The sequence below is a fragment of the Mesorhizobium sp. B2-4-3 genome, assembly GCF_006442815.1.
In the GTDB taxonomy this organism is placed as follows: Bacteria; Pseudomonadota; Alphaproteobacteria; order Rhizobiales; family Rhizobiaceae; genus Mesorhizobium.
In genome coordinates this window covers 1-54,972 of the sequence record NZ_VFVL01000031.1, presented here as the reverse complement: position 1 = coordinate 54,972, position 54,972 = coordinate 1, and the positions used below count along the sequence as shown (strand labels likewise).

Here is a 54,972-nt window from a genome sequence, read left to right as displayed (position 1 = left end):
GTCATCGACCAGTACGGCCGCACCAACCGCAACAAACATCGCGCGGTCTTCTACTACCTGCTCGTCAAGCATTTCAGGCGCGAGAGCGCCTTCGCCTGACGGCGCAAACAGGCAAATGGGCTAGAGCAATTCCAAGAAAAGTGCGTGCGGTTTTCCGTCCGGAATTGCGTCAAAACAAAGAGATAGGGCGGTTCGCCATTTCCGTGAAACGGTGAAACGCCCTAAGAGGAGATGGGGATGCTCAAAGAATTCCAGGAATTCATTTCCAAGGGCAACGTGATGGACTTGGCCGTCGGCGTCATCATCGGCGCCGCCTTCTCCAAGATCGTCGATTCGCTCGTCAACGACATCATCATGCCGATCGTCGGCGCGATCTTCGGCGGACTGGACTTCAACAATTACTTCTTCGGGCTGTCCTCGAACGTCCATTCGACCGCGTTGGCCGATGCCAAGAAAGAAGGCGCGGTCTTTGCCTATGGCAGCTTCATCACGGTCGTGCTGAACTTCCTGATCCTTGCCTTCATCATCTTCCTGATGGTCAAGGCGGTGAACAATCTGCGCAAGCGGCTGGAGCGCGAGAAGCCGGCCGCCGCCGCGGCCCCGCCCGCCGATGTCGCGCTGCTGACCGAAATCCGCGATTTGCTCGCGAGAAAATAGCGGATTTGTTCGAGGCGGCCGGACCCTGGTCCGGCCGCCCGCGATTCCGCTCCAGCCCGCGTCGTTTCTCGATCCGCCGGTCATCCCGGCCGATCAGCGGAAATCTCCAGCACAGCGTTCCGCTTTCAACAAAGGTCGCCCGCGCAAACCATGGGCAAGGCTTCGGACTCCATGACGATCGTTGCGGAATTGCTGACGAAGCTCGACGAGACCATGCGGACCGTGAAAGGCCATTTGGCTGAAATGGATGCCGAGCAGCTCAACGCGCTCATGCGCCTGCTTGCGCCTCGACCATCGATAGGCAACGCCGAGATGGTCCTGACCATACTGGCGTTCCGTGAGATCGAAGCCCGCAATCGGGCAAAGAGCTAGCCGTTCAGAGCTGCAGCGAGCCCGTCGACCGGCGCCTCCCTCGACCTGCCACCAAGAGCGGGAACTCAGGCAACCAGACTGCCCGTGGCTTTTCCCCCCAACCCCGAAGCCGCGGGCCTTTTTTGAGCGTTCGATCGCCACGTCGTTCCGGTGCGTGACGAAGCCCAGGCGCGCGCAGATGCGCATTCATTGCGGAAGGTCGTTCAGCCTATCGTTTTTATGGCCAGCTCGGTCCGGTTCTTGGCTCCGCACTTCTCCAGGATCGTGCTGACGTAGTTCTTTATCGTACCCTCGGCCAAATGCAGTTGGGCGCCGATTTCGCCATTGCTCTTGCCTTCGACGATCAGTTTGAGGATTTCGTTCTCGCGCGCGGTGAGGTCGCCACGCAACGGCGCGCTCGCCGGGGCGTGGCGCGGACGCAATCGCTTGAATTCCTCGAGAATTTTCGCGGCGACACCGGGTGAAAGCGCGGATTGGCCGTTCGCCACGGTCCGGATCGTCGTGGCGATCTCGTCGATCCTGGAGTCCTTCAGCAGATATGCCTTGGCTCCGGCGCTGACAGCTTCGAAAATCAGGTCGTTGGTCTCGAACGTGGTCAGGACCACGATGCCGGTTCCCGGAAATTCGCGCAGGATACGCTGGGTTGCCGTGACGCCGTCGGCGCGCGGCATTTGCAGATCCATCAGGACGACGTTCGGACGGTACCGGCGCGCGAACTCGATCGCCTGCTCGCCGTCGGCCGCGGCGCCGACAATTTCGAAATCGTCGTTTTGCTGGGCAAGCAGCGTGGCAAGACCTTCCCGGATCAATGTCTGATCCTCGGCGATCAGCACGCGTATCCTTTCGGATTTCAGGCGCGGATCGGTCATCTTGCTACACCTCCAACTTTCTACGCACCACGGCGCCGGACCGGTCGTTCGTTGCCGACACGGTCAGGGGAAGGGATGTCCGAACCAGCGTGCCCGCCCCCGGCGCGCTTTCCACCGCGCATTGTCCCCCCGCGAGCTCGGCGAATTCGGCCATTCCAATCAGCCCGAAATGTCCCTGTTTGGGGACGGTCCCGTCGAAGCCGCGTCCGTCGTCGCGGACATCGACAATGAGTCTTGCGCCGGCTTCGGTTCTTTCCACGACCGCGTCGAACCGAACCCGTCGCGCCTTGGCATGCGCCTCGATGTTGCGCAACGCTTCGCCGACGATGCGCCGAATCGTCGTCTCGTGATCCTGCAGCCCGGGGCGGGCTCCGTCATCGATTTGCGTGGAGACCTCGACACCGGTCTGCTGCGCAAAGTCCGACAGCATCTTCTCGACATCCGAACCCGGTTCGAGGTCGTCGGGCATCCTGAGCCGGGCGATGGCGTCGCGCGCCCGCGCCAAGCCGGTTATCGCGGCTTCCTCGGCAATTGCGAGCCCATCCGAAACACGGGCTGGATCGGTCGCCAGGAAATGCCGCGTCAGCCGGATTTGCGTCAGCAACGCGATGATCGAATGCACGAGCGTGTCGTGGAGGTCGCGCGCCAGGCGAAGGCGCGTGCGGGCGAGCGAGGCGAAGCGCACCTCGGAATTGGCGGCTTCGAGCTGCTGCTCCATCAAGCGTCGGGCGCGCCGTTCGCTTTCGAACATGATCTCGGCCTGGCGCGCCGTGAAGTCGGGCATCGCGATCACGACGTAGTGCGATCGATCGCCATTCCACAGGATGACCGCGGTGACGGGGCGGTCCAGCCCCGGCAATTCGGCCCGCACGCCCGACAAGGCGATCAGATCGCGGCGTCCCTCGGACAAGGCCGCCATCTCGGCCTCCATCCCGACCAGGAGCGTGCACTGGCAGCAGTCCGCTCCAAGGGCGGGGAGCCACTCGACCAAGCGCCCCACTTTTTGCTGAACTGTCCTGTCGGCCCGCAAAACAGCAAGCCCGATAACTTCCGCTTGCGCGGCCGGCAGTAATTCCGTGCCGATATCGATCATTCGTTCTCGCAAAAACAGCCGCAGGGCGCGGCAGTCCACTTTGACGTAAGCCCGAACCGGCCGCAAACGAATATGACTTTCGTCATCATCGCCCCTGACTTTCGACAGATGTCACGTTCCGGCCAAAGAGGCTAGATCGAAGGTCGTCGACATCGGCAACCTGTCGACGTGGTTTGAAACGATGATCTTTGTCCGGTTCGCCGGCACGATGGGCTCAGACCAAGGGAGCCGGGGTTGCCACGATTTCAGCACTGGGAAAAGGAACCGTGGACGTGGAGACGGTTTCGGCAGTTGCCGATCAGCTTTCAGATATTGGCGCTTCTGTCCGTAGCCGCGATCCTGTCGATCTCATTTCTGATCTTCGTGCTTTTTATTTTCAGGTAATCCAGGCTCCGTCTCGAGCCGCGCAGCAAGCCAAACCCGAACGCTGGTCGCCGCCATGAAGCTAAACGTCCAATTCATCAAGCACCCAGGCTCGAAAGAGCGCATGGTCGTGCTGCCGGAATCCCAGTTCCGCATACTCAAGCGGACCGCGATGGCGGGTGTGAGCGAGCTTGACGAGCCTGCTCCCCACAGTCCTTTGCCCAAGCGCGTCCTCGACAGGATCGCCGCCGGCGAGAACCCGGTTCGCGCCGTCAGGATCCTGCGCGGCCTGAGCGGAAGGCAACTCGCCGCCCAAGCCGGAATAACCCCGAGCATGCTGTCGCAGATAGAGCGCTCCGGAAAGACCGCCTCGACCAAGACCCTCAAGGCAATCGCGCACATCCTGGAAGTGCCCCTGGGTGCCATCTCGCCCCACCTATCCGCCGGGATCGGAGGTGTTCCGGCCGATACCGGCAGGACCGTGGCCTGGATCCTGACCTGACGGACCTGCGCCAGCGCGACGACTTTCGCCGCCGTTGGGCCATGACCTTCGTAGAGGTGTCGCTGCTTCTGGCGCAGCGTCCCGGATTGAATTAGCATCCCCTCATCGACGCTCCGGCCGCGATCCGACAGGATGCGGAATGCGGAGCGCAACGAGAACCGGGCGGTGGTCGCGGGCCGAGGCTCATCGAAGCGCGGCCAGGCACATGGAAACCGGTAAGGCGCAAGTGCAGGCGGGGAGGAGCCAATGCGGAAGCTGCAGTCGCAAGGCGTTCATCACATCACGCTGGTCGGTGCCGGGCGCCAGACCTCGATCGACTTCTGGGAGGGCGTGCTCGGCATGCCTTTCATCTTCGAGCAGCCCAATCTCGACAAGCCGAGCGAAAGCCATCTCTACTTCGATCCGGGCGACGGGCGTCTGATCACCGTTTTCACCGACGAGAGCCGGGCCCCGGTCAAGCGGCGGACACCGACCGATATCGGCTGTGTCCATCACATCGCGTTCTCGGTGTCGCGGGTCACCTTCCTGCAGGCTGTCGCGCGGCTCGACGAGCGCGGCATCAAGCACAGCGGCGTCAAGGATCGCGGCTTCATGGATTCGATCTATTTCGAGGATCCGCTGGGGCTGTTGATCGAGCTTGCTTCCTACCGCTTCGAAGCGCCGGCCGGCTTCACCCATGCAGACGTGTTGATGGAGGCGCACAAGATCCGCGTGGCGCGCGGCGACTACAACATCGCCGAACTGCATTTGGCCGACGCCATTCAGGCGCTGGTCGAGCGGTCACGCGAAACCCTGTCGGAAAACAGGGCGGCTAAAAATCCTTATTAACCGGGTCAGAGGGAGGACCGACATGGCAAAAGCTGCAGCGAAGAGTGCAAAGAAACCCGCAGCCAAGGCGGCGCCGAAAGCGGCGGCCAGGCCGGCCGCCAAAGCTTCGGCCAAGGCCGCGTCAAAGCCGGCGGCAAAAGCGGCACCCAAGGCGAAGCCGGCCAAGAAGCCCGGCATAAAACTCAGCATGCTGAGGCCGAGCGTCAACAACATGACGGTGCGGGTGTTCGCGCGCGCGGCCGGGCTCGATCCGACGGAGACCGATGCCTGGGGCCATACGCGCTCGCCCGAGTTCCTGGCGCGCAATCCGGCGCATCTGACGCCGATGATCGAGGACAAGGGCCTGCCGCGCGGCGTGCTGTGGGAAAGCTGCGCCATCATGCAGTATCTCGCCAACAAGCACGGGCTGGATAAGTTCTATCCGAAGGCGCCGGCCAAGCGGGCGATGATCGACAGCGCCATGTTCTATCTGGTCGGCACGCTTTATCCCTATGTCGCGCGCGCGACATATCCGGCGCTCAGCTTCCCGCAATATGCCGGCGAGGTCGGCCATAGCGACGCCCATCCCGACAAGAAATCGGAAGCGCAGAAGGCGGCGATGGCTGCGATCGCGGAGCCGCTCGAGGTGTTTCATTCCTTCTTTCGCGACGGCAAACCGTTCATCGGCGGCAACCACCCGTCGATCGCCGATATAAGGCTGGCGGCAACGCTCGAATTCCTGGCGGTCATCGACTACGCGCTGCCCAAATGGGCGAAGGAGTACATGGTGGCGCTGGAGAAGAAGCTCGGCAAGGCTTATGCGGAACCGGCCGGCGACGTGCGCGGCTACATCGCGCATGTGAAATCGCAAGCCGGGGCGTAGCAGTCGCTTGGGTTAAGGTTTCGTTTACCTAAGGCCTGTCTACTGGTCGCAGTCCTCGCCGCGACCACGGATGTACTGGCGCGAAGCGGAGGCGAAGGGAAAGGTCGGCTCAGCGCCGGCCTTTTGCTTTTCCGGCGGTTGTATCGCCTCGCTCCCACGCCAATCACGACAGGATGATTTCTCCGGTGCCAGACCGGTTGAAATCCTATTGTCATCGGCGTGGCTGATCCTACCATTATACTCGGTTGACACGGGCGAGCCGGGCAATGAAGCGACGAGGACGGCGATGACAAGAATGGTGAAACTTCCGGCAATCGCGGGTGCGCTCCTGGCGAGCGCCACCATCACGGCCGAACCCGCGCCGCTCAACAGCATGAACGAGGTTGGCGCCGCCTTGCTCGCCTGCTGGACACCGCCGGCCAATTCCGACAATTCCTCGGTCACGCTCAGCTTCAGCTTCAAACGCGACGGCACGCTGATCGGGCCGCCGAGGACGACCGCTATTCATGTCGGCGGCGACGACAAGGCGCGCAAGGCCTATGTCGATGCGGCGACCAAGGCCATGCAGGACTGTCTGCCGCTCAGCTTTTCGCCGTCGCTGGCGCAAGGCGTTGCCGGAAACGTCTTCACGCTGCAGTTCAACTCGCCGAAGAAATAGACGGAGGCGTGAACGGAAGGCCACGGCGAGCGCCGAGCTTAAAGCGCGTCGCGATCTTCCAGATTTGCTCCATGCGCTTTAGGCTCTTGATTTTACGCATGTCTTTATCCCGAAACCGGTTCCCACTTTCGGGAGACATGCTTCAACCGTGCGGCACTTCCCGGGATTGCTGTCAGGTCAACCGCGCGCGCCTGACCTGGGCGTGCTTTTCCAATTCCGGCATCTCGAAGACGTAATCGTTCCAGGCGGAGTCCGGGATCTGCCCGGCCAGGTAGCAATCCAGCAGAAGGCTTTGTTCGGGGGTAAGGGGTCTCGGCGCCTGCTCATGATCCAGCCCAAGCGAATGGATCAGGTTCCTGGTCAAGCCAGAGACGGTGAAGTGAATGGACATCTTCAGTCTCCTCTGCACTGCGCGGCTCACATCAACGCCAACAACGTTTATCGCCGGTCAAAGTTTCATCAGCAGTCCGTGATCGCGCAGCGGCCCGGCTTTTACGGACCTGAAAATGGTTTTTCGGCTACTGTCTCAATCTTGAAATGAAAGCGTAATATTCGCTTCACAAGACTGAGCGTAACACTTAGATCGTATAGGTGAGTTTCCGGCTAACCTTCATGTCTATGAGTTATTGCTCAATTAGCCGTCAGTTAAGTCTTCGAACAGGGGTGGCACCCGATGGCGAGGTTGCGATTTCTTAAGATATCATTGCTGGTGGTCATGGCGATCTTGGCGATGACGCAGGTTTCTTATGCTGATTCTTGCTCGGCGCTGAGAAGCCAGATGCTGTCCGGCGGTCGCGACGCGGCGAGCCCCGAGCTTGCGCAACTGCGGCGCCAGCTCGCCGCGATCCAGGGGCTGGAGAGGCAGCGCCGCTGCAGCGCCAGCAGCGCCGCCGGGGGCTTCTTCAATGCCTGCGCGGATCTTGCCCGGAATCGGACCGAGGTGCAGCGCCGGATCGCCGGCATCGGCAATTCCGGCCGCGACTCCTCCGGGTTGCAGGCGAGATACGTAGCGCTTGGCTGTCAGGAGGCTCCCAGGCGGCAGCAGGCGTCCAACACGGAGGCTTTCACCCCGGCATATGGCGGGAATGCGATGCTGTTTTGCGTTCGCCTCTCGGACGGTTATTTCTTCCCTGCGCCGAATTCGCAATTCGCGCGAGGCGGGGACCCCAAGGATACGGTCGATCAATGCCGCTACATCTGCGACGATGCGGGTGTCGATCTCTATACGCTGAGCGATCCGAGCCTCGAGACCGACCAGATGGTCGCGGTCGAGACGCGCAAGCCCTATACCGAACTCCCAACCGCCTTCCGCTATCGCGATGCCGCCGAGTTCAAGGCCTGCGACCTCAAGCGCTACTCCCAGCGGGTGGCCGAGCTCAGGGCGCGCACGGTGACGCCGCGCAACATGGAAAACGCCATCATTCCCCTGCCGACATCAAGGCCGGACATGGGTACGGTCTCGGAGATTCCATCGAGCAGCGCTCAGGGCGCGGGAGCGGATGCGATCAGTTCGATCGTGCAGCCCGAGGCGCTCGTCCCGGCAGATGCAAAGCCGGTGCGCGTGGTCGGGCCGGCCTTCTTCCCCGCGAATTGATCGGGCCATCGCCCCTGCCGCGGCAGGGCCGTCTGGCCGTTTTGACCAGGCAACATTATTCGCAGACGACCCGGTAGCGCCTGCCGTTCTCGCCGACATTCCTGCAGGCGAGGGGTCTCTGCTCGCCGGAAGACTCGTCCGGTAGGTCCCGGTTCAGGGATGGCGCCATCGAAGCGCGCCCGGGATAGCGCCGGACAGCGGGGCCGGGCGGCGCGCCCGGCGGCAGAGGAAAGACGTCCGATGCGATCTGCCGCGACGCTGTCGTTCCCGGTGGCGCCTCGTCCCAGACACGCCTGACATCCATCCGGCTTGGAACGATCACCGTGCCGTCGTCGCTGCGCACGCAGCCGCTCGCTGCAAGCAGCGCAGGGCACAGGACGAAAGCCGCGATTCGACCAAACATTAGCAACACCTCAGGCACCTTATAATGCGTTGTTGCCATGATCGCCAACGGGCGGATTACCGCAGCCGGCGCCTCGATCGGAATCTGGCTCAACGGCACTGGGCGGCAGGCGGTTGCAATCATTATGGTTAGCGGATCGTTAATGCTTGTCGGGCACATTCCGCCGACGGACCGGCACGGTTCGGCCTTGGGGGTAGGAATGGCGGATACGGACGGGACTGTCGGGGCGGACAGCGCGCGGAGCTCCAACAAGGCGGATATGCGCGGCAACGGGGCCGTTCTCGGTGGCGTCCACGATATGGTCGGGACTTCGGAGGCGCTTGCCAATCTCAGGCTGATGGTCGATTCGATGCCGATCGGCGTCATCGTTCTCGATGCCGAATTGCGGGCGGAGGTGGTCAACCAGGCATTCTACGATTTCTGGAAGATCGATCCGCGGCGCGCTCCGGCCGGCAGCCGCTTTCGCGACCTCATGGAAGCCAGCCGTGACGCCGATCCGTTCGGCGGCGAGGAACAGACCTGGCAAGGCCATGTGGCCGAACGGGAGGCCGAAATCCGCGCCGGAGCCGCGGGATCCAGGCAGTTGCCGCGCAAGGACGGCCGCACGCTGATCGCCTCGCTGGCGCCACTTCCCGGAGGCAAGCGGCTGATCTCCTATGTCGACATCACCGACATGAAACAGCGCGAGACAGAAGCGGAGGACGCGCGCAGGAACCTCGCCACCGTGCTGGAGTCGCTGCCGGCGGGCGTTATCATCTACGATCGCGACGATCGCTTCGTCTTCGCCAACCGCAAGCTGCAGGATACGCTGCCGGCGCTGAAGCCGGCATGGCAGCCGGGCCGCACGTTCCGCGAGGCATTGGCTCTCGGCCATTCGGTCGGCTACTTCCGCTCGAGCGGCGACACCGAAATCGACGGCCTGCATGGCGTCGACACCGAGCGCTGGCTCGACGCCATGCTCGAGCGCTACCGTTTGCCGAGCTCCGCCTACGAACGCCTCAACGCCGACGGGCGCTGGTACCAGGTCTATGACATGCGCACCGACGACGGGACGTTCATCGGCGTGCGCGTCGATATCACCGACATCAAGGCGCGTGAGAAGGCGTTGCGCGATTCCATGCGCCAGATCGACCTTTACCGGCATGTGATGGACGAGCTGCCCGTGGCCGCCTTCATCAAGGCCGACGACCTCAGCATAGAATTCGTCAACAAGGCCTGGTGCGCGCTGACCGGCCTCGCCAAGGACGAGGTCTTCGGCAAGACGGATCGCGAGCTTTTCGCCACGGAAGAGGCGGACGGTTTCAGCAATGACGACACCGACGTCGTGGCGACCGGCGCGGGGCGCGAGGTCGAGGAGGCCGTCACCCACCGCGACGGCACGGTGCGGCAGCTGATGACACGCAAGAGCCGGCTGGTGGCGATCGACGGCTCCGTGCATCTGGTCGGCTCCAGTACCGACATCACCGACGTCAAGGCGCGCGAGCAGGCGCTGCGGCAAAGCATGAGCGAGAACGAGGTGTTCCGCAGCCTCATCGACAATGTGCCGGTGTCGATCTACGCCAAGCGCTCGGACCTGAGGCAGTTCTACGTCAACAAGGGCTGGTGCGATCTGACCGGCTTCAGCAGGGAAGAAGCGGTCGGCAAGACCGACGTCGAGATCTTCGGCGCGGACGGCGAAGCTTTCGTCGCCGGCGACCTTGCCGTGCTGCGCACCGGCGAGACGCAGGAGATCGAGGAGACGGTGACGATGCCGGACGGCACCGTCAGGCACCAGTTCGCGCGCAAGGGCGCGATGATCGCCTCGGACGGCTCGCTCTATCTTATCGGCTCCACCACCGACATCACCGAGCTCAAGCAGCGCGAGGCCGAGCTCAGCGAGGCGCGCCGGCGCGCCGTGCTCGCCGACCGGGCCAAGTCGGAATTCCTCGCCAATATGAGCCACGAGATCCGCACGCCGATGAACGGGGTTCTTGGAATGGCAGAGCTGCTGGCAAAGTCGGACCTCGATCCGAAGCAGAAGACGTTCACCGACATCATCGTCAAATCCGGCAACGCGCTGCTCACCATCATCAACGACATCCTCGACTTCTCCAAGATCGATGCCGGCCAGATGGTGCTCGACCCGGCGCCCTTCAATCTCGCCGAGGCGATCGAGGACGTGGCGACGCTGGTGTCGACGCGCGCCAAGGAGAAGGACCTCGAGCTCATCGTCCGTGTCCAGCCGGGGCTGGACGGCCAGTTCGTCGGCGATGTCGGCCGGGTCAGGCAGATCGTCACGAACCTGCTCGGCAACGCGGTGAAGTTCACCGACGAGGGCCATGTCCTGGTCGACGTGACGGGCGACCGGGTCCCCGCGGGCACGAAGCTCACCATTTCCGTGACGGATACCGGTATCGGCATTCCGGAAGGCAAGCTGAAGCTGGTGTTCGAGAAATTCAGCCAGGTCGACACCTCCTCGACCAGGCGGCATGAGGGCACCGGGCTTGGCCTTGCCATCACCTCGCGGCTGGTCGAGATGATGGGCGGCGAGATCGGCGTCGACAGCGCCGAAGGCAAGGGCTCGACCTTCTGGTTCACCGTCACGCTGCCCAGGACCGAGCAGGGCGGACAGCGCATCATGCCGATCGACGTCACCGGCGCGCGCGTGCTCATCGTCGACGACAATGCCGTCAACCGCTCGATCCTGAGCGAGCAGATGGCGTCGTGGACGTTCGATTCCTGCGCGGCCGAAAGCGGCGCCGAAGGGTTGAAGGTGCTGATTGCCGCCGCCGCCTACGGCGTGCCGGTCGATTGCGTGGTGCTCGACTACCAGATGCCCGGCATGACCGGCGCCGAGATGGCGCGCATCGTGCGCAACACGGCGGGCCTGGCGCATACGCCCATCATCATGCTGACCTCGGTCGACCAGTCGCTTGCCGGCACGGCCTATCGCGACCTCGGCATCGATGCGCAGCTGATCAAGCCGGCGCGCTCCTCCATTCTCCTGGAAACGCTGGTCGCGACCATCCAGCGCCACCGCCACAGCAGCGCCGCGGCGCAACCCGCCGCAGGCAGCAGCCTCCCGCAAACCGCGCCGGCGCAGGCGGCGGCATCGGACCGCGCCATGCTGCAGCCGCCGCCGGTGCGGGCACGTCCACGCCCAGCCGAGGCTGAGCGCGGGCTCGACATACTCGTCGCGGAGGACAATGAGGTGAACCAGATGGTGTTCACCCAGATCCTCGGCGAGACCGGTTACCGCTTCGAGATCGTCGGCAACGGCCGCAAGGCGCTCGACGCCTTTGGCAGGCTCAATCCGCGCATGATCCTGATGGATGTCTCGATGCCGGAAATGAACGGGCTGGAGGCGACGGGCGCCATCCGCAGGCTCGAGGAGGACATGGGCACGCATGTGCCGATCGTCGGCGTCACCGCGCATGCGCTGAAGGGCGACCGCGAACGCTGCCTGGAGGCCGGCATGGACGATTACCTGCCGAAGCCGATTAGTCCGCGGGCGCTGCTCGAAAAGCTCGAGCGCTGGCTGGGTCCGGACGTCGAGACCCAGCGCAACGCCGGATAGAAACGAATTTGGCGGGCAGGACGGCGGCAAGACGCTGACGTATGCGTATGGTGCGATCGCACCATACCAAAGCAAACGCCAAGCTCGGACAATCACGACATTGATTCCGCTCTTCGGTTACGGGCGGGAGCAGCGACCGCCAACAAGAAACAGCGTCGACTCTACCCCAACGGACCCTGTTTTCGGCGATGGCCAGGCCATGATCCGCTCTGGCTTACAGGCAACGCACTCTCGTCCGGCTTTTATTTCCCGGCGGCCGTCATCCGGCCGCCGGGATAAATTTTGTTTCAAAAGTCAGACAAGTTGCTGATTTCCGCGGCAAACTCCGGCCGGCCCTTCGAGGCTGCGGCTGACCCTTCCGAGCATCCCCGTCCAGGCGTTACCGGGCTGACACGAAACTGTCATGCGACTGTAATAATCGAGGGCTATTGCGCTGACCGGGCGCCGATAGAACGGGTGCCGAAAGACCATCTTCCGAACAGGAGCAGGCCACATGAGACATTTCATCCGCTCGGCGGCCGTTGCGATTGCAATGGCTGCGGCATCTACCCTTAGCATCTCCGCCGCGATGGCAGCCGACATTTCCGGCGCCGGCGCCACCTTCCCCTACCCGATCTATGCGAAGTGGGCCGACGCCTACAAGAAGGAGACCGGCATCGGTCTCAACTACCAGTCGATCGGCTCCGGCGGCGGCATCAAGCAGATCAAGGCCAAGACCGTCACCTTCGGCGCATCCGACGCGCCGCTGAAGGGCGAGGATCTCGACTCCACCGGGCTCGCGCAGTTCCCGATGGTGATGGGCGGCATTGTTCCGGTCGTCAACCTCGAAGGCATCAAGCCGGGCGAACTGGTGCTCGACGGTCCGACGCTGGCCGACATCTTCGCCGGCAAGATCACCAACTGGAACGACGAAGCGATCAAGAAGCTCAACCCCGACGCCAAGCTGCCCGACCAGGCGATCGCCGTCGTGCACCGTTCGGACGGCTCGGGCACCACGTTCAACTTCAGCTACTACCTGGCCGACGTCAGCGCCGACTGGAAGTCGAAGGTCGGTGTTAACACCGCGCTCGAGTGGCCGGTGGGCATCGGCGCCAAGGGCAATGAAGGCGTCGCCAACAACGTGTCGCAGACCGGTGGCGCAATCGGCTATGTCGAATACGCCTATGCCAAGCAGAACAAGCTGACCTACACCGACTTGATCAACAAGGACGGCAAGAAGGTCGAGCCGACCGCCGCCGCCTTTTCGGCCGCCGCGGCTAGTGCCGACTGGAGCTCGCAGCCGGGCTACGGCGTCATCCTGGCCAACCAGGCCGGCGCTGAATCCTGGCCGATGACCTCCGCCACCTGGATCCTCGTCTACAAGAAGCCCGACGACACTGCGGCCACGACCGAAGCGCTCAAGTTCTTCGCCTGGTCCTATGCCAAGGGCGACGAGCTGGCCGCCGGCCTGGACTACGTTCCGATGCCCGACGCTGTCGTGAAGAGCGTCGAGGAAATGTGGGGCAAGGACATCGTCGACGCGAGCGGCAAGCCGCTCTACTCCGGCATGTAATTCTTAGCGAACAAGGAGGGCGTCTCCGGCGCCCTCCTGTCTCTTTCGAAATGCGAGGGGCTAAATGACAGCCGTTTCCGACGCCGCGACGTCGTCCGCCCTGCGGACCAGAGAAGCGACAGTGCGCCGCTTCGCCTTCACCGACATGGCATTCCGGACGGCCACGCGCCTTTCCGCGATCCTCGTGCTGGTTCTGCTCGGCGGGGTCGCGATCTCGCTGGTCACCGGCTCGTGGGAGGCGCTGTCGAAGTTCGGCTTCTCCTTCCTGACCACCGAATCCTGGAACCCGGTCACCGAGAATTTCGGCGCCCTGGCGCCCATCTACGGCACCATCGTCACCTCGGCCATCGCCATTCTCATCGCTGTGCCGATCGGCATCGGCATCGCCGTCTTCCTGACCGAGCTTTGCCCGCGCCCGCTCAGGCGTCCGATCGGCATCGCGGTCGAGCTGCTCGCCGGCATTCCCTCGATCATCTACGGCATCTGGGGCCTGTTCGTCTTCGCGCCGTTCCTGCAGACGACGATCCAGCCCTTCGTCATCTGGCTGTTCAAAGGCATCCCCGGCCTCAACAGCCTGTTTGCCGGCCCGCCCTACGGCATCGGCCTGCTGACCTCGTCGATGATCCTCGCCATCATGGTGCTGCCCTTCATCACCTCGATCACCAAGGACGTGTTCGACACGGTGCCGGCGGTGCTGAAGGAATCGGCCTACGGCATTGGCTGCACGACCTGGGAAGTGACCCGGCGCGTGACCATCCCCTATACCCGCGTCGGCATCATGGGCGGTGTCATGCTCGGCCTCGGCCGCGCGCTCGGCGAGACGATGGCCGTCACCTTCGTCATCGGCAACGCGCACCGCATCAGCGCCTCGCTGTTTGCGCCGGGCACGACGATCTCGGCGACCATCGCCAACGAATTCACCGAAGCCGACGGCGATCTCTATACATCCTCGCTGGTATCGCTCGGCCTGATCCTGTTCATCATCACCTTCATCATCCTCGCGCTCGCACGCTACATGCTGTTGCGCATCGATAGCCGCACGGGAGCCTGACCGATGTCGACTGCCGCATCGCTTCACCAAAACCGCAAACGCAAGAATGCCGTGATGATGACGCTGTGCGTCGTCGCGGCGGGCATCGGCCTCGCCTGGCTGGCGCTGATCCTCGGCGCCCTGCTCTACAAGGGGCTGTCCGGGGTGAACCTGGCGGTGTTCACTGAAATGACGCCGCCGCCCGGCGACGCCGGCGGCCTGCTCAACGCCATCTACGGCAGCATCGTCATGACGATCATCGGCATCGTCGTCGGCACGCCGATCGGCGTGCTGGCTGGCACCTACATGGCCGAATATGGCCGCTTCTCGAAGCTCACGACGGTGGTGCGCTTCATCAACGACATCCTCTTGTCGGCGCCATCGATCATCATCGGCCTGTTCGTTTATGAGCTGATGGTGCGGCCGATGGGGCACTTCTCGGCGATTGCCGGCGCCGTCGCGCTGTCGATCCTGGTGATCCCCGTCGTGGTGCGCACCACCGAGGACATGCTGAACCTCGTGCCCAATGCGCTGCGCGAAGCCGGCGCCGCCATCGGCGCGCCGCGCTGGGTGGTGATCCGCTCGGTCGCCTATCGCGCCGCCCTGTCCGGCATCGTCACCGGCATATTGCTGGCGATCGCCCGCATCTCCGGCGAGACGGCGCCGCTTCTCTTCACCGCGCTCAACAACCAGTTCTGGTCGAGCAATCTCAATGCGCCGATGGCCAGCCTGCCGGTGACCATCTTCCAGTTCGCTCTCAGCCCTTACGAGGAATGGCAGCAACTGGCCTGGACGGGCGCACTCATAATCACCCTGACGGTTCTCGGGCTGAGCATCATCGCCCGCAGCCTAACCGGACGCAGAGAGGACAGATGAAACCGATGTTGTCCACCGACCTGAACGCAGCCGACACGACCGTCGAGAAGGCCAAGATCGAGGTCAAGAACCTCAATTTCTACTATGGCCAGTCGAAGGCGCTGAAGGACATCAACCTGTCCCTGCCCGAGCGCAGCGTGACAGCCTTCATCGGCCCGTCGGGCTGCGGAAAGTCGACGCTGCTGCGCGTGCTCAACCGCATCTACGAACTCTATCCGAAGCAGAGCGCCGAGGGCCAGGTGCTGCTCGACGGCAAGAACATCCTCGACCGCTCGCAGGACCTCAACCTGCTGCGCACCAAGATCGGCATGGTTTTCCAGAAGCCGACGCCGTTCCCGATGTCGATCTACGAGAACATCGCCTTCGGCGTCAGGCTCTATGAGAAGATCAGCAAGGCCGAGATGGACAGCCGCGTCGAGCAGGCGCTGAAGCGCGCCGCGCTGTGGAACGAGGTCAAGGACAAGCTCAACGCCAGCGGCCTCAGCCTCTCGGGCGGCCAGCAGCAGCGCCTGTGCATCGCCCGTACCGTGGCGGTGAAGCCCGAGGTCATCCTGCTCGACGAGCCGGCCTCGGCGCTCGATCCGCTGTCGACCGCCAAGATCGAGGAACTGATCGACGAGCTGCAGGCCGACTACACGATCGTCATCGTCACCCACAACATGCAGCAGGCGGCGCGCGTGTCGCGGCAGACGGCGTTCATGTATCTGGGCGAGCTGGTGGAGTTCGACCGGACCGAGAAGATCTTCACCTCGCCCCGCGAGAAGCGCACGCAGGACTACATAACCGGCCGCTTCGGCTGAGTTCATACGAGGACATCATCATGGCCGAACATACCGTCGCTTCCTTCGACGAGGATCTGAGGCAGATCAGCCGGCTCATCAACGACATGGGCGATCTCGCCAGCTCCATGGTCGGCGGTGCGACCAGGGCGCTGCTCGAGACCGACAATGCGCTGGCGCAACGCGTCGTCTCCGACGACGCCATCATGGACGCTCGTCAGCGCGAGCTCGACGACCGCGCCATCACGCTGATCGCCAAGCGGCAACCGATGGCGGACGACCTGCGCAACGTGGTCGGCTCGATCCGCATGGCGGGCGACCTCGAACGCATCGGCGATCTCGCCAAGAACATCGCCAAGCGCGTCGGCTCGGTCGGCGTCAGCGCCGCGCCGCGCGACCTCACGCATTCGATCGATTCGATGGCGCAGATGGTGCTGATCCAGGTCCAGGCCGTGATCCAGGAATATATGGTGGGCGATGCCACGGCGCTGGCCAAGCTTCGCAACGACGACGAGCGCATCGACGTCAAATACACGTCCGTCTTCCGCGAGCTGTTGACCTACATGATGGAAGACCCGCGCAACATCACCGCTTGCACGCATCTTCTGTTCTGCGCCAAGAATCTCGAGCGCATCGGCGACCATGTGACCAACATCGCCGAGAACGCCTATTATGTGCTGACCGGCACGCAATTGCCCGCCAATCGTCCGAAGCAGGACGAGACCGCAATGTCGGCGCCGGCGGCCTGACGAAAAGGTTACCTCAATGATCGCGCCACGCATCATGGTGGTGGAGGACGAGGAGCCGCTGGGGGTGCTGCTCCGCTACAATCTCGAATCCGAGGGTTACCAGGTCGAAGTGGTGACCCGCGGCGACGAGGCCGAAATCCGCCTTCAGGAAAACGTTCCCGACCTGCTCGTGCTCGACTGGATGGTGCCGGCGGTTTCCGGCATCGAGCTCTGCCGGCGCCTCAGGATGCGGCCCGAGACCGAGCGGCTGCCGATCATCATGCTGACCGCGCGGGGTGAAGAAAGCGACCGTGTGCGCGGCCTCTCGACCGGCGCCGACGACTATCTGGTCAAGCCGTTCTCGACGCCGGAGTTCATGGCGCGCGTCAAGGCGCTGCTGCGCCGCGCCAAGCCGGAGGTGCTGTCCAGCGTGCTCAAGGTCGGCGACATCGTGCTCGACCGTGAATCGCACCGCGTCTACCGCAAGAAGAGCGAGATCAGGCTCGGCCCGACCGAGTTCCGGCTGCTGGAATTCATGATGCGCCATCCTGGCCGGGTGTTCTCGCGCAGCCAACTGCTCGACAATGTCTGGGGCGAGACGATCTATATCGACGAGCGCACCGTGGACGTCCATGTCGGGCGCCTGCGCAAGGCGGTCAACAACGGCCGCATGCCGGACGTCATCCGCACCATCCGCGGCGCGGGTTACGCGATCAGGGAAGATTAGGAATAGGGCGCGGAGACGCTGACGGGTTCTGTCTCCAGCAGCGGATCGCATGCGTTGGCGGTTAGCCGAGACGCTTGAGCTTCGTCATCCATCCACGGGCGGAGCAAGGAGCGCAGCGACGCAGCGCAGACCCGAGGATCCATTCCGTGATGTCGACGCGTTGCGACAGTCCAGAATTCTGCGCCGCTGCGCTCGACGCGTGAGGTAACGGCATGGATTCCAGGGTTTGCGCGACGGAGCTTCGCTCCTGCTTCGCCCTGGAATGACGAGGCTGCGGGGCCTTCGCTAATCTGCAGCGCGTAGCAGGACACGGAAACCAACGGTCACTTCAAAGCTGATCAGGCCACGTTCTTCCCGGCCCCCGCTCTGGCCTGCACCCCCGGCGCGAAAATCTCCTGATCGACGAAGGTCAGCGCGCGCGCAGCACAGCCTTCGCGGATCAGCGGCAGTTCGTTCGGCTCGGTGTCGAAGGAGATCGATTCCGAGTGCTGGCCGCCGGCGGTCTGGGCGATCGCCTCTTGCAGCGCCGGCTCGATCAGGTCGAAGGCGGCCGCGCTGACGCCGACCATGGCGACAGGTGCCGGGTCGATGAGGGCGAACAGGCTGCCGAGACCGAAACCAAGCGCTTCGCCGGCCCGGCGGTAAGCCTCCCGCTCGGGTCCGTCCTTTTCGCGCGCCTTCGCGGCCAGCGCGCGCATGTCGGCGTCGCCGACGTCGACCGGCTCGGCGTCCTCGCTCATTTTCATGGCGCTGCGCCAGATCGCGTAATTGCCGGCATAGGCCTCGACGCAGCCGCGGCGGCCGCAGCGGCAAAGCGCCCCGCCGGGTCGGTGGATCATGTGGCCGAACTCGCCGCCGGAGGAATGCGTGCCGGTGAACAGCGTGCCCTTGAGCACGAGACCCATGCCGATGCCGTGCGAGAGCAGGATGGCGATGAAGTCGTCGCGATAGCGCTCGGGATCGCGCCATTGCAGCGCCACCGCCATCATGTTGCAGTCGTTCTCCATGGTGGCGGGAATACCGAATTCCCTTTCGAGGAGGTCGGCGAAGGGGATGTCGGTCAGCGGCGTGATCGGCGACCAAAGCATGGCGCGTGAATGGGAATCGGTGATGCCCTGAATGCCCATGGCGATGCGGGCGACGCTGCCCACGTCGAGGTCGGGATCCCGCAGCCGGCGCCGGACGATCGCCATGCATTCGCCGATCAAATCGTCGCGGGGCATGACAAGCGTGTCGAGGCGCTGCTGCTCCTCGGCAACAACCTGGCCGGCATAATCGATCACGGCGACCGACAGGAAGTTCAGCGACAGCACCACGGTCAGCACCGCGGCGGCTTCGGGGTTCAGCGCCAGGCCGATCTGCGGCCGGCCGCGTTTCAACGCCGTCGGCTCGCTGGCCTTGCTTTCGGTGAGAATGTCTTCCTGAATCAGATCGGCGGAGATCGCCGAAATGGTCGAGTGGCTGAGCCCGGTGGTGGCGGCAATCTCCGTGCGCGAGGGCTGGCCGGCGCGGCGCACGGCCGAAATCACCATGGCGCGGTTGCGCCTGCGCAAATCGTCGTGACGGATTCCGACCGACATTGTCTCGCACGTCCTCCCCGGTCATCGCGGCCTTGTGATAATGCCATGGCCTGTCGGCGACACGCCAGAGCGGTTCACCGTTCACGGAAACGGCGAACCGGCTGTCTTTTGTTCTGACGCAATTCCGGACGGAAAACCGCTGCGCACTTTTCCTGGAATTGCTTCTTGATAGTGGCAGAAGCCAAAGCCCATGTCATTATTTATTGCGGGTGTCGAAAAAAATGACCGGACCCATCAAAACCCATCAGAATCGCAGTTGACAGCGTCGTTTTGCTGGATCACTATTTTTTTGAGGCTCGAAAAAAAGCCTCTGTGCCGGCCTTCGGGCCAGTCTGGGTCGCGCCGCACAGGCGCAGGGAGGATATCATGAAGAAATTCGCAGCCGCCATACTGGCGGGCGTTGCCATGTCGCTGACGCTGGCGTCGGTTGCCGAGGCGAAGGACAAGGTGATCGGCGTGTCGTGGTCGAATTTCCAGGAAGAGCGCTGGAAGACCGACGAAGCGGCGATGAAGGCCGCCATCGAGGCCGCCGGCGACAAGTATATCTCGGCCGACGCGCAGTCGAATCCGGGCAAGCAGCTGACCGACGTCGAAAGCCTGATCTCGCAAGGCGCCAACGCGCTGATCGTCCTGGCGCAGGATGCCTCGGCAATCGGCCCGGCGGTGCAGAAGGCGCTCGATGAAGGAATCCCGGTCGTCGGCTACGACCGCCTGATCGAGAACAAGGACGTGTTCTACCTGACCTTCGACAACAAGGAAGTCGGGCGCATGCAGGCCCGAGGGGTGTTCAAGGCGAAGCCCGAAGGCAACTACGTCTTCATCAAGGGCTCGGGCTCCGATCCGAACGCCGACTTCCTGTTCGCGGGCTCCATGGAAGTGCTGAAGGAGGCGATCGACAGCGGCAAGGTCAAGAATGTCGGCGAGGCCTATACCGACGGTTGGCTGCCCGCCAACGCGCAGAAGAACATGGAGCAGTTCCTGACCGCCAACGACAACAAGGTCGACGCGGTCGTGGCTGCCAATGACGGCACCGCCGGCGGCGTCGTCGCGGCGCTGACGGCGCAGGGGCTTGCCGGCACCGTTCCGGTCTCGGGCCAGGACGGCGACCACGCGGCGCTCAACCGCATCGCGCTCGGCACGCAGACCGTGTCGGTGTGGAAAGACGCGCGCGAGCTCGGCAAGAACGCCGCCGAGATCGCCTCGCAGCTCGCCGACGGCAAGAAGATGGGCGACATCGCCGGCGCCAAGGACTTCACGACGCCCGGCGGCAACACCGTCAAGTCGCTGTTCCTGACGCCGATCGCGATCACCAAGGACAATCTCAACGTCGTCATCGACGCCGGCTGGATCAAAAAGGACGAAGTCTGCGCGGGCGTGCCTGCCAGCAGCGTCAAGGTCTGCAACTGAGCCTTGCCCGACGTTCGATCAAAATACCTGCGCCGCGGCCCGAAGGCCGCGGCGTTTTCTCAAAAGATTTTGCCGTTCTGCCTCAGGCGGATAGCTTCTAGGCTGAGTTCCGGCATCCGCGTCAGACGGCAAGCCGGCGGGAGGAAATCATGACCGACACGACGTCTACCCAACCGGCGGACACCGCGCGCGCGTCGGAACTCGGCGCCGTCGCCCGGTTCCTGAAGGCGACCGAGCTCGACACCCGCATGCTGGGCATGATCGGCGCGCTGCTCCTGATCTGGATCGGGCTGCATGTGATTTCCAGCCTGCGCCTCGGCGTCAATCCACTCGACTTCGACAGCCGCACGTTTCTCACCCCGCGCAATCTGTGGAACCTGTCGGTGCAGACCTCGGCCGTGGCGATCATGGCCTCCGGCATGGTGCTGGTCATCGTCATGCGCAACATCGACCTGTCGGTCGGATCGGCCGAAGGGGTGATCGGCATGGTCATGGGCTTTGCCCAGGTGCATTTCCTGGTGCGCTTCGTCGGGCTTGAGCTGGGCAATCCGTGGATCTGGGTGCTGGCATTGTTGATCGGTCTGGCGCTCGGCCTCATCATCGGCGCCTTCCAAGGCTTCATCATCGCCTATCTCGAAGTGCCGGCCTTCATCGTGACGCTGGGCGGATTGCTGGTATGGCGTGGCGCCGCCTGGTGGGTCACCAGCGGCCAGACCGTGGCGCCGCTCGACGCCACCTTCCAGCTGATGGGCGGCGGCCCGGCAGGTTCGATCGGCGCCAAATGGAGCTGGGCCGTCGGCATCGTCGCCTGCCTGGCGGTTATCTTCATGCATTTCAACGGTCGCGTGCAGCGCAAGCGCTTCCGCTTCCCGCTGCGTCCGGTCTGGGCCGAGACGCTGCTTGCCACGGTCACCTGCGCGGTCATCCTGGGCGCGGTGTGGCTCGCCAATTCCTATCCGTGGCCGGTCGGCATCGTGAACCGCTACGCCGCCGCCAACAACATCACCGTTCCCGAAGGCGGGCTGTTCATCGCGCATGGCATCGCCATTCCGGTGCTGATGGCCGTTGCCGTCGGCCTGATCATGACCTTCGTCACCAAGCGCACGCGCTTCGGCCGCTACGTCTTTGCCATCGGCGGCAATCCGGAAGCAGCCAATCTCGCCGGCATCAACACGCGCTGGATCACCATGAAGGTGTTCATGATCATGGGCGTGCTGGCGACGATCGCGGCGGCGATCTCGTCGGCCAGGCAGAACTCCTCGACAAATGCGCTGGGGACGCTGGACGAACTTTTGGTCATCGCCGCGGCAGTCATCGGCGGCACGTCGCTCGCCGGCGGTTCCGGCACCGTGCTCGGCGCCATGCTGGGCGCATTGCTGATGCAGTCGCTGCAGTCCGGCATGGTGCTGCTCGGCGTCGATTCGCCGCTGCAGAGCATCGTCGTCGGCGCCGTGCTGGTCGTCGCGGTCTGGCTCGACACCCTCTATCGCAAGCGCGTCTGATCAAGGACTATAGGGAGGAAAAGGATCATGGCTGACAAGACCGCTCCCGCCGGCGTTCCGCTGGTCGACATGCGCAACATCTCGATCGCCTTCGGCGGCATCCGCGCCGTCGATGATGCCTCGGTCGATCTTTTCCCCGGCGAAGTGATGGCGCTGCTCGGCCACAATGGCGCGGGCAAATCGACGCTGATCAAGATCCTGTCCGGCGCCTATAAGCGCGACAACGGGCAGATATTCATCAATGGCGAGGAGGCTTCGATCGCCAATCCGCGTGATGCCAAGAAATATGGCGTCGAGACGATCTACCAGACGCTCGCGCTGGCCGACAATGTCGATGCCGCGGCCAATCTCTTCCTCGGCCGCGAGCTGATGACGGGCTGGGGCACGCTGGACGACGTCGCCATGGAAGCCGAGGCGCGCAAGGTGATGGGCCGCCTCAATCCACGCTTCCAGCGCTTCAAGGAGCCGGTCATCAAGCTGTCGGGCGGACAGCGGCAGTCGGTGGCGATCGCGCGCGCGATCCTGTTCAACGCCCGCATCCTGATCATGGACGAGCCGACGGCGGCGCTCGGTCCGCAAGAGACGGCGCAAGTCGGCGAACTGGTCAAGCAGCTCAAGGCCGACGGCATCGGCATCTTCCTGATCAGCCACGACATCCACGACGTGTTCGAGCTCGCCGACCGGGTCTGCGTGATGAAGAACGGCCAGGTGGTCGGGACCGCGCGCACCACCGACGTCACCCAGGACGAGGTGCTCGGAATGATCATCTTGGGCAAATGCCCGCCAGGCGCCATTCCGGGCCCAGGCGCGCTGAAGATCGCGGCATGATGATAGCCGGCTAATTAACGACTGCGTGATGTGCCAGCCGCGGTGATGATTTGACCGCGCCATTGTGTTGGCGCTGAGACTTGACCATAAAGGTCGTCACCGTCCACGGGGCCGCATCCTTGATTTGAAGAAGCTTTTTCCGATCGTCGCCTTCGTCGCCGTCGCGCTGATCAGCCTGACGATGGCGGGGTTTGCCTATTTCGCGACGCAGGAGGCGGCTCGGATCAAATTCGAGGGTACCGCCGATGACGCGCTGAGCCGCATCGAGAGCCGCATCGACCTGCATCTGTCGCTGCTGCGTTCGACACAGGCGCTGTTCGATGCCCGCAACGGCGACATCTCGCGCGGCGAATTCAAGGCCTTCTTCACCGCGCTCGACATCGACGACAATTTCGCGGGGCTGCGCGGCGTGGGCTTCCTGAGGCTCGCCAAGACCGGCGACGAGGCGGCGGTGGAACGCGACATCCTGCACGATCATGGGTCGGCGCATCCGATCTATCCCGCCACGACGCAGCAATGGCGCACGCCGATCGTGCTGTTCGAGCCGCTCGACACATCCAACCAGTCGATCATCGGCTTCGACATGTTCACCGAGCCGGTACGGCGCGCGGCCATCGAAAAGGCGATGGCAGATGACCAGCAGCATGCGAGCGGCATGGTCCAGCTCGGCCAGGGCGCGGGCGTGAGGCAGACCTTCACGGGCTTCCTGGTTTTCGTGCGCCTGAACGTCGAAACCGCACCCGACGTCATCAATGCAAGCCGCTCCTCGACGGCCGGTTTTCTTTACGCCGCGTTCCGCGCGCAGGATCTGTTCCAGGTCGCGCTCAGCCACGCGCCGCTGCTGCCGGTCAATGTCGAGGTCTATGACGGCAAGCCCGAGTCCGGCAATCTCCTGTTCTGTTCGGAAGCGCCGCCGGCGGAACGCATCGGCGCGAAGCTTTTGGCACGCCGCGATATCGTCGTGGCGGGCCAGCCGTGGACCTTGCTGTTTCGGCCGACAAGCGCCTTCGAACCGCCGTCCTCGCGCGCCATTCCGGTGATGCTCGGGCTGTTCGGCCTGCTGCTCGCCGGCGCCATCGCCTTGGTGGCGCGCTACCAGGAACGCGCCTATGACGCGAAATCGGCGCTGCACGAGACGACCGAAAAGAGCCTGCTGGAAAAGGATCTGATCCTGCAGGAGATGAAGCACCGCATCAAGAATTCGATCACGCGCGTGCTGGCGATCGCGCGGCAGACGGCCTCGCAAGCCACCGACGTCAAGGAGTTTTCGGCATCGTTTTCGGCGCGCCTGCAGGCCATGGCTGCATCGCAGGATATGCTCACGCGCTCGCGCTGGCAGAAAGCAGATCTCGGCGACCTGCTGCGCATCGAGCTCGGGCAGGTGTTCGGCAAGGAGCTTCCCGAAGGCGTGTTGTCAGGGCCGGAAGTGCTGCTGGACGAGACGACGACGCAGGCGCTAGGGCTGACCTTCCACGAACTCGCCACCAACGCGCTGAAATATGGCGACGCCGGCGGTTCGCTCAATTCGGTCAGGGGAAGCTGGGCTCTCAAGGTCGACTGGAGCGTCGAAGGCCGCGGTCGCGAGCGGACGCTGGTCCTGAACTGGCGCGAGGCGGGTCAGAAGGAACTGGAAGCACCAGTCAAGACCGGCTTCGGCACCAAGTTGATAGATCTCAACGTCACACGCGAATTGCGCGGCACGATCGCGCGCGACTACCACGCCGACGGACTGAAGGTGGAGATCAGGATCCCGCTGGCCGCATGAGGGCAAATCAGCGATTTGAATTTTGAAAAACCGGAGGCCGGGAGCCGACCTCCGGTTTTTCGGTGCTGAACTAGAGCGTTTCACTGTTTCACGGAAACGGCGAAACGCTCTATCTTTTTGTTTTTACGCAATTCCGAACGGAAAACCGATCACACTTTTCCTGGAATTGCTCTAGTTGCAGCGAGCCGTGTAGATCCGGCCGCGATGATCGCGATACTGGCAATAGCCATTGCGCAGGTTGCGAACCAGAAGGCCCGACCCGGCGCCGACGGCCGCGCCGATCAGCGCACCCTTGCCGCCGCCGACCAAGCCGCCCACACCGGCGCCGATCAGGCCGCCGCCGACGACGTCCTGCTCGGTCGTGGTGCAGCCGCTGACAGCGACCACAGCAACCATGGCAATGATCATCTTCCGCATAGAATTGCTCCTCACTTTGTCCTCACTTTCGGCAGTGCCAGCAACCGTTTAGCATGAAAAAAGGTGCTTTGCCCGCCAGATTCTACTGTTGCCTAACATAGTCTTTTTCGGGGCGCCCGCCGTTCGACGCGACAAGCATGCCGGACACCTCCAGCGATGCGACCAGCATGCCGTCGGGCCGCGCGTTCCAGACGATCCGGTCGTAGTCGTCCTCCAGCGCGGGATCCACGGCGAGGCATTTGCCGATAATGCGGGGGGCCTGATCCTGCAGGTCGCCGATGGCGAATGGCCGTTCGGCGACGCATGCATGTGCGGTTTCGAAGACGCTGACGGGCACTTCGAGTTCCCGGCAATCGGTCATTGTGCTCGAGCAGCCGACGACAAAGAGCAACGCAGCGATGTGTTCCATGGCTCCAAACCTCCCGCCGCCAACAACGATTCTCGACGAACAAAAGTTCCGGGGCCGGAGCCTGAAGCGCTCCGCGCGAAATGGCGGCGCGCTAAAGTCTGGGCGTCAAAGCCGCATGCGGGGTCAGAACAATTGCCAGGCCGCGGTCAAGGCCACGGCCGCCAGAAGCGCGATCGCGCCAAGGCGGAGCGAAAGATGCGACGACCGCGGCGCCGGCGGCGGCTCGGCATCCTGGAAGCCGCTCATCGAGACGCGGGCGGCCTGCTCCAGCCTGTTCATGTCGGCAACCATCATTTCACTCTCCCAGATCGCGCGCCGGGGCGCGGATGGGCTTCCGGCGCATCATCGTCAGCCGGGTACACAGGATCGGACTTTATGGTGAACAGCCGGTTAAGACCTTTGCCGGCGAGGCTCCATTCCGGCGCAACTCCGGACGGACAGCTACGGCGAAGCCGCCTAGAGCCGGATGATTTCAGGTCGAATCGACCTGAAATCTGAATCCGTCTCTAAATCAAAGAGATAGAGCATGATGTCGTCCGAAAACCGCTTCACACTTTTCGGCATCATGCTCTAGCCTGACCCGTTGCGTACTTTTCCTGGAATTGCTCTCACGCCATCGGCGCCGCCATCAATCCGTCTCGAAATTCCCGTGCGGGACGGTAAGACGGTATTCCATGCGGTCCGTGCCGATTTCCAGCGTCGCTGAGCCGTTCAGCGACATCGGCACGACGCGCTCCAGCGCCACGCTGCCGAAGCGCTTCTCATTGCGCGGCGTATCGCCGACCGCCTCTGTCCAGGTCAGCAGAAGGTTGGGCGAGGTTCCGTTTTCGGCCTCGAGCCTGGCGCGAACCTCGACATGGCCCTCCGGCCGCGACAGCGCGCCGTAGCTCACGGAATTCACGGCCAGCTCATGCATCGCCAAGCCGATATGCATGGCGGCATTGGGGTTGAGATAGGGATTTTCGCCCGCGAACCGCAGACTGTTGGCCAGGTCGCTGCTGTAGCGGCCGACCTGCCCGGAGACGAGCTCCTGCAGCGCCGCTCCCCGCCAATTGGAGGATGTGACGAGATCCTGCGAGGACGCGAGCGATTGCAGCCGGCCGCGAAACCGCGCCAGGAACTCGCCGAGCGTCTCCGTATAGCGCCCGGTCTGAGTGGCGATGCTCTGGATGATGGCCAGAAGATTTTTCGATCGATGGCTGACTTCGCGCAGCAACGCCTTCAGCGTCTGCTCGCGGCGTTTCTGCTCCGTCGTCTCCACCATCGTAGTGACGACGCCGAGGACGTCGCCGGCTTCCCCGCGGTCTGCATCGATCCAAAGCTGGAACCAACGTACGCCCTGGTGTCCCGGAATGCTGAGCTCGAGCTGGTCCGCGTTGCCGGATTCGATCACCTTGAGTTTGGCGGCCCTTATGCGTTCGGCCTGCGCCGGCGAGAGCAAGTCCTTGCCGGCGGCTGTATCGGACGCCCAGGGCGCGTTCATGTTGCGCGCCCAGACCGTTTGCATCTGCCGATCCTCGTAGAGAACCGAAATCCCGGCATTGTGCAGGGCATGAAGCAGGGCCCGCCCCAACTGCATCCCGCTTTCCGAGGGATGCATCGCGATCACTTCGCTGTCTTGCTTTTCAACCCGGTCTTTCGTGGGACCCTTGGAAGGCATTGGAAATATCCCCCACTCGGTCCTTGAACGGCTCAATCCGCAACTTGTTCCGCGTGAGCCAGCGCCTTGAAATCGCGGTGGCCTTGAAATCACAGTGGCCTTGAAATCGCGAGGGCTCTCCAAAAAACGGTCCGCCGGGCAGTGCTCTTTCGAGGCGCCGCCCGGCGGTGGCTGGAAACCGTTTGAGGGGTGCGGCTTCCAGTGTCGCGGTCAGGCTCTCCTGAAGAGGCCTGCGATGAGCGAAATCACCAGGAAGGCGAGGAAGATGAAGAACAGGATCTGCGCGATGCCCGCCGATGTGCCGGCGATGCCGCCGAACCCAAGCGCGCCGGCGATGATCGCAACTACGAGAAATACGAGCGCCCAGTACAGCATGATGCGTCTCCTTCTTACGTCGGGAAAAGAACGTAGCTCGGTGTCGTTTGTTCCACCATTTGCTGAAAAAGACGATCCCCTCGAGGGTCTTTTCAGACCGCAAACGGCCAGGCGTCACGCGCGGCGCGAAGGCCCCGCATGACGCTCGATGTCCAAGCTTCGAAGAGGATCAGGCGGCGGCCTTGGCCTGACGGTCGAAGAACAGGGCCTGGCTGATCAAAGCCTTGACCATGTCGGGATTGAAGGGCTTGGTGACCAGGAAGGCCGGCTCGGGCCGTTCGCCGGTCAGCAGGCGCTCCGGGAAGGCGGTGATGAAGATCACCGGCACCGGCGTCGAGGACAAGATCTCGTTGACGGCTTCGATGCCCGAGCTGCCGTCGGCGAGCTGGATGTCGGCCAGAACCATTTTCGGCCGCGTCCTGCCGAACACGGCCACAGCCTCGGCATGCGTGCGCGCCGTGCCGACCACGCGGTGGCCGAGACTCTCGACCATCTCCTCGATGTCCATGGCGATCAGCGGCTCGTCCTCGATGATCAGCACATCGGTCGCGACCTGCCGGGAAATCTCGTTGCTCGCCTGGGCAAGCAGTTCCGAGAACTCGTCCTCGTCTACATCGAGGATTTCCGCCGCCTCATCCTCGCTGAAGCCCTCGACGGCAACCAGAAGGAAAGCCTGCCTCGGCAGGGGCGCGATCGCATTCAGATTGGCCGCGGCCCGCTGCTCCCAGGCGGTCTGGGCCTGTTCCTGCGGCACGCGGATGGCCACGGAGGTGAACAGTCTGGCGAAAACCTTGTACAGCGCAATGCGGTCGCTCGAGGCTTCGGGGAAGATATTGGTATCGGCGATGATGGCTTCCAGCATCGCGGCGACCAACGCGTCACCACTCTCCTGCGATCCCGATACCGCCCGCGAGAAGCGGCGCAGGAACGGAAGATGCGGCGCGATGGTTGCGGACAAACTCATTATTGACGTCTCCCTCAGATGACGCTGCACGTTCAAGGCCGGGCTGGTGCATGCCCCTGAAAATCAAACGCCGGCTTTCGGAAAAAGTTCCGCCGGCTGTGGAACTAAATTAGCAAGCGGGCGTTTCGAGGCTTGGGATGGGCAACCAGACGAAGGTTCCGCTTGCGTTGTGGTTTGCAGTCGAAGAGCGGTTCAGGCGCTGGAAACTAGGGCTACTATGAAAGAAATGAAGAAAAAAAAGTTGGCTGATGCCGCAAGCAGGCATCGGAACGGGGACGGCAATCCGCTTGGGGCAAACTCAGAGATAGCCCGCAAGCTCAAACAATATTATGACGAGTTGGTCTCGGACCATGTGCCGGACCGTTTCGCTCAGTTGCTCAGCCAACTGGAACAGACCGAACCTGCCCAGAAAAAGGACTGAGGCATGGCGGCAGTATCCCAGAGCTTCAAGACCGAGTTGCTCGGTGCGATCCCGAGCCTTCGCGCCTTTGCCGTGTCGCTGACGCAGAATGCCGACCGGGCCGACGACCTCGTCCAAGAAACGCTGGTCAAGGCTTGGGACAAGCATGAGAGCTTCCAGCCCGGCACCAATCTGAAGGCCTGGCTGTTCACCATCCTGCGCAACGAATTCTATTCGCAGATGCGCAAGCGCGGCCGCGAAGTTCAGGACAGCGACGGCATCATGACGGCCAGGCTTGCCGTTCATCCGGCCCAGCATGGCCAGCTCGACCTCAAGGATTTCCGCGGCGCGCTCGAGCAGCTGCCCGAGGACCAGCGCGAGGCCATCATCCTGATCGGCGCTTCCGGCTTCTCCTATGAAGAAGCCGCCGAGATTTGCGGCTGCGCGGTCGGCACGATCAAGAGCCGCGTCAGCCGGGCGCGCGCCAGGCTCCAGGAAATCCTCAAGATTTCCGGAGAGGACGAGTTCGGGCCCGACGCGATCTCGGCGCAGGTCACAGGTTCGAACGCGGCTTAAACCGACCGGTTACGATTGCAAGGATGGACTCAGGCCGAGGCGACCCGGCCGCAGGCCATGGCCACGGCTTCGATCAGATCGTCGCCTGAGTAGGGCTTGGCGATCAGCCGGATATCCGGAAACGAACCCTTGATCTCGTCCGAATCCGAATAGCCGGAGGCAAATACGAACGGGACGCCCTCGCTGCGTAGCCGCGCGGCGAAATCCAGAGTCGAGACGCCGCCGAGCATCAGGTCGACAACCGCCGCGTCGAAGCGCGCAGGCAGCGCCTGCCCGTCGATCTCGCCGAGCTCACGTACGATCGTCACATCCGCGGCGCCGTGGTCGCGGCAAAGCTGCTCGACGTCCATCGCGATCAGGAACTCGTCTTCCAGAACGAGAATACGCAGTCCATCAAGCAGTGCTGGCACTTATCAGTGTCTCCTCGGCAGGGCCGCACTCATGCGCGGAATTGGCCGCCATGTCATTTAAAAAAGACATTGGGGTCCCGGCCTTGCGGAACCCCTGCCGGTCTCAGGCGTTTCCTTGCGCCCATAAGGGCAGGGATTTCGAAGAGGGGTCGAAATGTCCGGCCAAAGCGCACGCACGGTTGCCAGTCGTCAATATCCTTGTGAAAAATGTCCATTGCGGCCGTTGCCGGCGTTCCGTGAGTTCGACAAGCAGGAATTGTCATTCATCGGCACCTTCAAGCGCGGCGAGCTTGCGGTCGACAAGGGGGCGACAGTCCTGGTCGAAGGCAGCCACAGCGCGCATCTCTATACCGTGCTGTCCGGCTGGGCGTTCCGCTACAAGCTTTTGCCCGACGGACGTCGGCAGATCCTCAATTTTTCCATGCCCGGCGACCTCATCGGCCTTCAGGGAAGCCTGATGGGCGAGATGCAGCATTCCGTCGAGGCCCTGTCGCCGATGCTGCTGTGCGTCTTCGAACGCGACCAGTTGCAGGAGCTCTATCGCAACCATCCCGGCCTTGCCTATGACATCACCTGGATCGCGTCGCGCGAGGAGCGCATGCTGGACGAGAGCCTGCTCAGCATCGGCCGCCGCACCGCACTCGAACGCGCGGCCTATCTCGTCGCTTTCATCGCCGGCCGGGCGCGCAGCGCCGGATTGAATGGCAAGACACCGGTGCAGATCCCGATCACACAACAGCATATCGCCGACACGCTCGGCCTTTCGCTGGTCCATACCAACAAGACCATCCGCAAGCTGATGGACCGCAAGCTCGTGATGTGGCGAGATGGCGGCTGCGAAACGATCGACTATGATGGGCTGAAGAAGCTTGCCCGATGGGAGGGACTGAGCGAGGAACGCAGGCCACTCATCTAGGATGCCTAGGGACGCGACGACCGGAACCATGGCACTGGACGGGCGTTGAAACCAACGCAAACGCAAGGAGTTAGAGAATGGCAACCGCCGCAGGCAAATCCGCAACGGACCAAGCAACCACCGCCGACCTCGAGGCCGATATCGAGCAACTGAAAGCGGATATCCAGAAGCTTACGGAGCAGCTCGCCAAGACTGGTCAACACGGCTATGGCGCGGCCCGTCGCGCCGCCGCGGATGGCGTCGAGCAATTGCGGGCGCAGGGCGAAGCCGCGTTCGAGAGCATGCGGGGAAATGCCGAGGACATCGAAGCGCAGCTGATCGCCAAAGTGCGCGAGAAGCCGGTGACGTCGCTGGCCATCGCGGCGGGCGTCGGTTTCCTCTTCGCCCTGCTTTCCCGCCGCTAGCCGCAGATGGGGGCGCTTGTCTCGCTGATCTCGGCCCTCGCCTCGGGCGAGGCCATGGCCGCTTTGCACAGGGCGCGGACGACGGCAATCCTTTACGGACTTGCCGCCGTTTTTGCCCTGTGCGGCGTCGGTTTCCTCATCGGCGCAGCCTATATCTGGCTGGCGGCGCGCTACGGACCTCTGGCGAACAGTCTCGGCTTCGGCATCGGCTTCCTGGTGCTTGCCGGGCTCGTCCTCGTCATTCACAAGCTGACAACCAGCATGCGCGGCAGGCGGCGCGCAAGACGGCGGCAGGCCGACATGACCGCGCTGGGCGTTACCGCGGCGCTTGCCCTGCTTCCGGCCCTTGCCAAGAGCAAGGGCGGGCTGGGAGCCGTCATCGCGCCCGCCCTGGCGGTCGTCGCCTACGCCATCTATCGCGAGAACGCCAAGTCCAACCCGCCTAAACCGGACCCGGAAGACTTGCCGTAAACGCTTCAGGAAAACGCCGGGACCTCAGGGAGGCTCGGCGGCATCCATCCCGCGGGCGAGGACCCCGGCGAAACTCGCGGCCAACGTCGCTGACCTGGGCAAGGCGGCGGATGTCATTCCCCGGTTCGGAACCTTCCCGATCAAGACCCGTTACCCGACCGTACCTGAAGCGCCCGCCGCCGCGCAGCATGGAGGCCAAGAGTGACCAAGATCGTACCCGAAGACAAAGCACGCCAAGGGCATTGGGGCTGGCATGCGCTCAGGATCCTCGTCGCCGGACTCTTGCTCGCCTTCATCGCGTGGGGGGCAGTCGAGATTTACGGCGAGCTGATCAAGTCGCCGACGACACAGCAGACCGTGCCGACGGCGCCGCCCGCCGAACAGAAACCCACTCAAGGGGGCTGATCTTTCCATCACGCCGCCTTTGCCTGCGCATTGCGTGACGGGACAAGCACTTTTAGCGCGCCGGGGTGAATTTCGATCGTTGTTTCGCGCTCCAGCCTGACCAGTTCGCCATCCAGCACCGCGCTGAATTTTTTGGCGGGCGAGTGGATCTTCAGCACAGCCCTGCCTGCCTGATGCACTTCGACATGCACGCTCTGGCGCAGTCTCCCGCGCAGCATGTCCAGCAGGAGTTTTGCCAAGTGATGACGCCGGCGCGCGACGCTGACATAGATGCCGAGCACGCCGCCGGCCGGGTTGTCGGCATAGGGCAGGTGGCCTTCGCCGAACAGATTGTTGGAGATGCCGATGCCGGTGGTGCGGGTGACGATCTCGGTCTTGCCGACGCTGAGGCTCACCTTAAGCGCCGGGGGGTTCTTGATAGCCGTCCATGCCGCACGCACGGATGCCTGCATCTTTCCATGGCGCGAGCCGAAGTCCATCTTTTCGCGCAGCTGAACCATCTTGGCGTGCATGCCGACGGAGAACTGGTGCACGAAAGGCTGGCCGTTGGCACTGGCCATATCGACCGCGATCACCTCGCCATCGGCGAAGGATTGCAGGGCGGCTTCCAGTGTCTGCGGAATGCCCAGGCCGCGCGCGAAGAGGTTCATCGTGCCGGCGGGCAAGATGGCCAGGACCTTCTTCTTGTTCATGAGGAGGGACGCCGCGGTGGAAATCGTGCCGTCGCCGCCTCCGGCAAGAACGACGTCGATGTTCCGCCTGGCGATGGCCTTCTCCAGCGCCGTGGCGATGTCGCGGCCGGCAACGATATCGATCTCGACCGAATGTCCGGCCGCTTCGAGCGTGTGACGCAACTGTTCGGAAAATGCTTGCAAATCGATGGTACGGAGCGTGCCGCCATCCTGGTTCAGCACTGCAACGAACCGCATACCCCGCTCCGTGTCGCCTTCAGGTCACCTTGAGCCGCCAGACCCTCAGCCACAGACTGAAACGAAGACGCGGCCGCAAAGGTTCCACCACAGGTTTAGGTATCCAGGCACCCGCGAACGCGCTGTGGTTGGAACAACACCCCGGTCACGACGTTGTGAACCTGTCGACACTGCCGCTCCCGACCCGCCGCCCAGAGGTTGGTCGACGGAGCGTCATGCACAAATCAGGCACGAGGAGAGACGATGATGATCCGCACTCTTTTTGCGACGACCGCGATCGCGACGCTGCTCGCAAGCGGCGCTTTAGCACAGACGACGCCCGCCCCGTCCCCACAGGCCCCAGCAGCCGAAAACCCGGCTCCGGTCATACGCTCGGAGGGCGCGCTCATGACGAACATCATCGGCGAGTCCGTCTATAACGGCACCGGCGACGACGCGCAGAACATCGGCAAGGTCGATGATGTGGTCTTCGATGCCAGCGGCAATGCCAAATCCGCCATTATCGGGGTCGGCGGGTTCCTTGGCGTCGGCACCAAGGACGTCGCCTTCGACTACGCCAAGCTGGAATGGGCAGAGAAGAACGGCGACCGCTGGCTGGTCGCCAAGTCGACCAAAGAGGAACTGAGCGCTTTGCCGGCATTCGACCGCAAGCCGTATGATCCGGCGCCGGCGCAGTCGGCCGACGCTACGCAGCCTGCCAACAACACGACTGCGAGTCAGGCGCCTGCGGCCGCACCGGCCGAACCGGTGAAGAAGGCGGAAGGCAATCTCGCCACAAACATCATGGGCGAGTCGGTCTATAACGGCACCGCGGACGACGCCCAGAAGATCGGCGACGTGAAGGACATCGTGCTTGCCAAGGACGGCAAGGCCGAGTCGCTGGTGATCGGCGTCGGCGGCTTCCTCGGCATCGGCACCAAGAATGTCACCTATGACTTCGCCAAGGCAAAATGGGCGGAGAAGAACGGCAACCGTTGGCTGGTGGCCGAGGCGACGAAGGAGGAGCTGCAGGCCCAGCCCGATTTCAACCGCAAGGCCTATGATCCGGCGCCCGGCTCGACGACGGCCGCGAACAACGTACCTGCGGCGACCACGCCCGCGGTGGTGTCTTCGGATACGACCTCCGACAAGGGCGCCAAGCCAGCAGAGCCAGCCAAGTCGACGGCCGAGACGAAGCCTGCAGCCCCGGCTCCGGCAACGGCCGAGAACAAGCCGGCCGACAGCGGCGCCACCGACGAGACCAAGACCGCCTCGATCGATAAGTCGACGCTGACCGAGATGCCGATGGGCGACATTCGTGGCGACGACCTGAAGGGCGCGACCGTTTACGGCGCCAACGACGCTAAGATCGGCGAAATCGGCGACGCGGTGCTGAAGGACAACAAGCCGGATGCGGTAATCGTCGACGTCGGCGGCTTCCTCGGCATCGGCGCCAAGCAAGTGGCGCTCGGCATGGACAAGCTCAAATTCATGACCGACAAGGACGGCAAGAAGTATCTCTACACCAACTTCACCAAGGAGCAGCTGCAGGCACAGGCCGCTTATGACAAGGGCAGCTACGCCGAGAAGCGCGACCAGCAGCGGATGATTCTGAAGTGAGGCAGTAGGCAGTAGGAAATAGGCAGTAGGCGAAAGAAGAGTTGGCAAATCAACCGGCAGCTGGGCAGTCCTACTGCCTACTGCCTACTGCCTGATACCCGACCACGCCGTCTTCCGTCAGTTCCGCCAAGGCCAGCGACTGATCGAGATGCGCGGCGCGCCAGGCGAGCATCCTTTCGGCGAACTCAAGCCGTGCGGGCAGATAGGTCGGGTCGCCTGCCACGTTGTTCAACTCGCCCGGGTCCTTCGAGAGGTCGAAGAGAAGCGCCGGCAGGCCGCCGCCGAAATGGACATATTTGAACTCGGCCGTGCGGATGACGGCAAGGTTGCAGGCGCTCGATGCGATACCGAAATGGCGTTCGGCCTCGCCTTTGGCAATCGAACGGAAATCAAACTCCCAATGCGCCGCGTCGCGCCAGGTCTCCGGCTTCTTGCCCTCGATCCAGGGTGCGAGCGAGCGGCCGTCGAGATGGCGCTGCGGCGCGGCGCCGATCAGGTCGAGCAAGGTCGGGAAGATGTCGACGGCCTCCGTGAAACGGTCGACGGATGAACCGGCAGCGGCTCGCCGGCGCGGATCGCGGATGATCAACGGGATGTGGTAGCTGGCGTCGAAGAAACCGCCTTTGCCGAGCATGAAATGGTCGCCCATCATCTCGGCGTGGTCGGAGGTGAGCACGATCACGGTGTCGTCCCAGGCGTTCGCCGATTTGATCGCTTGCCAAGTGCGGCCGAGCTGCGCGTCGACCTCGGAGATCATGCCGTAATAGATCGCGCGGATTAAGCGGAAATTCTCCTCGCTCCAGTCAGGCACGTTGCCCTCGATGCCGGGAACGAATTTTGTCCGCTTCTGCCCGGCGAGATCGTAGGCGAGATAGGGATGGCCCCCGGCTTCGGCTTGCGGGTTTGCCCCTCGCTTGAAAGCGGGGCCTTCAACCGGATCATACATGGTGTTGTAGGGCTCCGGCACGATGAAGGGCGGGTGCGGGCTGATGAAGGAGACATGCGCGAACCACGGCACGCTCTTCTCCTGCTCGCCGAGCCAGCGGATGAATTCGCCGGCCAGGAAAGCGGTCGGCGTCTGATCTCGCGAATAGACCGGCGGCGCGTTGGTCACGTCGCGTTCCGCTTGCCCGTTGGCCGGACGATGGATGCCGGGGCTACCCGCGCTGGTATCGATGCCTTGCGCCTGCAGCCATGACAGCCACTGCTTCTGATGCTCGGGCAGGGCTTGGCGCATGGTGAATCCCGGCAGCACGCCTTCGTAGCTGCGCAGCCGCGGATCCTCGGGGGAGAGTTGCCGGGGATCGAGCGCGACATCGGTGTAGCCGAACAGGGTCGGATCGTAGCCTGCCGCGCGCGCCGAAAGCGCGATATTGCCATGGCGGGCGTCGAGCGGCGTGCCGTTGCGGCAGACGCGATGGTTCATCTGGTAGAGCCCGGTATAGAGGCAGGCGCGCGCGGGCGAGCAGGGCGCTGCCCCGCCATAGTGACGCCGGAAAAGCACGCCTTGCGCGGCGAGCGCATCCGCATTCGGCGTCTTCACCACCGGGTGGCCGGCGGCCGACAGGCAATCGCCACGCCACTGGTCGCAGGTGATGAGGAGAACATTCGGGCGGCTCGGCGGTTTGTCCAAGATCGTCTCCTTGTGGAAGCGCCTCAGATGGAACGGAAATCACCGGCGTTGCAAGCCGAAGCCAGGTGATGGATTGGTGAACATATTTTGAACAGTCGTTCACTTTTATGACACAGTCCATTCTGTGTTTGCCCGCTTTGCCGTCGGCCCGCCCATCCTCATATTGGCGTGGACAGCGGCGAGGGCCGCACAAGGACAAGGGAAGGAGCACGATCATGCTCAATCAGATCAAGGGCCTGCATCACGTCACCTCGATGGCGAGCGACGCGCGCCGCAACAATGAGTTCTTCACGAAGAAGCTCGGCCTGCGCCGGGTAAAAAAGACCGTCAACTTCGACGCACCGGATGTCTACCATCTCTATTACGCCGACGAGGTCGGCACGCCGGGTTCGGTGATGACCTATTTCCCGTTCCCCGACATCGGCAAGGGCCGGCATGGCGTCGGCGAGGTCGGCACGACGGTGTTCTCGGTGCCGGAAGGCACGCTCGCCTATTGGGAAAAGCGCTTCGCCGACGAGGGCGTGGGCAACGTCGCCCGCGCGGAAAGTTTTGGCGAGAAGCGGCTGACCTTCACCGGTCCGGACGGCGACAGCTTCGCGCTGGTCGAGGACAAGGCCGACAAGAGGGCGCCCTGGGTCAAGGGCGGCGTTCCCGGCGACGAGGCGATCCGCGGCTTTCACTCGGTCTCGCTCAGGCTGAAGGATGGCGGCGCCACCGAGGAGCTTTTGAAATTCATGGGCTATGAGGAGGTCGACAAGTCCGGCAACGTCCGCCGGCTCGCGATCAAGAATGGCAACGGCGCCGACGTCGTCGACATCGAATCGCTGCCGGGCGCCGGCTTTGCCAACCTCGGCGCCGGCTCGGTGCACCACGTCGCCTTCGCGGTCGAGGATCGCGCCAAGCAGCTCGACGTGCGCAAGGCGCTGATCGACACGGGCTATGGCGTGACGCCGGTCATCGATCGCGATTACTTCTGGGCGATCTATTTCCGCACGCCGGGCGGTGTGTTGTTCGAGGTCGCGACCCACGAACCGGGATTCGACCGCGACGAGGACACCGCGCATCTCGGCGAGGCGCTGAAGCTGCCGACGCAGCATCAGCATTTGCGGCCTTATCTCGAAGATAACCTGCAGAAGCTGGAAGGCTGAGCCATGAGCAAGGACGCTTACATCCACAAGGTGCTGCCCGGTTCGCCGGGCGGCCCGCTGCTCCTCGTCTTCCACGGCACCGGCGCGGATGAGGACCAGCTTCTCGGTCTCGGCCGTGAGCTTATGCCTTCGGCGACGATCGTCTCGCCGCGTGGCGACGTGTCGGAGCATGGTGCCGCCCGCTTCTTCCGCCGCACCGGCGAGGGCGTCTACGACATGGACGACCTGGCGCGCGCGACATCGAAGATGGCTGGCTTCGTCAAGGCGCATGTCGAAGTGACGAAGCCTTCGGCAGTGTTCGGCCTCGGCTACTCCAACGGCGCCAACGTTCTGGCCTCGGTGGTGTTTGCGGAGCCAGGCTTGTTCGACGCCACGGTGCTGATGCATCCGCTGATTCCGTTCGAGCCACGCGTCCAGGGCAGCCTTGCCGGCCGCCATATCCTGATCACGGCCGGAAGGCGCGACCCGATCTGCCCGCCCAACCTGACGGCGCGGCTCGAGGCTTATTTGCGCGCCGACGGCGCCGATGTCACAGTGGAATGGCACGACGGCGGGCATGAGGTTCGGCCGAATGAAATCGAAGCGGCGCGGCGGCTGCTCGCGCTCGCGCCCGCTGAAGGAGGCAAGAACAATGGCTGACCAACTGCCCGAGATCGAACTGGAGGACCGCGGCTCCAAGGGGCGTTACGTGCTGCGCGGCCCCGGCGGCGCCGAGGCCGAGATGACCTTCACCAAGATCGGTGAGCACCAGCTCATCATCGACCACACCGAGGTGCCGGATGTCTTTCGCGGCCAGGGCGCCGGGCTTCGGCTCGTCAGCCGCGCGGTCGAGGACGCACGCGCGGCCGGCAAGAAGATCATCCCGCTCTGTCCCTTCGCCAACGCGCAGTTCCGCCGTCACCCGGAATGGGCCGATGTGCTGAAGCAGTAGCGCGGCGTTCCCTTCTCCCCCTGTGGGAACTGAGGAATTGAAGAACTGGGGAATTTTAGAAAAAAGCTCAACCGCCCGACGTGACGTCGCTTCTTCAATTCCTCAATTCCCAGTTCCTCAGTTCCCGCAGGGGATAAGGAAAAGAGCAGCGCTGGCATTTGCACGGTCCGGCCATCTTGCCTAAGTTGACGGTTCGCCCGGACGAAACCTGTCGTCCCGCCTGTCCCCGATTTGAATGGCTTCCCCGATGACCGATACCGACCTGATCCCCGTTTTCGACGGACATAACGACACGCTGCTTCGGCTCTACCAGTCGAAGGAAGCCGACGTCGAAAAGCTGTTCATCGAGGGGACGCCGAGCGGCCATATCGACCTGCCGCGCGCCAGGAAGGGAGGCTTTGCCGGCGGCATGTTCGCTATCTTTCCGCCACCGGTCGAGAAGTCGAAGCGCAGCGCGGTGCCGCCGGCGCCGAGCGACAACGAGCCGCTGCCGCCGGAGCTGCCGCAGGCCGAGGCGATCACCTCGACCATCGGCATGGCCTCGATCCTGTTTCGGCTGGAGCGCGCCGGCGCGCTGACCGTCTGCCGCAGCGCTGGCGATGTGCGCAACGCGATGGCCAAGGGCTCGATCGCCGCCGTCTTCCATATCGAGGGTGTCGAGGCGATCGACCCCGGGCTTGCCATGCTCGACGTGCTTCACGCCGCAGGCCTGCGCTCGCTGGGCATCGTCTGGAGCCGCCCCAACGCCTTCGGCAATGGCGTGCCGTTCCGCTTTCCGTCCTCGCCCGACACCGGGCCTGGCCTCACCGACGCCGGCAAGGCGCTAGTCAAAGCCTGCAACCAGCTCAGGATCATGATCGACCTCTCGCATCTCAACGAGAAGGGTTTTCGCGATGTCGCGGCGCTGAGCGACGCACCGCTGGTGGCCACCCATTCCAACGTGCATGCGATCTGCGGCCATTCGCGCAACCTGACCGACTGGCAGCTCGGCGCGATCCGAGAGTCCGGCGGCATGGTGGGCTTGAATTTCGCCACCGGCTTCCTGCGCGAAGACGGCCGCATGAATGCCGACACTAGTATCGACATCATGGTGCGCCATATCGACTCGCTCTTACAGGCGCTGGGTGAAGACGGCGTCGGGCTCGGCTCCGATTTCGACGGCGCCATGATACCGGCCCCTATCGGCGACGTCGCCGGCTTGCCGAAGCTCATCGACGCCCTCGCCGCGCGCGGTTTCGGGCGCGCGCTGATCGAGAAGATCGCTTATCGGAATTGGTTGAGCGTGCTGGAAAGGACGATCGGATAAGCCATCCGTGTGAAGGGACAATCCTGGACGCTCGGGGATTGGAGGCAGAACGCTCTCAACTTCGTCATTCTAGGGCGGAGCGAAGCGTAGACCTAGAGCCGGATGATTTCAGGTCGAGTCGACCTGAAATCTGAATCCGGCTCTAAATCAAAGAGATAGAGCATGATGTCGTCCGAAAACCGCTCCACACTTTTCGGCATCATGCTCTAGAATCCATGCCGTGACCGTTGCGTAGGATGCTAACGGTGCAGAACTCTGAAACGCCGTGCCGCTTCGGCGTAACGGCATGGATTCCAGGGTCTGCGCGCGTCGCTTCGCTCCTTGCTCCGCCCTGGAATGACGATCGCGCGGCACCGCCTCTCGCGGTGCCGCCATCCGCGTACGGGCTGCCTAAACGCCCATGCGCTTCAGCCAGTCCTTGCCGACGCCGCGGTCGCGGATGATCGGCAAGGGATTTTCCGCGTCGAGCCGGGCGCAGATGCGGTAGACCTCCAGCGTCTCTGCGCTCATCTCGTCGCGCTTGAAGAAATACATCGCCGCTGCGTAGCGGGTGCGGCCGGACCACATCTCGCCGAGCGGCGTGTTGACCAGCTGCCACTGCTCGGCGGCCTCCGCTTCGGCTTCCAGCTTCTCCGCTTCGCTTGCCATGGTCAAAAGTCCGCCGGCGGGTTGGCGGTGCGGCGGTCGAGCTTGATGAAGGGCCGCTGCACCACCTTCGCCTTCTTCATCAGCTTCTGGTACTGCAACTCGCGCATGGCGTAAATCTCGACCCAGAGGTCGTCGACGATGGTATCGCCATAAGGCCGCTGCAGCGAGGCGAGCGCGATATTGCGCTTGGCCATGGGCGACCACATCGCCGCGCTCACCAGCCCGACCTCTTGGCTTTTGCGGTAGTAGACGATGGCATGCTCGGCCGGAATGTTGCCTTCGATCTCCAGCCCGACCAGCACGTGGCGAAGCTTCTTTTTTGCACGCGCTTCCAGGATGGCACGGCGACCGTTGAAGTGTCCCTTATCCGGGTCGATCATGAAGCCGAGGCCGATCTCGTCCGGCATACGAAGGCGGTCCGTGCGGATGGCGTGCTCGGCAGCTGTGAAGTCGGCATTGGCGACGATCAGCCCCGCTTCGAGGCGAGCGCGGTTCAGCGCCGTATAGCCGATGGCGCGGATGCCGCGCAGCTCGCCTGCCGCCATCAGCCGGTCCCACAGGCTCAGCGCCTTGTCCGCCGGCACGAACAGCTCGTAGCCGAGATCGCCGGTGAAGCCGGTGCGCGAGATGGTCACAGTAGCGCCGTCATGCGCGAATTCGGCGAGGTCGAAGACCTTCAGCCGCTCGACACCGGCAAAGCCCGCGTCGCGCAGGATGGCGAAGGATGTCGGGCCCTGCAGCGCGAGTCCGGCGACCGCCTCGGTCTCTTCCTCGACGCTTACGTCATAGCCGATGACACTATCCAGCAGCCAGGGTAGATGCCGCTCCTGCGAGCACAGCCGGAAGCGTGTCGGCGAGAGCCTGAACAAGGTGCCGTCGTCGAGCACGAAACCTTCGTCGTCGCACCAGGCGGTGTAGTGGACGCGGCCGGGCTTCAGCCTGGTCACGTCGCGCAAGGTGACGCGGTCGAGATAGGCTTCGGCGTCCGGACCTTCGATCCGGTATTTGGTCATCGGCGAGATGTCGAAGAGTGCTGCCTGGCTGCGGATGGCGAAATATTCCAGCTCCTCGTCCCACAGCGAATGCGGGGCGCGGTAGCCGGCCCAGCTGTACCAGTCCTGCTTCAGGCCCAGCGCGTCGATGCGCGGCTGGAACGGCGTGCCGAGCCGCAGCGTGCGGAAATGGGATTGGGCGGCTATACGAGTGTCGGTTGACCGCTTGATGGATGGATGATGGTTCATGACGGCGTTCCTTCGCGCCCCCCTCTGTCCTGCCGGACATCTCCCCCACAAGGGGGGAGATTGGCCGTCGCCCCGGCTTTCGCCAATCGCCAACGTTGCAAGAGGTGAGCCGGGCGTGCGTACAGCTGATCTCCCCCCTCGTGGGGGAGATGGCCGGTAGGGCAGAGGAGGGCGCCGTAGAGCGCAGCATTGGTGAATTGTAAGATCATCCTCATGCCCTCATCGCGATGATGCGGCGCGCGGCGTTGAGGCCTGGCGCGCCGGAGATGCCGCCGCCCGGATGCGAGCCGGCGCCGGCAAGGAACAGCCCTTCGAGCGGCGTGTGGTAGCCCGACCAGCCGGAGACCGGCCGCGACATCAGCATCTGGTCGGCCTGCAATTCGCCATGGTGCCAATGGCCGCCGGGCATACGGTAGCGCGCCTCGATGTCGGCCGGGGTCAGCAACTCGGCATGGCGCACCGTCGCGCCGATGCCGGGCGCATAGGTTTCGAGCTGCGCCATGATCGCCTTGAGGAATTGCGGCTTGCCGGCGGCCCAGCCCTCTTTCAGCGCATAGGGCGCGTATTGCACCACGGCCGACAACACGCAGGCGCCGGACGGTGCGAGCGATGGATCGGCGAGGCTGGGCAGCGTGATCTCCATCACCGGCTCGGGCGAGAACTCGCCATATTTCGACGGGTTGAAGGCACGCTCGACATGATCGGGCGAAGGCGCGATGACAAGGCGGCCCTTGTGGCCGGCGGCGTCGACGCCTGAAAATTGCGGCGGCCGGTCGAGCGCCAGATGGAGCTTGGCCGCGTCGCCCTTCATGCGGATGTTCTTCACCTTGCGCACGTAGCCGGTGTCGACCCCGCGCGGGCCGACCAGATCGAGGATCGTCGTTGCGGGATTGATGGCCGAGACCACGGTCTTCGCCCGCAAAGTCTCGCCGCCCTGCGTGACGACGCCGACGGCGCGGCCCCTCTCGACGATGACCTTGGCGACCGGCGAAGCCGGACGGATCGAAACGCCCGCGGTTTCCGCCGCCGCGCGGATGGCGGCGACGACCGCGCCCATGCCGCCCTTGGGCTGCATCTGCGCACCGGCGAGGCCGCCGATCTCGCCGGCCAGCCTATAGTAAAGGCCGAGCAGCGAGGTCGGCGAGCGCGGTCCGAGATGCGAGCCCAGCGTCGCGTCGAAGGCAAGCAGGCCCTTCAGCCGATCGTCCGACAGCTGCTCGTTGAGCAGATCGTAGACATTCATCAAAAGCACGCGCAGGAAGTCGCGCATGTCTTCCTTGCCGAGGCGCTTCAGCGCCAGCGCGGTCTGGCCGAGGCCGGTCATTTCCGCGAGCGACATGTTGCCGAGGTCCGGCGGCCGGCGCGACAGGAAAGGCTTCAGCACGCCGGCATAGCGCAGCAATTGCGCGCGCAGATCTTTCCAGGCGGACTGCTCCGAAGGGCTGGCGCCGGTCAACACCTCGCCATAGGCGCCATGCAGCACCAGCGGACCGTCTCTCGACAGCGCCACCGACGGCACGAAATCGCCGCGGTCGATCTTCAGCCCGTGGCGCTCCAGCTCCAGCGTTTTCACGACATCGGGATGCAGGCGATTGAGCAGATGCGCCACGGCGGAAGCGCGAAAACCCGGCGCGAACTCCTCGGTGCGCGCGGCGCCGCCGACCTCGTTGCCGGCCTCGAGCAGCAGCACCTTGCGTCCCGACTTCGCCAGCGTGGCGGCGGCGACGAGGCCGTTGTGGCCGCCGCCAATGACGATGGCGTCCCAGTTCAAATCAGATGACGTCATGGGCGGGGCTCATATGCAGGATCGGCTTGGCGAGATCGCGCAGGATCTCGGCGGCGGCATTGCGTCCGGGCGCGCCCATGACGCCGCCGCCGGGATGAGTGGAGGAGCCGCACATATAGAGCCCACTGAGCGGCGAGCGGTATTGCGCGTAACCCGGCACCGGGCGATTGAACAGCAACTGGTCGAAGGTGAGCTCGCCCTGAAAAATGTTGCCTTCGGTGAGGCCGACCTCGGCCTCGATCTCGCGCGGCGTGCGCACTTCCATGTGGACTATGCGGTCGCGGAAGCCGGGCGAATATTCGGCGATCTGCGCAATCACGCTTTCGGCGAAGCCGTCGCGGTCGGCGTCGGTCCAGTCCGCCCCCCTTATCTTCGGCGGCGCATATTGCACGAAGCAGCTCATGAAATGCTTGCCGGGCGGCGCCATGGTCGGGTCGAGCGTGGTCGGGATCATCATGTCGAGGAAGGGATCGGCCGACCAGCGCCCGGCCTTCCAGTCGTCATAGGCGCGCTCCATACGCTCGATGGAATCGGTGAAATGCATGTCGGCGCGGTAGACCGGCGAATCCTTCGGCAAAGCCGGGAATTCGGGCAGCGAATCGAGCGCGATGTTGACCTTGCCGGACGAGCCGCGGATTTTGAAATTCCTGACACGGCGCAGGAAAATGTCGGGCAGTTCCTTTTCCTCGACCAGCTTCAGGAAGGTGCGCTTGACGTCGGCATTGGAGATGACGAGCTTGCCGTAGATCTCTTCGCCGCCGGCAAGCACGACGCCCTTGGCCTTGCCGTTCTTCACCAGCACATGGTCGACCTCGGCGACGGTACGGATGGTGCCGCCTGAAGCTTTGAAGGAGGCGGCCAATGCCCTGGTGACGGCACCCATGCCGCCACGCGCATAGCCCCAAGCGCCGACCGAGCCGTCGACCTCGCCCATATAATGATGAAGGAGCACATAAGCGGTGCCGGGCGACATCGGCCCGAGCGCCGTGCCGATGATGCCGGACAGCGCGAAGTTCGCCTTGATGACATCGGTCTCGAAATACTCGTCGAGGAAGTCCGAGATCGACATCGTCCAGAAGCGCAGGGTCAGCGCCATCTCCTCGGCCGAAAGCCCGGCGAATTTCTTGCCGAGATAGAGCAGCTCGCCAATGTCGCGCGGCTTGAAGCTGGTCGGGTCGGGCGCGGTGCGCATCAGGAGCGGCTGGATGAAGCGGCACTGCCTCGTGACGTCGCGCGAATAGCGATCATAAGCCTCGGCATCGCGCTTCGAAAAACGGGCGAACTCGCGGCGATGCGCGTCATGATCGCGGTAGTTGGCGAGGTAGTCGCCGTCGCGCGTGAACACCGCGCCGCCTTCGTAGGAGATCACCTGCAGGCCGAAGCGCGGCAGCTCGAGATCGCGCATGATCTCGGGCCGGAACAGCGAGCAGACATAGGAGCAGTTCGAATAGAGGAAGCCCGGCGTCAGCTCGCGGCTGGTGGCCGCGCCTCCGACCCAGTCGTTCTTCTCGACCACCAGCACATCCAGGCCGGCGCGCTGCAGATAGCAGGCATTGACCAGGCCGTTGTGGCCGCCGCCGATGACGATCGCGTCCCATGCCTTCATGCGCGCTGAACCTCCATCCAGTTTCCCTATCTTCTTGTTTTTACGCAATTCCGGACGGAAAGTTACGACGAAGTCGCCGAACCTAACCGCTTCACGTTTTTCCTGGAACTGCTCGGTTGTCTTGTTCCCTGATTGCCCGAATTTGGCACGGATCACAGTTTTTTGTCCAGCCATATTGAATGAATGTTCAACAAATGATGTTGCGTTTTCCCGTTGATGCGCTAGACTTTGCCTGCGTTCTGGACTGATCCACATCGGCATTTGGGGTTGAAGATCCGATGATCGAAACGGCTGACGCCGAGCCGGAATATGACGACACCGCCATTCGCTTCCTCGAAGCGCTGTGGGGCGAGGGCTACCTGTCGCCCGGCGGCCCGGACGAGGTCGACCGTGTGGTCGAAGGCCTCTCGCTCAAGGGCAAGACGATCCTCGATGTCGGTTGCGGCGCCGGCGGCATCACGCTGCATCTGGCCGCGCGTCACGGCGCGGCTCGGGCCACCGGCTTCGACGTCGAGAGGCCGGTGATCGAGACGGCGAGGCGAGGAGCGATCAGGCGAGGCCTCGAGGACCGTGTCGGCTTCGTCCAGGCGCCGCCGGGGCCGCTGCCTTTTGCGGACGCTTCCTTCGACGTCGTCTTCTCCAAGGACGCGCTGCTGCATGTGCCGGACAAGGATGCGTTGTTCGCCGAAATTTTTCGCGTGCTGAAACCCGGCGGGGTGTTTGCGGCGTCGAATTGGATGATCGGGCATGACGGCGAGCCGTCGCCTCAGATGAAGGCCTATGTCGCGGCCGAGGGGCTCTCCTTCGCCATGGCCTCGCCGGCGCGCTATGCCGAAGCGATGCGGCGCGCCGGCTTTACCGACATCGCCGTCCGCGACCGCAATCCATGGTACCGCGAGGTCGCTCGGGAGGAGCTGGCGCGCCTCAAGGGACCGCTCTACGCGCAGGCCGCCGCGGCGGTCGGCGTGGCCTATGTCGACAAGAATATCAAGACCTGGGAGGCGATGCAGAAGGTGCTTGACAGTGGCGAGCACCGTCCCACTCATCTGCGCGGTTGGAAGCCGGTCGGATAGCCGGCAATGCTGGAGATCGTCACACCCATGAAGACTGCAGAGGCGAGCGACGCTCTCCCCGAAACGACGCGCAAGGGCGATGCCGAAAAGCGCGGCCGCAAGGCCTCGAAAGAGGTCAGGCAGCTGCAGCTGATCGAGGCGACGATCGATTCGCTGGCCAAGCGCGGCTATGCCGAAACGACGATGGCCGACGTTGCCGACGGCGCGGGCCTGTCGCGCGGCATCGTCAACTTCCATTTCGAGAGCAAGGAAAAGCTCCTGATCGCCACGCTGCAGCACATGTATGACGAGTATTCGGCGCATTGGCGCTCGGCCTTGCAGAAGGCGGGCGAGGATCCGGCCAGGCAACTGCAACAGCTGGTATGGGCCGATTTCGACCGCTCGATCTGCAACAAGCGCAAGCTCGCTGCGTGGCTTGCCTTCTGGGGCGAGGCCAAGTCGCGGCCGACCTACCAGGCGCTGAGCAGCTCGCGCGACGCTTATTACCAGCAGGTCTTCATCGACCTCTGCACGACGCTCAAACAGAGCGGCGGCTACGCCTACGACCCCCAGGTCATCGCCCTAGCGCTCAGCGCCATGCTCGAGGGCCTGTGGCTGCGGCTGATGATGGGCACCGAGGACACGACGCGGGAGACGGCCTTGCAGTCGGCGAATGCATTTTTGGCCGCCGCTTTCCCGAAACACTATGGCTAGCAAGAGATGGGGCTAGCAAAAGCCGGGGCTAGCAGCAGCCGGCCAAACAAGACCGGCAAAACCAAAAGAGGATGGAACAGCATGAAGAAATTTAGCCGACGCCTGACATTGACCCTAGCGCTGGGCGGCGCGCTCGCCGCTTCCGCGGCAGCGTTCGCCGTCGCCGCCGACAAGGACCTGATCGTGTTCGACTGGTCAGGATACGAGGATCCGAGCTTCCACGGCAAATATGTCGAGAAGAACGGCGACTCGCCGACCTTCGCCTTCTTCGGCGACGAGGACGAGGCCTTCGAAAAGGTCCGCTCCGGCTTCAAGTCCGATCTCGGCCATCCCTGCTCGCAGAGCGTGGTTAAGTGGCGCGAGGCGGGCCTGCTGCAGCCGCTCGACACGTCCAAGATCTCCGGCTGGAAGGATCTCAATCCCGGCATCATGGCGATGAAGGACCTCGCCACGACGTCCGACGGCAAGGCCTGGTTCATGCCCTGGGACTGGGGCGACACGCAGATGACCTACAATTCGGACAAGATCGCCGAAAAGGACGTGCAGTCACTGAAGGCCTTCGCCGATCCAAAATACAAGGGCAAGGTTTCGATCGGCGACAATGTCGACGATGCCTACGCGCTGGCCAGCCTCGCCATCGGGCTCAAGGACTGGACCAAGATTACGGACGACCAGTTCAAGCAGGCGTCCGACTTCCTGCGCCAGGTGCACAAGAATGTCCGCTCCTACTGGACCGACACAACCGACATCGTGCAGCTGCTTTCCGGCGGCGAAGTCGATCTCGCCTGGGCCTGGAACGACGCGGCGGTGCAGTCGCAAGCCGCCGGCGTGCCGATCAAGTCCAAGAAGGACACCGACGAAGGCATCTCGACCTGGGTGTGCGGCTATGTGCTGTTCAAGGACGCGCCTGGCAACATCGACAAGGCCTATGACTATCTCAACGCCGTCAACGATCCGGAAGTCGCCAAGGTGCTGGTCAAGGATTGGGGCTACGGCCAGGCCAACGCCAAGGGCATGGCCGGCGTCGACCCGGCGATCCTGAAGGAAAAGGGCTATGACAATGTCGAGAAGTTCATCGACAAGACGCTGTTCCAGCAGCCGCTGCCTTCCGCGCTCAAGCTCAAGATGATCGCCGAGTTCGAGAAGATCAAAGCCGGCTATTGAGTGCTGCGGAAACGACCGGTCGCTCCTGAACTGAAACGGCGTAGCGCCGTCGGCTGGAGCCGAACCAGGCGGGCTCGCCAAAGCCGGGGAATTCTCTTAACCTCCCCCATACATTCGCGATGGGGGAGTTTCTCGCGTCATGACATCCATGCTTCGCCGCTTTGCCTTGGCTGCCGTCGTCACCGTCGGCGCGGGTACCGCCTATGCGCTTGCCGAAGGTGGCGGCGACCTCGTCGTCTTCGACTGGTCCGGCTACGAGGACCCGCTGCTGCATCCGGCCTATACCGCCAAACACGGCGCGGAGCCGACCTTCTCCTTCTTCGGCGACGAGGACGAGGCCTTCGAGAAGATGCGCGCCGGCTTCAAGGCCGATATCGCGCATCCCTGCTCGCAAAGCGTGGTGAAATGGCGCGAGGCCGGTCTCTTGCAGCCGCTCGACACCTCGAAGATCGCCGGCTGGAAGGACCTCAATCCAGGCATCATGGCGATGAAGGATCTCGCCACCACCGCCGACGGCAAGGCCTGGTTCATGCCTTTCGACTGGGGCAACACATCGCTGCTCTACCGCACCGACAAGGTGACGGCGGAAGAGGCGCAGTCGCTGAAGATCTTCGCCGATCCGAAATTCAAGGGCCGCGTCACCATCGGCGACAATGTCGACGACGCCTATGCGCTGGCGAGCCTGGTCATCGGCCTGAAGGACTGGACCAAGATGACGGACGAGCAGTTCAAACAGGCCTCCGCCTTCCTGCGCGACGTGCACAAGAATATCCGCTTCTATTGGACGGACGACACCGACCTCAACCAGGCCTTCACGGGCAATGAAGTCGACCTGGTCTGGGGCTGGAACGAGACCTATGTGACGTTGAAAGGCCAGGGCCTGCCGATCGCGATGAACCGCGACACCAAGGAAGGCATCTCGACCTGGGTATGCGGCTATGTGCTGCTCAAGGATGCGCCGGGCAAGCTCGACCAGGCCTATGATTTCCTGAGCGCCGTCAACGCGCCGGACGTTTCGGAGTATATGGTGAAGACCTTCGGCTACGGTCACGGCAACAGCGCAGGCATGGCGGCGATGGACCAGAAGCTGCTCACCGAACGCGGCTTCGACAATCTCGATAAGTTCCTCGACAAGACGCTGTTCCAGCAGCCGGTTGCGCCTGACCTCAAGCAGCGCATGGTCGCCGAGTTCGAGAAGATCAAGGCCGGCTATTGAGCAGCATCATTGAAAGAACCGACGTCGTCATCGTCGGCGCCGGCTTCACCGGTCTGTCAGCCGCGCTCGAGTTGAAGCGCGCCGGCATCGATTTCCTTGTCCTTGAAGCACGCGACCGCGTCGGCGGCAGGGCAGAGGCTGTCCGCAATGGGCTCGGCGAGCTGGTCGACAGCGGCGGCCAGTTCCTATGCGTGGACATGCCACAAGTGATGGCGCTGGCCAAGGCCCACCGAAAGACTTTCGTCGAGACCTATATCGAGGGCGAATTCATCACCCATCCGTCGATGACGCCGGCGCGGGCGGAGCGGACCTACCAGGTCGCGATGGCGATCCGCGAGCGCATGAACGGGATCGCCCTGGACGATCCGTCGATCGCCGGGCTGACCGTCGCGACATGGCTCGGTCGCCAGGGGGACACGGCCGACGCCAAGGCCGCCTTCCGTTCGATGATCGAAGGCCTGTGGTGCCTGGCGCTAGACAAGGTGCCGCTGTGGTACCTGATCGACAACGATCGCCGCATCACCAACGAGGTGTTCGAGCTGCAATATTTCCTGCGCGAGACGATGCAGTCGCTGGCCGACGATCTGGCAGGAGATCTCGGCGACCGGCTGCGGCTGGGCGAAGCCGCGACGCGGATCGAGCGCGGGCGGCAAGGCGTTCGCGTCGTCTCGACCGGCGGCGTCATCGAGGCGGGCGCGGCGCTGGTCGCCTTGCCGCCGGCGACGGCCGCGAAGCTCGACTTCGCGCCTGCCCTGCCGGCGGCGCTCGCAGGCGCGCTCGGCGTCTGGGAAAGCGGCGCGGTGATCAAGATCCTGGTGCGCTATGCCAGTCCATTCTGGCGCGAGCGGGACCTGTGCGGCATGGTCATGTGGCGCGACCAGCCGGGGCTGTTTGCCTGCGACGCCAGCACGGATACCGATCATGCCGCGCTTGTCGTGTTTGTCGGCGGGCCGCTGGCGCTGCGCTGGCACCCGCTCGGCGAGGCGGCGTTGCGCGCGGAAGTTACGGCGCGGCTTGTCGAGGCGCTGGGCGCGCCAGCCGCCGACATCGTCGATTTCAGCGCGCGCGACTGGACGCATGACCGGTGGAGCGGCGGCGCCTATAGCGACCTCATCGTCGACGTGGCCGCGCGGCATGCCGAACGAGAAATTCTCGCGGGCGCGCCACCCGTCTATTTCGCCGCTTCGGAAGTGTCGCCGTCTTTCCCGGGCTATGTCGAAGGTGCGATCGTCGCCGGCCGCATCGCGGCCGGCAAGATTCAGTCGGCCATCGCCACCAGCGCCTCGGGGTCGTAGGCGAGGCGGATCGGCGCGCCGACCGGAATGTCGTCGGCGCCGAAATCGTTGGTCTCGGTCACCGAGAGCGGCTTCTCCAGCCCCGGTATCTCGACGATCAGATGCGTGATCTCGCCGAAATAGTGGCGCTCCACCACCTTGCCCGCGACCTCGAACTTTGCCGTCGCGGTGTCCCACAAAACACGCAGCCGCTCCGGACGGATGCCAAGCGTGGCCGCGCCGCCATTGCGCACGAAAGCCCTCGGCTTGTCGGTCTTGACGCGGCCGAAGCCCAACGTGTCGAGCACCATTGAAGTCCCGTTTTCCTCGACGATCTCGGCCTTGACGAAGTTCATGCCGCCGAGGAAGTCGGCCACCTGACGATTGACCGGGCGCTGGTAGATCTCCTTCGGCGAGGCGACCTGGGCGATCTTGCCGCCGAACATCACGGCGATGCGGTCCGACATCGCCAAGGCCTCGTACTGGTCGTGCGTGACCAGCACGAAGGTGATGCCGACCGCCTGCTGCAGGCGGCGCAATTCGACCTGCATCTGCTCGCGCAGCTTCTTGTCGAGCGCCGAAAGCGGTTCGTCGAGCAGCAGCACTTTCGGCCGCATGACCAGCGCGCGGGCGAGTGCGACGCGCTGGCGCTGGCCGCCGGAAAGCTCGGTGGCCCGGCGTTTGCCGAGGCCGGTCAGCGACACCTGCGCCAGCGCTTCCTCGACGCGGCGCTTCTCCTCGCCGGCGTCGAGCCTCAGCCGTCTCAGCCCATAGGCGACATTCTGCTCGACATTGAGATGCGGGAAGATCGCGTAGCTCTGGAAGACCATGTTGGTCGGCCGGCGGTTGGCGGGGATGCCGTCCATCGGCTGGCCGTCGACGGCGATGGAGCCGCTGGTCGGCGTGTCGAAACCGGCGATCATGCGCAAGAGCGTGGTCTTGCCGCAGCCGGAAGGCCCGAGCAGCGAGAAGAATTCGCCCTCCCTGATCGTCAGCGAGGCATTGTCCAGCGCCTTGAAGGCGCCGTAGCTGCGCGTGACGTCGCGGATCTCGATCATGGTGCGATCCGATTGCGTGCGCTCGGACTGGACCCGCTCAAGCATAGAGGCCTCCCTCATTCTGGGTGCGTCTCGCCGCGCGGCGGCGCAGGATTTCGGCAATCGTCATCAGCAGGAAGGACGCAAAGAGCAGCAAGGTGCCGAGCGCCAGCACGCCGGGAAGCTTGGCCGCGAAACGCAGCTGGCCCCAGATGTAGATCGGCAGCGTCGCCTCGGTGCCGGTCAGGAAAAAAGCGATGATGAACTCATCGAGCGAGATGGTGAAACAGACGAGCAAGCTGGAGATGATCGCCGGCGCGACCATCGGCAGCGTCACGCGCCGGAAGGTCCCGAAGGCGCTCTCGCCGAGATCGGCCGAAGCCTCCTCCAGGCTGCGGTCGAAACCTTCGAAGCCGGAGGTCAGCACGGTCATCGAATAGGGAATGCAGACCAGCACATGGCCGAGCACGACGGTGAACAGCGACAGGCTCAAGCCGAGTTGCAGCATGACCAGCAGCATGGAGATGGCGACGATTACCTCCGGCAGCACCAGTGGCGCCATGATCAGCCCATTGATGGCGCGGCGGCCCGGGTAACGGTAGCGGGTGATCGAGCGGGCGGCGAGGATGCCCAGCACCGTCGACAGGATCGCGGCGGAGACGCCGACGATCAGGCTGTTCCAGGTGGCGTCGATCAGTGCCGGCGTGCGCGGCAGGTCCTCGTACCAGTGCAGCGTGACGCCCGAGAGCGGGAATTTCGGCGTCGCTGCCGTATTGATCGAGAAGATCGGCAGGAAGATTACCGGCAGATAGAGGAACAGCAGATAGAGGACGGCGTAGCTCGACAGCCAGCCCGGCAGGAAACGTCTTATCGCGGTCATCGTGCCAGCCTCTGCAGGGCGCGGAAGACCAGCACGGTGGCGCCGGCCATCAACGAGACGATGATCATGGTGGTGACGGAGAGCGCGGCCCCCAGCGGCCAGTTCGACGCCTTGCCGAATTGCGCCTGGATGGCGTTCGCGATCATGACGCCGTCCTTGCCGCCGACAAGCTTTGGCGTGACGTAGTCGCCGACGGTCGGGATCATAACGATCAGCGCCGCCGAGATGACGCCGGGCGCCGACAGCGGCAAGGTGACGCGCAGGAAGGAGCGCAGCGGCCCGTCGCCGAGGTCGGTCGCCGCTTCGACCAGGGTCCGGTCGACCTTCTCCAGCGAAACGAAGATCGGCAGGATGGCGAAGGTCGCCCAGGCATGGGTCAGCGTGATGATGACGGCGGTGGAATTGTACAGCAGCGCGTCCGATGGCTCTTGGATGATGCCGAGGCCCATCAGGCCAGAGTTGAGCACGCCGTTATAGCCGAGGATCACTTTCCACGACATCACGCGCAGCAGGTAGCTGGTCCAGAACGGGATGGTGATGAGGAACAGCCACAGGCTCTTGTGGCGGCCGCCATGGAAGGAAATGAAATAGGCGATCGGGTAGGCAAGCGCCACGGTCAGCAGGCTGACCGTCAGCGAGATGTAGAGCGAGCGCCAGAGCAGGTCGCGGTAGATCGGCTCGGTCAGCGCGATCCGGTAATTCTCCAGCGTGAATGTGTGGTCGATGGTGAGATAGTTCTGCGTCCAGAAGGAATGCGCGATGACGACCAGGATCGGCAGGACGAGAAGAATAAGGGCATAGACGAAGGTCGGACTGATCAGGGCAAAGCCCTGGACGGCTTCCGATTGCAGAAGGGGACTTCGTCTCGATCCCGCCATGCGCAGCGGGGGCGACCCTTCCGCAGCCGCTGTCATTGCAGCGCTCCGGGCGTGATTTCGGTAGCTGGCTCGGACTGTCCCGCCATGCGGCCTTCCCATTCGTGGCGCCGGTTGCCTGTTCCCGATTTATGCTCGGAGCGCGATCGCTCCCTGGCTTGCCGGCTTTCTTTCATCATGAGCGCATCCGCCGATTGAAATCAAGCGCTATTTCTGCGATATTGATTGAACGGATATTCAAAATGAAGCGATGAAAAGCCCAATTTCCACGGCTTTCCGTGTCGTTCGATATCCGATGAGAACTAGACAACCTGGTGATGCGAGGCGAAAATGGCGGCTCAGAGCAAGATCAAGGCAGGCGAACTCATCGAGCCCGGCGACGGCGACGCGGTCGAGCTCGCCAAGCGCCATCTCGTGCAGCCCTGGCCTTATGCCGGCTCGGTCGGCAACGAAGCCCGCGCGCTGATCGACGCGGGTGACGGGATCTACATCACCGACGGCTCCGGCAAGCGCCTGATCGACGGCCCGGCCGGCATGTGGTGCATCAATGTCGGCCATCGCCGCGAGGAGCTGGCCAAGGTCATGTACGACCAGGCGATGGCGCTCTCCTACAACACGCCATGGTACACGATGAACGCGCCCTCGGCCGAGCTTGCCCGGCGCATCGCCGATGCGGCGCCTGGCGACCTCAGCCACACCTTCTTCACCACCGGCGGCTCTTCGGCGGTGGAGACGGCGCTGCGCTTCATGCAGTTCTACAACAATGTGCGGGGACGGCCGGAGAAGAAGCTCATCCTCAGCCGCGGCGGCGCCTATCACGGCTCGACCTATCTGTCGGCCTCGCTCAACGGCCGCCCGCGTGATCGCGACTGGATGGACGGCGCCGGCGAGCTGGTGGTCAAGCTGTCCTCGCCCGATCCGTTCCGGCGCCCGAAAGGCATGAGCGTTGCCGCCTTCACCGATTTCCTGGTCGACCAGTTCCGCGACACCGTCGCGCGTGTCGGCGCCGACCGGATCGGCGCCTTTGTCGGCGAGCCGGTGCAGGCCTCGGGCGGGGTGATCGTGCCGCCGGACGGGTATCTGAAACGCATCCGCGAGATCTGTCGCGAGAACGACATCCTCTATGTCTCGGACGAGGTGGTGACCGGCTTCGGGCGGCTCGGCCATGTCTTTGCCTCCGGCGATGTGTTCGGCATCGACCCGGACATGATCACCTTCGCCAAGGGCGTCACATCGGGCTATTTCCCGCTCGGCGGCGTCATCATCTCCGAGCGGCTGCTCGAAGAGCTGCGTCGTTCCAACCATCCGGATGCGCTGTTCGGCCACGGCCTCACCTACACCAGCCATCCGATCGGCTGCGCGGTTGCGCTGAAGAATCTCGACCTGCTGGAAGAGGGCGTGCTTGCCCATGCGCGCGAGATCGCGCCCTATTTCCAGGCGCAACTGAAGACGCTGGAAGAGCTGCCGCTGGTCGGAGAGGTGCGCGGCGTCGGCTTGATGGCTTGCGTCGAATGCGTCGCCGATCGCGAAAGCAAGGATCCGCTGCAGCTCGACAAGGATGTGGGAAAACGCATCGACGCGCATTGCCACGAGCTCGGCCTTCTGGTGCGCCCGCTGATCAACATGTGCGTGATGTCGCCGCCGCTCATCATCAGCCGCGAGCAAGTCGACGACATGGTGGCGATCTTGCGCGAAGGCATCTCGCGGACCATGGATGATTTGCGGAAAGAGGGCGCGTGGCGGGGGTGATTAGCCAATCTCCCCCTTGTGGGAGATGCCCGGCAGGGCAGAGGGGGGACACTGTCCCGCCTACATCTCAGTAGTCGCAATGCCAATCTTCGTCAGTTTGTGGCCCGTCTAAGGCAAGGGGGTCGAGTTCCTTCGCGCCCCCCCTCTGTCCTGCCGGACATCTCCCCCACAAGGGGGTGTATGGACTGGGGACATCGCGAACAGGTGTGCGAAGACATCGCGAACAGTTTCCCATGCTAGCGCTGG

58 protein-coding genes (1 of these 58 only partly in view) are annotated in these 54,972 nt (G+C 63.7%); 37 read left to right on the top strand and 21 right to left on the bottom strand.

What is annotated here, in order from left to right; all coding sequences use genetic code 11:
• From FJ956_RS24360 to FJ956_RS24350, 3 genes are all read left to right on the top strand, one after another.
• On the top strand, positions 1-99 hold the 3' portion of the coding sequence (locus FJ956_RS24360; protein ID WP_140682233.1) for a DUF2853 family protein. Its footprint begins 243 nt before the window's first position; only the last 99 of its 342 coding nucleotides appear in the window; the start codon falls outside the window, past its left edge; its stop codon occupies positions 97-99.
• A 138-nt stretch (positions 100-237) separates the two neighbouring features.
• Positions 238-657, top strand: coding sequence for a large conductance mechanosensitive channel protein MscL (gene mscL, locus FJ956_RS24355; protein ID WP_140682235.1), 420 nt, complete (start codon positions 238-240; stop codon positions 655-657).
• Positions 658-807: 150 nt separating this feature from the next.
• Entirely contained in the window at positions 808-1,029 is a 222-nt protein-coding gene (locus FJ956_RS24350; RefSeq protein ID WP_140682237.1) for a hypothetical protein, read from the top strand.
• Positions 1,030-1,232: 203 nt separating this feature from the next.
• Here the strand turns inward: FJ956_RS24350 and FJ956_RS24345 are convergent, their stop codons facing one another.
• Positions 1,233-1,898, bottom strand: a complete 666-nt coding sequence (locus FJ956_RS24345) for a response regulator transcription factor (protein ID WP_140682239.1) — start codon at positions 1,896-1,898, stop codon at positions 1,233-1,235.
• 4 nt (positions 1,899-1,902) lie between these two features.
• Entirely contained in the window at positions 1,903-2,991 is a 1,089-nt protein-coding gene (locus tag FJ956_RS24340) for a histidine kinase (protein WP_140682241.1), read from the bottom strand.
• Positions 2,992-3,257: 266 nt separating this feature from the next.
• Between FJ956_RS24340 and FJ956_RS30635 the strand changes: the two genes are divergently transcribed.
• The 5 genes from FJ956_RS30635 (at position 3,258) to FJ956_RS24320 (ending at position 6,204) form a co-directional block, all read left to right on the top strand.
• On the top strand, positions 3,258-3,434 hold the full coding sequence (locus FJ956_RS30635) for a hypothetical protein (protein ID WP_181170340.1): 177 nt from the start codon (positions 3,258-3,260) through the stop codon (positions 3,432-3,434).
• The gene (locus tag FJ956_RS24335; protein ID WP_140682243.1) at positions 3,431-3,856 is read left to right on the top strand and encodes a helix-turn-helix transcriptional regulator; all 426 of its coding nucleotides are present in this window, start codon (positions 3,431-3,433) and stop codon (positions 3,854-3,856) included. The genes FJ956_RS30635 and FJ956_RS24335 overlap by 4 nt, the downstream gene beginning before the upstream one ends.
• A 246-nt stretch (positions 3,857-4,102) precedes the next feature.
• Positions 4,103-4,684 carry a VOC family protein gene (locus tag FJ956_RS24330; RefSeq protein WP_140682245.1) on the top strand — a complete coding sequence of 194 codons (582 nt, stop codon included), beginning with the start codon at positions 4,103-4,105 and terminating at the stop codon, positions 4,682-4,684.
• Between the two features lie 22 nt (positions 4,685-4,706).
• A complete protein-coding gene (locus FJ956_RS24325; RefSeq protein WP_140682247.1) occupies positions 4,707-5,546 on the top strand; it encodes a glutathione S-transferase family protein in 840 nt (279 codons plus the stop codon).
• 286 nt (positions 5,547-5,832) lie between these two features.
• On the top strand, positions 5,833-6,204 hold the full coding sequence (locus FJ956_RS24320; RefSeq protein ID WP_140682249.1) for a hypothetical protein: 372 nt from the start codon (positions 5,833-5,835) through the stop codon (positions 6,202-6,204).
• 172 nt (positions 6,205-6,376) lie between these two features.
• On the opposite strand, the gene FJ956_RS24315 is transcribed toward FJ956_RS24320, so the two are convergent.
• Positions 6,377-6,595 carry a hypothetical protein gene (locus FJ956_RS24315; protein WP_140682251.1) on the bottom strand — a complete coding sequence of 73 codons (219 nt, stop codon included), beginning with the start codon at positions 6,593-6,595 and terminating at the stop codon, positions 6,377-6,379.
• Between the two features lie 339 nt (positions 6,596-6,934).
• On the opposite strand from FJ956_RS24315, the gene FJ956_RS24310 reads away from it, so the two are divergent.
• On the top strand, positions 6,935-7,798 hold the full coding sequence (locus FJ956_RS24310; RefSeq protein ID WP_246681615.1) for a DUF2865 domain-containing protein: 864 nt from the start codon (positions 6,935-6,937) through the stop codon (positions 7,796-7,798).
• A gap of 55 nt (positions 7,799-7,853) precedes the next feature.
• Here FJ956_RS24310 and FJ956_RS24305 read toward each other — a convergent pair whose 3' ends face one another.
• Positions 7,854-8,201 (bottom strand): hypothetical protein, encoded by a 348-nt coding sequence (locus FJ956_RS24305; protein WP_246672186.1) that lies wholly within the window; start codon positions 8,199-8,201, stop codon positions 7,854-7,856.
• Positions 8,202-8,535: 334 nt separating this feature from the next.
• Between FJ956_RS24305 and FJ956_RS24300 the strand changes: the two genes are divergently transcribed.
• The 7 genes from FJ956_RS24300 to phoB all read left to right on the top strand — a co-directional run bounded on the left by FJ956_RS24300 (position 8,536) and on the right by phoB (position 17,449).
• Positions 8,536-11,757: a response regulator gene (locus FJ956_RS24300; protein WP_246672189.1), complete on the top strand. Its 3,222-nt coding sequence runs from the start codon at positions 8,536-8,538 to the stop codon at positions 11,755-11,757.
• Between the two features lie 493 nt (positions 11,758-12,250).
• Positions 12,251-13,309 carry a phosphate ABC transporter substrate-binding protein PstS gene (pstS, locus tag FJ956_RS24295; RefSeq protein ID WP_140682255.1) on the top strand — a complete coding sequence of 353 codons (1,059 nt, stop codon included), beginning with the start codon at positions 12,251-12,253 and terminating at the stop codon, positions 13,307-13,309.
• 64 nt (positions 13,310-13,373) lie between these two features.
• The gene (gene pstC, locus FJ956_RS24290) at positions 13,374-14,360 is read left to right on the top strand and encodes a phosphate ABC transporter permease subunit PstC (RefSeq protein ID WP_140682257.1); all 987 of its coding nucleotides are present in this window, start codon (positions 13,374-13,376) and stop codon (positions 14,358-14,360) included.
• Between the two features lie 3 nt (positions 14,361-14,363).
• The gene (gene pstA, locus FJ956_RS24285) at positions 14,364-15,215 is read left to right on the top strand and encodes a phosphate ABC transporter permease PstA (RefSeq protein ID WP_140682259.1); all 852 of its coding nucleotides are present in this window, start codon (positions 14,364-14,366) and stop codon (positions 15,213-15,215) included.
• The gene (pstB, locus tag FJ956_RS24280; RefSeq protein WP_095767369.1) at positions 15,212-16,015 is read left to right on the top strand and encodes a phosphate ABC transporter ATP-binding protein PstB; all 804 of its coding nucleotides are present in this window, start codon (positions 15,212-15,214) and stop codon (positions 16,013-16,015) included. Before pstA ends, pstB begins: the two co-directional genes overlap by 4 nt.
• Before the next feature lie 20 nt (positions 16,016-16,035).
• Positions 16,036-16,743 (top strand): phosphate signaling complex protein PhoU, encoded by a 708-nt coding sequence (gene phoU / locus FJ956_RS24275; RefSeq protein WP_140682261.1) that lies wholly within the window; start codon positions 16,036-16,038, stop codon positions 16,741-16,743.
• Positions 16,744-16,759: 16 nt separating this feature from the next.
• Positions 16,760-17,449 (top strand): phosphate regulon transcriptional regulator PhoB, encoded by a 690-nt coding sequence (gene phoB / locus FJ956_RS24270; protein WP_010911896.1) that lies wholly within the window; start codon positions 16,760-16,762, stop codon positions 17,447-17,449.
• Positions 17,450-17,787: 338 nt separating this feature from the next.
• Here the strand turns inward: phoB and FJ956_RS24265 are convergent, their stop codons facing one another.
• Positions 17,788-19,029, bottom strand: a complete 1,242-nt coding sequence (locus tag FJ956_RS24265) for an ROK family protein (RefSeq protein WP_140682263.1) — start codon at positions 19,027-19,029, stop codon at positions 17,788-17,790.
• A 366-nt stretch (positions 19,030-19,395) separates the two neighbouring features.
• On the opposite strand from FJ956_RS24265, the gene xylF reads away from it, so the two are divergent.
• The 4 genes from xylF (at position 19,396) to FJ956_RS24245 (ending at position 24,531) form a co-directional block, all read left to right on the top strand.
• Positions 19,396-20,436 carry a D-xylose ABC transporter substrate-binding protein gene (xylF, locus tag FJ956_RS24260; RefSeq protein WP_140682265.1) on the top strand — a complete coding sequence of 347 codons (1,041 nt, stop codon included), beginning with the start codon at positions 19,396-19,398 and terminating at the stop codon, positions 20,434-20,436.
• A 149-nt stretch (positions 20,437-20,585) separates the two neighbouring features.
• Positions 20,586-21,938 carry a sugar ABC transporter permease gene (locus FJ956_RS24255; RefSeq protein WP_140682267.1) on the top strand — a complete coding sequence of 451 codons (1,353 nt, stop codon included), beginning with the start codon at positions 20,586-20,588 and terminating at the stop codon, positions 21,936-21,938.
• Positions 21,939-21,965: 27 nt separating this feature from the next.
• Entirely contained in the window at positions 21,966-22,766 is an 801-nt protein-coding gene (locus tag FJ956_RS24250) for an ATP-binding cassette domain-containing protein (protein WP_140682269.1), read from the top strand.
• A 124-nt stretch (positions 22,767-22,890) separates the two neighbouring features.
• Entirely contained in the window at positions 22,891-24,531 is a 1,641-nt protein-coding gene (locus FJ956_RS24245) for a CHASE domain-containing protein (protein ID WP_140682271.1), read from the top strand.
• A gap of 171 nt (positions 24,532-24,702) precedes the next feature.
• Here FJ956_RS24245 and FJ956_RS24240 read toward each other — a convergent pair whose 3' ends face one another.
• The 6 genes from FJ956_RS24240 to FJ956_RS24220 form a co-directional block, all read right to left on the bottom strand.
• Positions 24,703-24,948, bottom strand: coding sequence for a YMGG-like glycine zipper-containing protein (locus tag FJ956_RS24240; RefSeq protein ID WP_027166589.1), 246 nt, complete (start codon positions 24,946-24,948; stop codon positions 24,703-24,705).
• An 82-nt stretch (positions 24,949-25,030) separates the two neighbouring features.
• Positions 25,031-25,357 carry a hypothetical protein gene (locus FJ956_RS24235; RefSeq protein WP_140682273.1) on the bottom strand — a complete coding sequence of 109 codons (327 nt, stop codon included), beginning with the start codon at positions 25,355-25,357 and terminating at the stop codon, positions 25,031-25,033.
• A 123-nt stretch (positions 25,358-25,480) separates the two neighbouring features.
• On the bottom strand, positions 25,481-25,651 hold the full coding sequence (locus tag FJ956_RS30630) for a hypothetical protein (protein WP_164772578.1): 171 nt from the start codon (positions 25,649-25,651) through the stop codon (positions 25,481-25,483).
• A 334-nt stretch (positions 25,652-25,985) separates the two neighbouring features.
• Positions 25,986-26,936, bottom strand: coding sequence for a sensor histidine kinase (locus FJ956_RS24230; RefSeq protein WP_246672187.1), 951 nt, complete (start codon positions 26,934-26,936; stop codon positions 25,986-25,988).
• Between the two features lie 291 nt (positions 26,937-27,227).
• A complete protein-coding gene (locus tag FJ956_RS24225; RefSeq protein WP_018429836.1) occupies positions 27,228-27,392 on the bottom strand; it encodes a DUF1328 domain-containing protein in 165 nt (54 codons plus the stop codon).
• A gap of 169 nt (positions 27,393-27,561) precedes the next feature.
• A complete protein-coding gene (locus FJ956_RS24220; RefSeq protein ID WP_140648116.1) occupies positions 27,562-28,356 on the bottom strand; it encodes a response regulator in 795 nt (264 codons plus the stop codon).
• 217 nt (positions 28,357-28,573) lie between these two features.
• Here FJ956_RS24220 and FJ956_RS24215 point away from each other — a divergent pair, with 217 nt between their 5' ends.
• Complete coding sequence (locus FJ956_RS24215) at positions 28,574-28,777, top strand: NepR family anti-sigma factor (RefSeq protein ID WP_140682277.1); 204 nt, start codon at positions 28,574-28,576, stop codon at positions 28,775-28,777.
• Between the two features lie 3 nt (positions 28,778-28,780).
• The gene (locus FJ956_RS24210; RefSeq protein ID WP_040985057.1) at positions 28,781-29,332 is read left to right on the top strand and encodes an RNA polymerase sigma factor; all 552 of its coding nucleotides are present in this window, start codon (positions 28,781-28,783) and stop codon (positions 29,330-29,332) included.
• 29 nt (positions 29,333-29,361) lie between these two features.
• On the opposite strand, the gene FJ956_RS24205 is transcribed toward FJ956_RS24210, so the two are convergent.
• Complete coding sequence (locus tag FJ956_RS24205) at positions 29,362-29,742, bottom strand: response regulator (protein ID WP_140682279.1); 381 nt, start codon at positions 29,740-29,742, stop codon at positions 29,362-29,364.
• 154 nt (positions 29,743-29,896) lie between these two features.
• On the opposite strand from FJ956_RS24205, the gene FJ956_RS24200 reads away from it, so the two are divergent.
• From FJ956_RS24200 to FJ956_RS24185, 4 genes are all read left to right on the top strand, one after another.
• The gene (locus tag FJ956_RS24200; RefSeq protein ID WP_140682281.1) at positions 29,897-30,658 is read left to right on the top strand and encodes a Crp/Fnr family transcriptional regulator; all 762 of its coding nucleotides are present in this window, start codon (positions 29,897-29,899) and stop codon (positions 30,656-30,658) included.
• 77 nt (positions 30,659-30,735) lie between these two features.
• On the top strand, positions 30,736-31,062 hold the full coding sequence (locus FJ956_RS24195) for a DUF883 family protein (RefSeq protein WP_140648111.1): 327 nt from the start codon (positions 30,736-30,738) through the stop codon (positions 31,060-31,062).
• A gap of 6 nt (positions 31,063-31,068) precedes the next feature.
• Entirely contained in the window at positions 31,069-31,533 is a 465-nt protein-coding gene (locus FJ956_RS24190) for a phage holin family protein (protein WP_140682283.1), read from the top strand.
• 201 nt (positions 31,534-31,734) lie between these two features.
• Complete coding sequence (locus FJ956_RS24185; protein ID WP_140682285.1) at positions 31,735-31,938, top strand: hypothetical protein; 204 nt, start codon at positions 31,735-31,737, stop codon at positions 31,936-31,938.
• Positions 31,939-31,946: 8 nt separating this feature from the next.
• Here FJ956_RS24185 and FJ956_RS24180 read toward each other — a convergent pair whose 3' ends face one another.
• Positions 31,947-32,867 carry a diacylglycerol kinase family protein gene (locus FJ956_RS24180; RefSeq protein WP_140682287.1) on the bottom strand — a complete coding sequence of 307 codons (921 nt, stop codon included), beginning with the start codon at positions 32,865-32,867 and terminating at the stop codon, positions 31,947-31,949.
• 246 nt (positions 32,868-33,113) lie between these two features.
• Between FJ956_RS24180 and FJ956_RS24175 the strand changes: the two genes are divergently transcribed.
• On the top strand, positions 33,114-34,466 hold the full coding sequence (locus tag FJ956_RS24175; RefSeq protein WP_140781995.1) for a PRC-barrel domain-containing protein: 1,353 nt from the start codon (positions 33,114-33,116) through the stop codon (positions 34,464-34,466).
• Between the two features lie 70 nt (positions 34,467-34,536).
• On the opposite strand, the gene FJ956_RS24170 is transcribed toward FJ956_RS24175, so the two are convergent.
• Positions 34,537-36,099, bottom strand: a complete 1,563-nt coding sequence (locus FJ956_RS24170) for an alkaline phosphatase family protein (RefSeq protein WP_140684716.1) — start codon at positions 36,097-36,099, stop codon at positions 34,537-34,539.
• Positions 36,100-36,314: 215 nt separating this feature from the next.
• On the opposite strand from FJ956_RS24170, the gene FJ956_RS24165 reads away from it, so the two are divergent.
• From FJ956_RS24165 to FJ956_RS24150, 4 genes are all read left to right on the top strand, one after another.
• Complete coding sequence (locus FJ956_RS24165) at positions 36,315-37,247, top strand: VOC family protein (RefSeq protein ID WP_140684715.1); 933 nt, start codon at positions 36,315-36,317, stop codon at positions 37,245-37,247.
• Between the two features lie 3 nt (positions 37,248-37,250).
• Positions 37,251-37,886 (top strand): alpha/beta hydrolase, encoded by a 636-nt coding sequence (locus FJ956_RS24160; protein WP_140684714.1) that lies wholly within the window; start codon positions 37,251-37,253, stop codon positions 37,884-37,886.
• A complete protein-coding gene (locus FJ956_RS24155) occupies positions 37,879-38,178 on the top strand; it encodes a GNAT family N-acetyltransferase (protein WP_140684713.1) in 300 nt (99 codons plus the stop codon). The genes FJ956_RS24160 and FJ956_RS24155 overlap by 8 nt, the downstream gene beginning before the upstream one ends.
• 247 nt (positions 38,179-38,425) lie before the next feature.
• Positions 38,426-39,484 carry a dipeptidase gene (locus FJ956_RS24150; protein ID WP_140684712.1) on the top strand — a complete coding sequence of 353 codons (1,059 nt, stop codon included), beginning with the start codon at positions 38,426-38,428 and terminating at the stop codon, positions 39,482-39,484.
• Positions 39,485-39,874: 390 nt separating this feature from the next.
• Here FJ956_RS24150 and FJ956_RS24145 read toward each other — a convergent pair whose 3' ends face one another.
• The 4 genes from FJ956_RS24145 to FJ956_RS24125 all read right to left on the bottom strand — a co-directional run bounded on the left by FJ956_RS24145 (position 39,875) and on the right by FJ956_RS24125 (position 44,765).
• Positions 39,875-40,132 (bottom strand): hypothetical protein, encoded by a 258-nt coding sequence (locus FJ956_RS24145; protein WP_140684711.1) that lies wholly within the window; start codon positions 40,130-40,132, stop codon positions 39,875-39,877.
• A gap of 2 nt (positions 40,133-40,134) precedes the next feature.
• A complete protein-coding gene (locus tag FJ956_RS24140) occupies positions 40,135-41,373 on the bottom strand; it encodes an aminomethyltransferase family protein (protein WP_140684710.1) in 1,239 nt (412 codons plus the stop codon).
• Positions 41,374-41,584: 211 nt separating this feature from the next.
• Positions 41,585-43,159 (bottom strand): NAD(P)/FAD-dependent oxidoreductase, encoded by a 1,575-nt coding sequence (locus FJ956_RS24130; RefSeq protein ID WP_140684709.1) that lies wholly within the window; start codon positions 43,157-43,159, stop codon positions 41,585-41,587.
• Positions 43,146-44,765: an NAD(P)/FAD-dependent oxidoreductase gene (locus FJ956_RS24125; protein WP_140684708.1), complete on the bottom strand. Its 1,620-nt coding sequence runs from the start codon at positions 44,763-44,765 to the stop codon at positions 43,146-43,148. The genes FJ956_RS24130 and FJ956_RS24125 overlap by 14 nt, the downstream gene beginning before the upstream one ends.
• 278 nt (positions 44,766-45,043) lie before the next feature.
• Between FJ956_RS24125 and FJ956_RS24120 the strand changes: the two genes are divergently transcribed.
• From FJ956_RS24120 to FJ956_RS24100, 5 genes are all read left to right on the top strand, one after another.
• On the top strand, positions 45,044-45,838 hold the full coding sequence (locus FJ956_RS24120; RefSeq protein ID WP_140684707.1) for a methyltransferase domain-containing protein: 795 nt from the start codon (positions 45,044-45,046) through the stop codon (positions 45,836-45,838).
• A gap of 6 nt (positions 45,839-45,844) precedes the next feature.
• A complete protein-coding gene (gene betI / locus FJ956_RS24115; RefSeq protein WP_140684706.1) occupies positions 45,845-46,531 on the top strand; it encodes a transcriptional regulator BetI in 687 nt (228 codons plus the stop codon).
• 81 nt (positions 46,532-46,612) lie between these two features.
• Positions 46,613-47,695: an ABC transporter substrate-binding protein gene (locus FJ956_RS24110; protein WP_140684705.1), complete on the top strand. Its 1,083-nt coding sequence runs from the start codon at positions 46,613-46,615 to the stop codon at positions 47,693-47,695.
• A 139-nt stretch (positions 47,696-47,834) separates the two neighbouring features.
• Entirely contained in the window at positions 47,835-48,911 is a 1,077-nt protein-coding gene (locus FJ956_RS24105) for an extracellular solute-binding protein (protein WP_140684704.1), read from the top strand.
• Positions 48,908-50,206, top strand: coding sequence for a flavin monoamine oxidase family protein (locus FJ956_RS24100; RefSeq protein ID WP_140684703.1), 1,299 nt, complete (start codon positions 48,908-48,910; stop codon positions 50,204-50,206). The genes FJ956_RS24105 and FJ956_RS24100 overlap by 4 nt, the downstream gene beginning before the upstream one ends.
• Here the strand turns inward: FJ956_RS24100 and FJ956_RS24095 are convergent.
• The 3 genes from FJ956_RS24095 to FJ956_RS24085 are packed head-to-tail and all read right to left on the bottom strand — an operon-like array spanning position 50,170 to position 53,016.
• A complete protein-coding gene (locus tag FJ956_RS24095) occupies positions 50,170-51,243 on the bottom strand; it encodes an ABC transporter ATP-binding protein (RefSeq protein ID WP_140684718.1) in 1,074 nt (357 codons plus the stop codon). The two genes, FJ956_RS24100 and FJ956_RS24095, sit on opposite strands and share 37 nt — an antisense overlap.
• Before the next feature lie 37 nt (positions 51,244-51,280).
• Complete coding sequence (locus FJ956_RS24090; protein ID WP_140684702.1) at positions 51,281-52,102, bottom strand: ABC transporter permease; 822 nt, start codon at positions 52,100-52,102, stop codon at positions 51,281-51,283.
• Complete coding sequence (locus tag FJ956_RS24085; protein ID WP_140684701.1) at positions 52,099-53,016, bottom strand: ABC transporter permease; 918 nt, start codon at positions 53,014-53,016, stop codon at positions 52,099-52,101. Before FJ956_RS24085 ends, FJ956_RS24090 begins: the two co-directional genes overlap by 4 nt.
• A 291-nt stretch (positions 53,017-53,307) precedes the next feature.
• Between FJ956_RS24085 and FJ956_RS24080 the strand changes: the two genes are divergently transcribed.
• Positions 53,308-54,726 carry an aminotransferase gene (locus FJ956_RS24080; RefSeq protein ID WP_140684700.1) on the top strand — a complete coding sequence of 473 codons (1,419 nt, stop codon included), beginning with the start codon at positions 53,308-53,310 and terminating at the stop codon, positions 54,724-54,726.
• The last annotated feature ends 246 nt before the right edge of the window (positions 54,727-54,972 follow it).

Bases quoted from the DNA above. Each gene is read 5' to 3' on its own strand.
- mscL (WP_140682235.1), top strand. From the start codon at position 238: ATGCTCAAAGAATTCCAGGAATTCATTTCCAAGGGCAACGTGATGGAC.
- FJ956_RS24350 (WP_140682237.1), top strand. From the start codon at position 808: ATGGGCAAGGCTTCGGACTCCATGACGATCGTTGCGGAATTGCTGACG.
- FJ956_RS24345 (WP_140682239.1), bottom strand. From the start codon at position 1,898: ATGACCGATCCGCGCCTGAAATCCGAAAGGATACGCGTGCTGATCGCC.
- FJ956_RS24340 (WP_140682241.1), bottom strand. From the start codon at position 2,991: ATGATCGATATCGGCACGGAATTACTGCCGGCCGCGCAAGCGGAAGTT.
- FJ956_RS24335 (WP_140682243.1), top strand. From the start codon at position 3,431: ATGAAGCTAAACGTCCAATTCATCAAGCACCCAGGCTCGAAAGAGCGC.
- FJ956_RS24330 (WP_140682245.1), top strand. From the start codon at position 4,103: ATGCGGAAGCTGCAGTCGCAAGGCGTTCATCACATCACGCTGGTCGGT.
- FJ956_RS24325 (WP_140682247.1), top strand. From the start codon at position 4,707: ATGGCAAAAGCTGCAGCGAAGAGTGCAAAGAAACCCGCAGCCAAGGCG.
- FJ956_RS24320 (WP_140682249.1), top strand. From the start codon at position 5,833: ATGACAAGAATGGTGAAACTTCCGGCAATCGCGGGTGCGCTCCTGGCG.
- FJ956_RS24315 (WP_140682251.1), bottom strand. From the start codon at position 6,595: ATGTCCATTCACTTCACCGTCTCTGGCTTGACCAGGAACCTGATCCAT.
- FJ956_RS24310 (WP_246681615.1), top strand. From the start codon at position 6,935: ATGACGCAGGTTTCTTATGCTGATTCTTGCTCGGCGCTGAGAAGCCAG.
- FJ956_RS24305 (WP_246672186.1), bottom strand. From the start codon at position 8,201: ATGTTTGGTCGAATCGCGGCTTTCGTCCTGTGCCCTGCGCTGCTTGCA.
- pstS (WP_140682255.1), top strand. From the start codon at position 12,251: ATGAGACATTTCATCCGCTCGGCGGCCGTTGCGATTGCAATGGCTGCG.
- pstC (WP_140682257.1), top strand. From the start codon at position 13,374: ATGACAGCCGTTTCCGACGCCGCGACGTCGTCCGCCCTGCGGACCAGA.
- pstA (WP_140682259.1), top strand. From the start codon at position 14,364: ATGTCGACTGCCGCATCGCTTCACCAAAACCGCAAACGCAAGAATGCC.
- pstB (WP_095767369.1), top strand. From the start codon at position 15,212: ATGAAACCGATGTTGTCCACCGACCTGAACGCAGCCGACACGACCGTC.
- phoU (WP_140682261.1), top strand. From the start codon at position 16,036: ATGGCCGAACATACCGTCGCTTCCTTCGACGAGGATCTGAGGCAGATC.
- phoB (WP_010911896.1), top strand. From the start codon at position 16,760: ATGATCGCGCCACGCATCATGGTGGTGGAGGACGAGGAGCCGCTGGGG.
- FJ956_RS24265 (WP_140682263.1), bottom strand. From the start codon at position 19,029: ATGTCGGTCGGAATCCGTCACGACGATTTGCGCAGGCGCAACCGCGCC.
- xylF (WP_140682265.1), top strand. From the start codon at position 19,396: ATGAAGAAATTCGCAGCCGCCATACTGGCGGGCGTTGCCATGTCGCTG.
- FJ956_RS24255 (WP_140682267.1), top strand. From the start codon at position 20,586: ATGACCGACACGACGTCTACCCAACCGGCGGACACCGCGCGCGCGTCG.
- FJ956_RS24250 (WP_140682269.1), top strand. From the start codon at position 21,966: ATGGCTGACAAGACCGCTCCCGCCGGCGTTCCGCTGGTCGACATGCGC.
- FJ956_RS24240 (WP_027166589.1), bottom strand. From the start codon at position 24,948: ATGCGGAAGATGATCATTGCCATGGTTGCTGTGGTCGCTGTCAGCGGC.
- FJ956_RS24235 (WP_140682273.1), bottom strand. From the start codon at position 25,357: ATGGAACACATCGCTGCGTTGCTCTTTGTCGTCGGCTGCTCGAGCACA.
- FJ956_RS30630 (WP_164772578.1), bottom strand. From the start codon at position 25,651: ATGATGGTTGCCGACATGAACAGGCTGGAGCAGGCCGCCCGCGTCTCG.
- FJ956_RS24230 (WP_246672187.1), bottom strand. From the start codon at position 26,936: ATGCAGTTGGGGCGGGCCCTGCTTCATGCCCTGCACAATGCCGGGATT.
- FJ956_RS24225 (WP_018429836.1), bottom strand. From the start codon at position 27,392: ATGCTGTACTGGGCGCTCGTATTTCTCGTAGTTGCGATCATCGCCGGC.
- FJ956_RS24220 (WP_140648116.1), bottom strand. From the start codon at position 28,356: ATGAGTTTGTCCGCAACCATCGCGCCGCATCTTCCGTTCCTGCGCCGC.
- FJ956_RS24215 (WP_140682277.1), top strand. From the start codon at position 28,574: ATGAAAGAAATGAAGAAAAAAAAGTTGGCTGATGCCGCAAGCAGGCAT.
- FJ956_RS24210 (WP_040985057.1), top strand. From the start codon at position 28,781: ATGGCGGCAGTATCCCAGAGCTTCAAGACCGAGTTGCTCGGTGCGATC.
- FJ956_RS24200 (WP_140682281.1), top strand. From the start codon at position 29,897: ATGTCCGGCCAAAGCGCACGCACGGTTGCCAGTCGTCAATATCCTTGT.
- FJ956_RS24195 (WP_140648111.1), top strand. From the start codon at position 30,736: ATGGCAACCGCCGCAGGCAAATCCGCAACGGACCAAGCAACCACCGCC.
- FJ956_RS24190 (WP_140682283.1), top strand. From the start codon at position 31,069: ATGGGGGCGCTTGTCTCGCTGATCTCGGCCCTCGCCTCGGGCGAGGCC.
- FJ956_RS24180 (WP_140682287.1), bottom strand. From the start codon at position 32,867: ATGCGGTTCGTTGCAGTGCTGAACCAGGATGGCGGCACGCTCCGTACC.
- FJ956_RS24175 (WP_140781995.1), top strand. From the start codon at position 33,114: ATGATCCGCACTCTTTTTGCGACGACCGCGATCGCGACGCTGCTCGCA.
- FJ956_RS24165 (WP_140684715.1), top strand. From the start codon at position 36,315: ATGCTCAATCAGATCAAGGGCCTGCATCACGTCACCTCGATGGCGAGC.
- FJ956_RS24160 (WP_140684714.1), top strand. From the start codon at position 37,251: ATGAGCAAGGACGCTTACATCCACAAGGTGCTGCCCGGTTCGCCGGGC.
- FJ956_RS24155 (WP_140684713.1), top strand. From the start codon at position 37,879: ATGGCTGACCAACTGCCCGAGATCGAACTGGAGGACCGCGGCTCCAAG.
- FJ956_RS24150 (WP_140684712.1), top strand. From the start codon at position 38,426: ATGACCGATACCGACCTGATCCCCGTTTTCGACGGACATAACGACACG.
- FJ956_RS24145 (WP_140684711.1), bottom strand. From the start codon at position 40,132: ATGGCAAGCGAAGCGGAGAAGCTGGAAGCCGAAGCGGAGGCCGCCGAG.
- FJ956_RS24140 (WP_140684710.1), bottom strand. From the start codon at position 41,373: ATGAACCATCATCCATCCATCAAGCGGTCAACCGACACTCGTATAGCC.
- FJ956_RS24130 (WP_140684709.1), bottom strand. From the start codon at position 43,159: ATGACGTCATCTGATTTGAACTGGGACGCCATCGTCATTGGCGGCGGC.
- FJ956_RS24125 (WP_140684708.1), bottom strand. From the start codon at position 44,765: ATGAAGGCATGGGACGCGATCGTCATCGGCGGCGGCCACAACGGCCTG.
- FJ956_RS24120 (WP_140684707.1), top strand. From the start codon at position 45,044: ATGATCGAAACGGCTGACGCCGAGCCGGAATATGACGACACCGCCATT.
- betI (WP_140684706.1), top strand. From the start codon at position 45,845: ATGCTGGAGATCGTCACACCCATGAAGACTGCAGAGGCGAGCGACGCT.
- FJ956_RS24110 (WP_140684705.1), top strand. From the start codon at position 46,613: ATGAAGAAATTTAGCCGACGCCTGACATTGACCCTAGCGCTGGGCGGC.
- FJ956_RS24105 (WP_140684704.1), top strand. From the start codon at position 47,835: ATGACATCCATGCTTCGCCGCTTTGCCTTGGCTGCCGTCGTCACCGTC.
- FJ956_RS24095 (WP_140684718.1), bottom strand. From the start codon at position 51,243: ATGATCGAGATCCGCGACGTCACGCGCAGCTACGGCGCCTTCAAGGCG.
- FJ956_RS24090 (WP_140684702.1), bottom strand. From the start codon at position 52,102: ATGACCGCGATAAGACGTTTCCTGCCGGGCTGGCTGTCGAGCTACGCC.
- FJ956_RS24085 (WP_140684701.1), bottom strand. From the start codon at position 53,016: ATGACAGCGGCTGCGGAAGGGTCGCCCCCGCTGCGCATGGCGGGATCG.
- FJ956_RS24080 (WP_140684700.1), top strand. From the start codon at position 53,308: ATGGCGGCTCAGAGCAAGATCAAGGCAGGCGAACTCATCGAGCCCGGC.